The organism is Kribbella sp. CA-247076, from assembly GCF_050942445.1.
GTDB lineage: Bacteria > Actinomycetota > Actinomycetes > Propionibacteriales > Kribbellaceae > Kribbella.
In genome coordinates, this window is the sequence record NZ_CP192051.1 from 1680528 (window position 1) to 1736337 (window position 55810).

The window sequence follows — 55810 nt, forward strand, 5'->3', positions numbered from 1 at the left end:
GGAGCTGCGGATCAGCTTCAGGACCGGCTTGGCGCCCGCCGCGACCGGGATGCGCACGGTGTAGAGCGCACCGGCGTTGGTGGTCATCAGCAGGGTGTCGTACGTCGCGGTCTCGCTGATCACGGTCATCGCCTTGAACCCGCGGAAGCCCGGGAGCGGGCCGAGCGCCTTGAAGCCGGCGCCGACGATCTGGTAGCGGTACAGGCTGCCGTTGGTGTTCAGGCCGTACAGGTACGCGTGCCGCGGCTGCGCGACGCTGTAGTTGGACGTGGCGATGGACTTGAAGCTCGCCCAGCCCGTGCCGACCTTCTTGAACGTCGGCACCGGCGCACCCTCGTCCGGCAGGTACGTCGTGTGCCGGTACAGGTTCGAGCCCTGCAGGAACAGGCCGTACATGTAGTACTGCGTGCCGGCCGCGTTCACCGCGCCGTACCAGGTCGCGTTGGTCCGGGTGACGACGTAGTTGAACGGCTCGTAGGTCACGGCCCGCGGCGGCTTCGCCGCGGTGACGTCGGCATCCTGCACGGTGCCGGCGGCGGTCGGCCAGCCGACCCAGCTGATGCACGGGCCGGCCGCGGCGGCCTTCATCGATTGCGGCTGCATCTTGGCGGCGATCTTCGCCGACAGGTCGGGCTTCGGGTCGGCCTGACCACCGGCCACGGCCGGGCCGGATGCGGCGGTCGCGGCGAGCATGCCGACACCCGCCACGGCGAGCGCGAGGCGCTGCAGTTTCATCAAGGAGTCCCCCTCCAGGACAAGAAAAAGGTCTCGGTCGACCCGAGACCCCGCACACTCTAACCTGGATCGGCCGACATTCGGCAAGGTCCTGCACTTTCGTGCAACCGGCCCGGAAACGGAGTCCCGGCACCGCTGCCGCGACGCAGATCAGGAGACAGCCATGGCCCTGCCCGAGCCCGTCGTCCAGCGCGGTATCGCGATCGCCGGGGAGAATCCGATGATCGTCCTGTACCGCCCGGGCAGCGACGACCTCGTCGTCCTGGTGAGCATGTGGACGGCGAAGTACTCGCCCGTCGGGGCCGGCCGTGCGCTGCTGATCTGGGCCGATCCCGGCGAGTCCGGGCTCGGCGCCGAGACGCCGACCGGGATGTACGCCGACAACCCGGAGCTCGCGCGGTACGTCTGGGAGAACTTCTACCGCGACTACGACACGATTCGCGGCCGGGGGATCGAGACGAACCCGCCGGTCCCGGCCCGGTTCACCGAGGTGTCCGGTGGCGACCGCTTCCACCGGATCACCTGCGTGTCGGCAGGCATCACGATCGAGCTGGAGTGGCGCGACGTACTCGACACCTTCCAGGTGATGACGCGGCTCACCGGCTTCGAGACCTCGGCGATCGGCCGGCCGTGCGCGGGCGCCGAGGTGCGCGTGAACGGGGTCGCCGCACGCGGCGAGGTCCATCAGCCGGAGGGGTGGTTCGGCAGTTCGGCGGCGCTGGCCTTCGCCGAGACGTGGCGCGAGATCTGATCCGCACCGCCGGCGGCGTAACGGCAGGGGGTGTTCTCGCGATACCCGGGTAACGCTGAGGAGCATCGGGGCCGGGTGGGTGGGGATGTCTGTGCTGGCGATGTGTCCGCTGTGCGCGGACGACGACGACGTCGAGGTGGTCGAGGACCTGTCCGATGGTCGGCAGCGGGTGCGGCACCGGTGCGGGTACGAGTGGACGCACGGCGCCGCCGACGTCGCGAAGTCGCGGCCGGCGTACACGCTCGACGAGCTGAGGTCGCGGTTCCCGGGGCCGCGGGACGTGGATCCGAAGTGGCTGCTGCGCGCGGAGGAGTTGAAGGCCGAGTACCTTCAGCGCGAGCCCGGGTTCGATCCGGCAGTGTCCTGGACGACGTACCAGCAGCTGTTCTCGACGGACGGGCTCTGGACTTGTGATCCCGTTGACCTGTGGGCGTTTGCCAACGATGAGGCTGGGGCGCCGCCGGGGGACCCGTCGGTCTTCAACGCGGCCTGGAACGAGATGGGGACCGAGGTCGCCGCGCGGTACACCCGCAACACTGTCGACTACCTGCTGCGCGGCCCGGACGACATCCCGCTCGAGGATCGCCTGCAGCATCTGCTGTCCGGCACGAAGCCGTTCTCCATGCCGGGCTTCAAGGAAGCGATGCTGACCAAGGTGCTGTGCGTGGTGGACGCCGAGCGGTTCCTGCCGATCCTCGAGTACACGACCGAGGCCGGCGGGAAGCGCGAGATCGCCCGTCTGGTCTACGGTCTCGAGCTCCCCGCCCCGGGGACGGTCGACTGGACCCTCGGCCGGCTCGTTGTCTGGAGCAACGACGTCCTGCACGCGCTGGCCGGCGAAGGGTTCGCCAACCAGGAGCACGCCGCGGCCTTCCTCCGGTGGGCCAAGGATCAAGCCGCCGGTCCGTCCTGACGGCCCTACCGGATCGGGCGGAAGGTACGGCGGAGGTCGTCGGTCCACTCGGTGGGCAGCTCCCACGGGATGAAATGGCCGCCGTTGGGGTGGGCGGTGAGGTTGACGTGGTTGTACCAGGCGGCGCGGTCGCCGGCTAGGAAGTTCTGGACTCGTTGCTCCGGGGTGCTGACGCCGGGCGGGTTCTCGTGGCCGACGAAGGTGATGCCGGTCGGCGCCTCGATCACCGGCCATCGGTCGTGCGACGGGGTCCACGGGTAGCGGTTGTTGTTCGCGTACGTGCGGATCGAGGTGTCGATCGCGTTCCCGGCCCAGTAGATCGTGGCGTGCGTGAGTACGTCGTCCCGGCTGAACGGATCGCCTTCGGACCAGCTGTTCCACCGCTCGAGCATCCACGCGAGCATGCCGGCCGGTGAGTCGGCCAGGCCGAAGCCGAGGGTGCTCGGGTGGAGGACGTGCGCCGCGAGGTGGGCGGCGAACCGTCGTTCCAGCTCGATGATCCGGGCGTGGACGTCCGGCGGCAGATCGGGCGGGAGCGGGTTGCCGCCGGTGAAGTCCCACGCGCGGTCGCCGGTGAAGAAGTCGAGCTTCAGACCCGAACCGATGTGGATTCCGTACAGCTCGTCGGCGTACTTGTGCCCGAGTTGGCCGGTGACGAGGGCGCCGACGTCACAGCCGGCGGCGGCGTACTTCGGGAAGCCGAGGACACCGGTCATCAGCTCGTGCCAGACGTCGGCGATCTTCCAGAAGTTCATGTCCGGGTGGTTCGTCAGCGGCGTCGAGAACCCGAACCCGGGCAGCGACGGCACGATCACCTCGAACGCGTCGGCCGGATCACCGCCGTACGACGCCGGGTCCGCGAGCCGGTCGATCACCTTCGACCAGTGCCAGAACGTCCACGGCCAGCCGTGACTCAGGATCAGCGGGACCGGATCGGGCCCGACGCCGGCCTTGCGCAGGAAGTGCACCGGGACGCCGCCGACGTCCACCCGGTACTGCTCGTAGGCGTTCATCGCCCGCTCGGCGGCCCGCCAGTCGAACCCGTGCGCCCAGTACTCCACGAGCTCCTGCAGGTCGGTACGACGTACGCCGTAGAAGCCGTCGTCGTTGCCCGCGTCGAGCGGCCACTTGGTCGCCCGCAGCCGCTGCCGCAGGTCGTCCAGCACCTCGTCGGAAACATGGATCGGGGTCTGTTCCAGAGTCTTCATGGTTGCCTCAGGCATCGTCGGCGGCGAGCGCGGTCAGCCGGGAGAGGACTGGCATCGAGCCGGCCAGGGCGGCCCGCTCGTCGTCGGTCAACCGGTCGACCAGGTCGGTCAATCGGGCGACGCGGTTCGCGTGCCGGGAGTCGACGACGTCCCGGCCCTCGCGGGTGAGCGAGAGCAGCATCGCGCGGCCGTCCCGCGGATCCGGGCGACGTTCGAGCAGCCCGTCCTGCTCGAGTTTCGCGACCAGGCTGGTCAACGCGGGCTGCTTCAACTGCTCGGTCTTCAGCAGGTCCGTCAGTCGCATCGGTCCGCCGCGCTGGAGGGTGTGCAGCACCGACAGCGTGGAGAAGTTGAACCTCCGGACCGACGGCAGCCGGATGAAGATGGTGTTGAAGTCCTCGATCACCGTCGTCAACCGGTCCACGTCCACCGTCACGCGGACGACAATATCAATTTTCGATGTAACTCGGCAACCCGGTGGCCGGCCGGCTGCTGTCAGTTGCTCAGGGCAACCGGGACGGCGAACGTGGTCTCGCCGGACTTCAGGTTGAGGGTCGCGGTGGTGAGCTCGTCGGGCAGGTGACCCGTGAAGGTGATGGTCCCGCGTTCGACACCGCCGGCCGGGACGGAGCCGGGCCAGTCGCTGCGGAAGCCGTCGGCCTTCAGCGAGGTCCCGTCCGGGCCGGTGAAGGTGACGTCGTCGTGGGGGACCGGCAGCGACTGGTCGCCGCCGTTGCTGACCACGACCTGGACGCGGGTGAAGTGGCTCGTGTACGTGACGTTCTCGACCGTGACGGTCAGGCCGGCGCCGGTCTTGGCCGCCGGCTTGAGTAGGCGGTCCTCGCCCGACTCCTTGCCGGTGACGTATCCGGCGACGTACTCGGCGCCCGCGGTGAGCGCGAACCCGCCGATCCCGACGCCGACCAGGACGGCGACGATCGCGATCACGACCGGTACGTCGAGGCGGCCGCCCGCCGGTCGCTCCTCGGACGAGAACGCGTCGATCAGCGCGACCACCATGGCGGCGACCAGCGCGATCGCGGGCGGGACCAGCCACCGCAGCGCGCCGCCCACACCGTCGCCGAAGAAGGACGCGGCGACGTTGATCACCAGGCCGAGCCCGAGTACGGCGGCCGCGACCAGCAGGACCCGGACGAGCCGGACGTGGCCGGGCTGTGACTCCGCGGTCGGCTCGGGATTGCGGCGTACCGACTCGGGCTTGCGGCGTCCCGGCTCGGGCTTGCGGCGTCCCGGCTCGGGCTGCTCCGCGCGGCTCGGTCGCTCCTGCTCGAACGCGGACTCCGGCCAGCCGGCCGACTCCGACCAGCTCGCCTGCGCGCCTTCCGGGTGGGTCAGCGCCGGACGCTGGGTGCCCGACCACGGCGAACGGGCCGGCTCGGGGTTGTCCGCCGACGGGTAGGCATCCCAGGCGGCGTCCCGCGCCTCCTCGGGATCAACCCATCCGACCCGCGCCCCACCAACCCACTCCCCACCGTCCGCGTCCTGGCGATCTCCCCCAATGATCCGATCAAACAAATCCCCCGACTCCGCCTGCTCGTACCCCGACGAACCAGCCTGATCCGAGGAGCCGTACGGGCCTGGCGCCCCAGGCTCATCCGCGGATCCGTGCACGCCCGGCGAACCAGGCCGATCCAGCGAGCCATGCCCGCCCGACGCCCCAGGCTGATCCGCCATTCCATGCGGGGTCTGCCGGTCAAGCTGACCCGGCGAACCAGGCTGACCAGGCGAGCCGTGCAAGCCTGGCGAATCAGGCTGACCCGGCGAGTCGTACGGGGTCTGTGGGTCGGGCTGGTCCGGCGAGGCGTTTGGAGTCTGCGCACCAGGCCTTCCGGGTGAACCGGGCTGACCCGGCTGGGCCGGCGAGTCGTGCGGAGCCTGCGCGCCGGGGTGATCCGGTGATCCAACCCGCATCTCCCACGCCGGTTGGCCGGCGTCCGGCGAGCCAGCCGGCGTGCGCCCGGGCGGGCTCGCCGACGCCTCCCCGCGCAGTCCAGCCGATGCCTCCCTGGGCAGTCCAGCCGATGCCTCCCTGGGCAGTCCAGCCGATGGCTCCTTGGGCAGTCCAGCCGGTGCCTCCCCCCGCGGTCCGGCCGGAGTCGTTCCGGGCGGACCGGCCGGAGCTTGTCCGGGTGGTCCGGGCTGGGGCTGCGGGGTTGCCGGTGGGGGAGTTGCCGGTGGTGCGACCACGGGCGGGGGGACCGCCGCCGACGGAGGCGGGCTGCTGTCCGCGTCCCGCTGAGGTGACGGGGCTGCCTGGGAGCGGTCGGGTGGTGGGGCTGCCGGGGCGGGGTCGGCGGTGGGGGTCTTGTGGAAGGTGAGGACCGAGCGGCCGATGTGGATTCGGTCGTTGTCGGTGAGTTCGGTGGGCGCGGCGAGGCGGCGGCCGTTCAGGCCGGTGCCGTTGCGGGACTCGTCGACCAGCGTCCACGCCGTACCGCTGCGGTTGAGCCGGGCGTGGATCCGGGAGATCTGGTCGTCCGAGGGCAGCCTGATGTCGGCGTTCGAGCCGCGGCCGATGGTGATCGTGTCGCCGTCGGCAGGCAGCGCCCAGCGCTGCGCACCGAGCGACACCGCGAATTCGGTTTCCAACTAACACCCCACCCGGCAGCCAACCCGTCTGCGCGATTCTGCCTGCCCGACCCACCCCGGGTCCAGACCGCCCCGCCCCCATGAGCCTCGTCACACTCACCCCGGCGCGGCGGGCCCGCTGGACACCCACCCGCGCGTACGGCGGCCCGGCCGCGGACCGCCGTACGCCTGAGCTGTCAGTTGAGAGTCATCCGGGGCTCGCCATTCAGGAGACCGGCGCCCGAGATCGTGCAGGTGCCGCCGCGATTCTGGGCGTACGCCTGCCGCACGCAAGACCGGGTGGCGAGCTGGCCCCAGTAGTTGGGGTGGAGGGATTCCTGGAGGTAGTAGTTGGAGCCGACCGTGGTCACCGTCCGGATCTGGTTGATCCACTCGGTCTTGTCGACCGCGGTCGCCTGGGTCCACGAACTCAGGCCGACCTCTTCGTACAGCCCGACCGTCTTCTCGCACAGCCGCCGGCCGTTGAACGCCGACTGCAGCTCGAGCAACCGCGTGTTCGTCAGCCCGGACTGGCCGATCGCCGCGCGGACGGTGTTGTTGATGGTGACGAGCGCCGTACTGTTCGCCCAGTCCGCGTCCGCGTTCCAGAAGCCGCAGCCGCCGATGCTCTGGCGGGTGTAGCCGGTCTGGACGTACCGGATCCCGCTACCGGGCGGCAGCGGCGACGGGTACGTCTGGACGAGCAGCGTCCACGCGTTGTCGCCGTACCCGGCGTTCCGCATCGCGGTCCGGATGTTCTGGAACGCCGTCGCGATCCGGCCGCGGACGGTGGTCACGTTGGCGGCGGTGAAGTTGTTGACGACCGAGGAGTCGTCCTTGCAGTAGTCCGGGTACCACGACGGCGAGAGCAGGAAGTTCTGCACGCACCGGGTGACGATCGCCGCGAAGTTGAAGTCGTTGCCGCCGACCGACACGACCACCTGCTTGACGTTGTGGCTCGCGGCGAACTGCTGCAACAGCTTCGCCTGGCCGAGGTGCCCGGCGCCGTCGTCGTAGAAGTCGATCCCGGGCTTGAAGTAGTCGCCCGTGGTGGTCGTGGTGCGGGCGCCCGAGCAGGCCAGGTTCAGTCCGCCGACACCGCCGCCGATGTACGCCTCGGCCGACCGGCTGCGGTGACACCTCGGGATCTGCTCGGCGGTCCCACTGGCGTTGTCGTGGTAGGCGTGCGCGCCGAGTGCGTCGGCCGGCGCCTCGGAGTTGTTCGAGCTGCCGGCCCAGCGGCCGGCCTCGCCCGAGATGTAGGAGTCGCCGACGGTCACGACGTACGGCGTACCGGTCCCGGGCCCGTCGGCCTGCGCGGGGGTTGCGACCAGGCCGAGCCCAGCCATGGAGAGTACGAGAACTGCGGTCAAAGAGCGGGGCGGAATCTTCACCGGAAGGCCTCTCTCGCCGGAGGTCGGTGACCGGCCCGGCCACCGTGGCGAGAAATGTACTTCCGGGTAACCCCGAAGAACAGACCGAGAGTACTGACACCTTTGCGCACTGTCACCGCGGTGTCAGTACTCCCGGCTCGAAGCTCAGCCAGGGAGGTCGAGCGGGGCGGGGTAGCGGGCTTCCCACCACGTCTTCCAGCGCTCGTCGATCGGGTCGCGGGCGACGTCGCGGTACAGGGTGAGGATGGCCATCGAGGCGCCGTCGGGCTTCTGCTCCGAGGGTGGGATGTGGCTCAGGACGAGCAGGCCGTTGCCCCAGCTGTCGACGGTCAGGCCGACCTGGTGGTCGGACGTGAACCACACCTGGCCCTTCGCCGGCTCACCGATCAGGTCGAGCTCGTACGGCGTACCGCTCGGCTGCATGTCGATGCCGAGCTCCGTGATCGGCGAGGTCGCCCCGGTGCCCGAGTAGAACAGCGTCCGCCGGGTCTCGCCCTGGTGGTGTTCCACCGCGAACCGCAACTGCTGGAGGAAGGTGATCCAGCCCTCGGTGACGTCGTCGTAGTACTGCTCCCAGTCCGGGTTGTCGCCGTGCGCCGCCCTGGTCAGGGTGATCCGCGCGCCACCCTCGGCCGGCTCGACCACGAACTCGTCGCCGCTGCCGAGGGTGAGGATCCCGTGCTCGGCGTCCGCGGTGACCTGGGTGAAGTAGATCAGGTCGATCTCCTCCTCCAGGCCGCCCTCGGGACCCTCGTACTCCCAGCCGTGCCAGTGCCGGATCTTCTCCTTGTCCCGCATCGCGTCCCACACCGCCTCGACCGGCGCGGCCACCGTCACCACGATCCGCGGTCTGTCCTCGGTCATGCCTTCCCTCCCGGGTCCTTCGATCCGTCATCGGTACGGCGGGACGCCGGGTGGCCTCCCGCGATCAGCCGGTACGGGCGACCGCCGTCGCTGTCGAACTCCTCGACGGTCCGCCGGATCGCCTCGGTCAGCGCGTCGGTGAACCGGTGCACGTCACCGGGCTCGGCGAACCGGACCTCGGCCTCGAGCGTGAACGTCAGCAGGCGCTTGCCCTCGGCATCGGCCTTGCTCTGCATCCGGGCCACGTCCCGGACGGTGCCGGCGGCAACCTCCACCAGGTGCTCGGCGGCGTACTGGTCCTGGATCGAGCTGAACGCGCGGCCCATCACGGCCGGGTCGACCACCAGCGTCGCCGCGGACGCCCGCAGGATCCGCTCGGTGAACCCACGCCGCTGCCGCTCCTCGACCAACTCCACCAGCCCGGCCTTCTCGAGCTCCCGCAGGTGGTAGTTGACTCGCTGCCGCGGCACCTCCAGCGCCGCCGCGAGCTGGGTCGCCGACGACGGCTCTCGCAACAGGTCCAGCAGCCGCCGGCGGATCGGCGACAACGCCAACCGCACCTTCTCCGGCTCCTCCACGTACCCCAACACACCCCCCACCCTCCACTTGACAGAAAAATTTGTCAATAGGCTGCGGATCGCCAGGCCATCTCAATCGACCGCCCGCGTGCACGACCCGCCTGGAACTCGCGGCGGCCGGCAATTGTGATGGCCTGGACGTCCGGGAGGATGGGGCCATGTCAGTCCGACGGCCGCAACTGCCGGTCGGGACGCAGGTGGTGATCCGCGTCGCCGCGCCCGACGACCGGGGCGGTACGGCGCAACGCGGGGCGACCGGCCGGGTCGCGGGCGTCACGCCGGACGGCCGCTACACGGTGCGCCTCGTCGACGGCCGGGAGACCGTGGCGCGGCGCGATCAGTTGAGCCTGCGTACGGCGTACCAGGACGAGGCGATCGAGTTGGATCAACCTGACGGCGACCGCCTGGTGCTCGAACACACGATGTACGCCGCGGTCGTCGGCTCGCGGGCGTTCGGCCTCGACACCGACACCTCGGACACCGACACCCGGGGTGTGTACGTCGCCCCGACCGAGGCGTTCTGGTCGCTGGCCAAGCCGCCGACCCACGTGGACGGCCCGGAGCCAGAGTGGTTCTCGTGGGAGGTCGAGCGGTTCTGCGAACTCGCGCTGAAGGCGAACCCCAACCTGCTGGAGGTCCTGCATTCGCCGCTGGTGGTCCGGCAGACTCCGCTCGGCGAGGAACTGGTGGACCTGCGCGACGCGTTTCTGTCGCAGTTGGCCTACCAGACGTACTCCGGCTACGTCCTCAGCCAGTTCAAGAAGCTGGAGGCGGACTTCCGGCGGGACGGTGCGCCGAAGTGGAAGCACGTCATGCACCTGATCCGGCTGTTGCTCGCGGCCCGTGGTCTGTTGCTGGAGGCAACGCTGGTCGTCGACGTCGGCCCCGACCGCGAGCGGCTGCTCGCGGTCAAGCGCGGTGAGCTGTCGTGGGAGGAGGTCGAGCGTTGGCGGCTCGGCCTGCACGAGGAGCTCGATCACGCCCTGCGACGTACGGTGCTCCCGGCGACTCCGGACGTCGTCCGCGTCGACGCCTGGCTCCGATCCGTCCGGAAGAGGAGCCTCACCGATGCGTGACATGCGAGAGCTCGACTACGCCGAGCTACGGCAGATCATGGGCGAACAGCCCTACCGGTTGCTCTTCGCAACAGTCTCCGGTGCCCACCTCTACGGCTTTCCGTCCCGCGACTCCGACGTCGACCTCCGCGGTGTCCACGTCCTGCCCGCCGCGGAAGTCGTCGGCCTGCGCACGGGCCCTGAGACTCTCGACCGGGCACGCGCACCACTATCGCGGATTCGCGAACACGCAGTGGGACTTCTTCCTGAAGAAGCAGGAGTTGAAGCCGCTGCTCTACATCTTCCGGGTCCTCCTCACCGGCATCCACCTGATGCGGACCGGGGTCGTCCAGGCTGATCTGCGGGAGCTTGTCCAGGAGGTGCCCGAGGCGCCGGCGTACCTGGGGGAGCTGATGGCAGCCAAGGCCGAGCCGGGCCGTGCGCGAGCTTCTCGTCAGGGCACGGCTGACGTCCTGACCGTGGGGCGGCTCGCTTTCTGGGCGTGGGACAGCGATTGCTGGGGACCGGTGCCGGGCCTAGGGTAATTACTTAACTTCGTGAAGCATTGACATTGCGGCTGGCGAGGTAAATAGTTCCGTCCTGAAATCAATCAGAAAGCAGAGTGAATCAACAGTGTCGAACATCGAGGTGCTGCAGCTCCGGAATGCCGGGGTCAGTCTGGTGCTGGACTGCTCGGGTCCCGCGCTTCCGTCCGTCCTGCACTGGGGCGCGGACCTGGGCGAGTTGACCGGGGAAGCTCTGCTGGAACTGAGGCGTGGGGCCGGTGCGGTCCAGGACGGCAACGGTCTGGACGACAACCAACCGGTCGCGATCGTGCCGGAGTACTCCACCGGCTGGTTCGGGCTGCCGGGGCTGAGCGGCCATCGCGACGGCAAGGACTTCTCCGCGAGCTTCCGGCTGACCGCCGTCGCGCAGACCGGCACCACCGTGCGGGCGGACGCCGAGGACCCCGAGGCGGGCCTGAAGCTCCGCCTGACCATCGAGCTGACCGACTCCGGCCTGGTCAGGGCCATGGCTGACCTCACCAACACCGGCGGTACGCCGTACACGGTGGATGGGCTCGTGCTCGCGCTGCCGGTGCCGACCGAGGCGACCGAGCTGCTCGACCTGACGGGCCGGCACATCGGTGAGCGGCACCCGCAGCGGCACGCGTTCACCCAGGGCGCGCACGTCCGCGACAACCGCCGCGGCCGCACCGGCGCCGACGCGACGCTGCTGCTCGTCGCGGGGACGCCGAACTTCGGCTTCCGGGCCGGCGAGACCTGGGCCGTCCACACTGCCTGGAGCGGAAACCACCGGTCGTACGCCGAACGCGGCATGAGCGGGTACGGCGTCATCGGCGGCGGCGAGCTCCTGCTGCCGGGCGAGGGCCGGCTCGAGTCGCAGGGCACCTACAGCACGCCGTGGATCTACGGTTCGTACGGCGTCGGCCTGGACGAGTCGTCGGCCCGCTTCCACGAGTTCCTCCGGGCCCGCGACAACCACCCGAAGACCGAGCGTCCCGTCGTACTGAACACCTGGGAGGCCGTCTACTTCGACCTCGACCTGGACAAGCTGAAGGCGCTCGCGGACGCGGCCGCCGAGGTCGGGGCCGAGCGGTTCGTGCTGGACGACGGCTGGTTCCGCGGGCGGCGCGACGACCACGCCGGCCTCGGCGACTGGTACGTCGACGAGGGCATCTGGCCGAAGGGGTTGCACCCGCTGGTCGACCACGTGAAGAGTCTCGGACTGCAGTTCGGGTTGTGGGTCGAGCCGGAGATGGTGAACCCGGACTCCGACCTGGCCCGCGAGCACCCCGATTGGATCCTTGCCACCGGCAACCGCATGCCGCCGACCGCGCGGCACCAGCAGGGCCTGAACCTCGGCGTCCCGGCGGCGTACGACTACATCCTCGAGCGGCTGGACGCGCTGCTGACCGAGTACGACATCGCGTACCTGAAGTGGGACCACAACCGCGACTTCGTTGACGGCGGCAACCAGCTGACCGGGACGGCCGGAATCCATGCGCAGACGCTGGCGGTGTACCGGCTGATCGACGAGCTGAAGCGGCGGCACCCGGGGCTGGAGATCGAGTCCTGCTCGTCCGGAGGTGCCCGGGTCGACCTCGGCATCCTGGAGCGCACCGACCGGGTCTGGGGCAGTGACAGCAACGACGCGCTGGAGCGCCAGACGATCCAGCGCTACACGCAACTGCTGCTGCCGCCGGAGCTGATCGGCTGCCACGTCGGCCCGCCGCGGGCGCACACCACCGGTCGTACCCAGACGCTGTCGTTCCGCGCGACCACCGCCCTGTTCGGCCACTTCGGTATCGAGTGGGACATCGCCTCCGCCACCCCCGAGGAGCGCGTGGAACTCGCAGGCTGGGTCGCCCTGCACAAGGAGCTGCGGCCGCTGCTGCACACCGGTCGCGTGGTCCGCGCCGACCGCGGTCCGGACGACTTCATGCTGCACGGCGTGGTCGCCCAGGACGGTTCCCGGGCCGTGTACGCCGCCGTACAACTGACCCAGTCGGTCACGTCGGCCGTGGGCCGGGTCCGGCTGCCCGGTCTGGACGCGGACCGGACGTACCGGGTCACCAAAACCGCGACACCCGGGCCGGAGTCGCGGGCGGCGTCCTGGTGGACCGACGGTGGTCAGGTGGAACTGAACGGCGCGGCCCTGGCCGCGGTCGGGGTGCAGATCCCCGCCCAGTGGCCCGAGAGCGCGATCCTGCTGGACGTGACCGCGATCGACTAGCCCCGGTCGATCGACGACTGAGAAGGAGATCCCCGTGACCGCGACCACCAACGCACCACCGACGAGCAGACGAAGTCACGGGGAGGCGACGGCCGCGCCGCGGCGGCGGCGAAGCCTCGGGGACCTGAAGGTCGCGATGATCTTCCTGGCTCCGGCCACCCTGGGCTTCGTCGTCTTCTACATCTGGCCGACGCTGCGGGGCGCGTACCTGAGCTTCGCCGAGTACAGCCTGCTGCAGGCGCCGGACTTCAACGGTCTGGCGAACTACGAGCGGATGCTGCAGGACAGCCTGTTCTGGAACGCGCTGCTGGTCACGGTCGAGTACGTCGTGATCAACATCGGGGTGCAGACGGTGCTGGCGGTCGGGATCGCGATGCTGATGTACCGGCTGACCCAGTCGATCACGGTCCGGGCCGTGATCCTGCTGCCGTACCTGGTCGCGAACGTGGTGGTCGCGCTGGTCTGGTACTGGATGCTCGACTTCCAGGTCGGCATCGTGAACCAGGGCCTCACCTGGATCGGGATCGACCCGGTCGCCTTCTTCGGCGAGTCCCAGTGGGCGATCCCGACGATCGCCGGCATCAACGTCTGGCGGCACATGGGCTACACCGCACTGCTGGTGTTCGCGGGGCTGCAGATGATCCCGAAGTACGTCTACGAGGCCGCCGAGGTGGACGGGTCGACCGAGTGGAAGACGTTCTGGCGGATCACGCTGCCGCTGCTGCGGCCGGTCCTGGTGATGGTCCTGGTGGTCACCATGATCGGCTCGTTCCAGATCTTCGACACGGTCGCGGTGACCACGGCCGGTGGCCCGATCAACGCGACCCGGGTCATCTACTACTACATCTACGAGCGGGCGTTCACCCGGTTCGACTTCGGCTACGCCTCGGCGATGGCGATGGTGCTGTTCGCCATCCTCGCGGTGGTCTCGCTGTTGCAGCTGCGGCTGCTCCGCGCGAAGGAGAGTGACCTGGCATGACGAAGTCGATGAGTCCCGGCCGCATCGCGGCCTGGGTCAGCCTGGCCGTGCTGATGCTGATCACGCTCTTCCCGTTCTACTGGATGTTGCGTACGGCGCTGTCGGACAACACCCAGCTGGCCGGCCACCCGAACTCGTTGCTCCCGGTCGAGACCACGCTCGGCGCGTTCAAGCGAGTGCTCGGGTTGTCGACGCTGGAGGAGGCCCAGGCGCAGGGTGGTTCCGGTGCCTCGGTCAACTTCTGGCTGTACCTGCGCAACTCGGTGGTGGTGGCAACGATCACCACGATCTGCCAGGTGTTCTTCAGCGCGATGGCGGCGTACGCGTTCGCCCGGTTGCGCTGGCCGGGGCGGGACAAGGTGTTCGCGCTGTTCCTGGCCGCGCTGATGGTGCCGCCGATCTTCACCACGCTGCCGAACTTCGTGCTGATCAAGAGCCTCGGGCTGCTGAACAGCTTCGCCGGCATCATCCTGCCCGGTGCGTTCATGACACCGTTCGCCATCTTCTTCCTCCGGCAGTTCTTCCTCGGCATCAGCCGGGAGCTGGAGGAGGCGGCGATGATCGACGGCGCCGGGCACCGGAAGATCTTCTTCGGCCTGATCATCCCGATGAGCGCGGCGCCGATCACCACGCTGGCGATCCTGACCTACATCAACTCCTGGAACGACTACTTCTGGCCGCTGCTGGTCGGCCAGCAGGAGAACGTCCGGGTGCTGACGGTCGCGCTGGGCGTGTTCCGTTCGCAGACCCCGCAGGGCGGGCCGGACTGGGCCGGGCTGATGGCCGCCACACTGGTCGCGGCGCTGCCGATGATCGTGCTGTTCTGCGCGTTCGCGAAGAAGATCACCAACTCCATCGGTTTCTCCGGGATCAAGTGAGGTGCCTGTCATGACCATGTCGAGACGCACACTGCTGAAGGCCGGACTCGCCGGGCTGGCCGCGTCGGCGGTTGCCGGCTGCAACAACGGTGCCGCCGCCCGGGGAGAGGGCGAGGTCATCTACTGGCTCTGGGACTCGGCCCAGCTGCCGATGTACACCGAGTGCGCGAAGGTGTTCCACGAGCAGAATCCGCAGTACACCGTGAAGATCGAGCAGTACGGCTGGAACGACTACTGGTCGAAGCTGGTGACCGGGTTCATCTCGGAGACCGCGCCGGACGTGTTCACCGGGCACTCGTCGAAGTATCCGCTGTTCGCGGACAAGGGCCAGGTGCTGGCGATCGACGAGTTCGTCGCCCGCGACAACGTCGACCTGAGCATCTACCAGAAGGGTCTGGCCGACCGCTGGATCGGTGCCGACGGCAAGCGGTACGGCCTGCCGAAGGACTGGGACACCGAGGTCTACTTCTACAACAGCGCCCTGACCGAGGCCGCCGGGATCAGCACCGAGCAGCTCAACTCGATGACCTGGAACCCGAAGGACGGCGGCACGTTCGAGCAGATCGTCCGGCGGTTGACGGTCGACTCCAAGGGCCGCCGCGGTGACCAGCCCGGGTTCGACAAGGACGACGTCAAGGTCTACGGCCTCGGGTACGCCGATGCCGGCGGCGGCGACGGTCAGACCAGCTGGAGCTGGTACGCCGCGATCAACGGGTGGAAGTACTCCGAGGGCGAACCGTGGGGGACGAAGTTCTTCTACGGCGACCCGAAGTTCACCGAGACCATCGAGTGGTGGCGTGGCCTGATCACCAAGGGCTACATGCCGACGTACGCGCAGGCGAAGTCCGGGGTGGACGTGACCACCAGCTTCGGGGCGGGCAAGTACGCGATCACCCCGAACGGCTCCTGGATGCTCGGCACCTACGCCGGGCTGAAGCAGGTGAAGACCAAGCTGGCCCGGCTGCCGATCGGCCCGATCGGCAAGCGGATGTCGATGATGAACGGGCTCGCGGACACGATCTGGGCGGGCACCACCCGCCGGGACGCGTCCTGGGCCTGGGTGAAGTTCCTCGGCTCGCAGACCGCGCAGGACATCGTCGCCAAGGCGGGAGTGGTGTTCCCGGCGGTGGCGGCGAGCATGCCGGCGGCCAAGGCGGCGTTCGCCGAGGCCGGGTGGGACGTGACCCCGTTCCTGGAGCCGGTCGAGGCGGGTGACGTCTTCCCGTACCCGGCCAACCCGAACGCGGCCGACGTGACCGCGGTGATGACGCCGGCGATGGACGCGGTGATGTCGTTCGAGGCCGAGCCGGCGTCGTTGGCCGAGGCCAACGACGACGTCAACCAGATCCTGGCCGCGAACGCCTGAGGGTTTCCCCGGGGTCCGCCTACGCCCGGGGGAGTACGTCGTACTGCGTCCGAGAGCGCAGTGTGCTCCTCCGGGGGTAGGTGAGGTGTCGCCGCCGAGGCGACGCGGTGACAGGGGTCCGGACGACAACCTTGGTGCAGTCGAAGGAACTGCGAGCACCGAGGAGTGTCATGAGCGACGAGAGACCGGGCGGACCGATCCGCATCGGGGACAAGGAACGCGAGGACGCGGTCAAGCGTCTGGGCGAGCACTACGAAGCCGGCCGGCTCACCGCCGAGGAGCACACCGAGCGGATCGGCCACGCACTGGAGGCCAAGACCGACGCCGATCTGGCCGCGCTGTTCTCGGACCTGCCGGGTGAGCACCGGGCGGGCGCCACTCCGGGCTCCGGCTCTGGCTTTGGCTCTGGCTTTGGCGCCGGTGCCGCCGGTGCCGGCTCGGGTGAGGCGTGGGGTGGGCCGTGGGGCTGGACGAAGCCGCCGTGGACCGCGCCCGAGGGTGCGGCGCGCAACGGCGGACCGGGCCGCCCGGGGTGGACGACGCGCGGGCCGCTCGGGAAGGTCCCGCTGCCGTTGCTGCTCGCGCTCGCCGCGGTGGCGTTGATCGCGTCGATCGGGTGTGTGGTGGGCGGCGGGCACCCGCCGATCCTGCCGTTGCTGCTGATCGTGGCCGCGGTCGTGATCGTCCGCAAGCGCAAGCAGGAGCGTCGGGCATGAGGACGGCGTACCGGGTCCTCGCCCTGGCCATCGCGATCGCCGTCGCCCTCCAGGTGGCGTCGATCGCGCTGGCGGGCTTCACTGTCGCGAAGGACGCCGGCGACGGCGCCGTGATCGGGGCGGACTACACCAACTTCGGTCAGAGCTACCACAGCATCGCGGGCACGGCGATCGGGCTGGTCGCGCTGATCCTGCTGATCGTGTCCTTCCTGACGAACGTGCCGCGCGGGCGGGCGCTGGCCGGGATCATCGTCGGCCTGGTCGCGGTCCAGTTCGCGCTCGCGATCGCCTCGTTCGGCATCCCGGCGCTGGGCGTGCTGCACGGCATTAACGGGCTGGCGATCGCCGGGGTGGCCGCGGCCGCGGCTCGCCGGTCGAGCGAGGCAGTGGCGCCGTCGACGGCTCATGTCTAAACGCACCGGCCGGCTGATCGCGCTGGGGGTGGCCCTGGCGGTGCTCGCGCCGCTGGGGTACCTCTGGGCGACCAGCCTGGTGCCGAACGACTACTCCGCCGCGGAGATGGGGTACGCCGACTACGGCGGCGGCCCCGACTCCGGCGGTCACGCCCACAAGGGCGGCGGCCACGCTCACCACGGCGGTACGAGCGTCGCCGATCTCACCGGGCCGCGCACGGGTACGCCGGACGTCGACGTCACGCTGACCGCGCGGAAGGCGACGTACCAACTCGCCAGTGGGGAGACGGTCGACGGCTACACGCTCAACGGGACGTCTCCCGGTCCGCTCATCCGCGCTCAGGTCGGTGATCTGGTTCAGGTCACGCTGGTCAACGACAACGTGCCCGACGGTGCCACGCTGCACTGGCACGGCATCGACGTACCGAACGCCGAGGACGGGGTCGCCGGGGTGACGCAGGACGCCGTACCGATCGGTGGGACGCATGTCTACCGGTTCCTGGCCGATCAGGCGGGGACGTACTGGTACCACTCGCACCAGGTGTCCAGCGAGCTGGTGAAGGGCGGCCTGTTCGGCACGATCGTGATCGGTCCGCAGACTCCTGGTGAGGTCATCGCCGCGATCCACACGTACGACGGCAAGCGGACGATCAACGGACGGACGGGCACCCAGCAGGTGGATCTGCCCGCCGGTACGACGGCGCGCGTGCGGGTGATCAACACCGACAACGCGATCCTGCGGGTCGGCCTGATCGGCACGCAGTCGAGGGTGGTCGCTGTCGACGGTCGGAATGTCAACAATCCGACGCCGGTCACGGCAGCCTTCCCGTTGGCGGCCGGTGCCCGGGTCGATCTCGAGGCCGTGGTGCCTCCGGGCGGGATGCGGCTCGTCGCGGGGTCGGCGGCGTTGTCGCTGGGGATCGGGTCGGGGTCGGCACCGAGCGGCGAGCTGCCCGCGGAGACTGTGGATCTGCTGACCTACGGCGCCGCGGCTCCCTTGGGGTTCGACCCGGCCGCGGCGGACCGGAACTTCGAGTACCGGATCGGCCGGCGGCCCGGGTTCCTGGACGGGCGGCCCGGGTTGTGGTGGACGATCAACGGGAAGAAGTTCCCCGACGTACCCATGTACATGGTTGCCGAGGGCGACGTTGTCCGGATGACGATCTCGAACACCAGTGGGCAGGCCCATCCGATGCACCTGCACGGGCACCACGCGGTCGTGCTGTCCCGCAACGGGGTCGCCGCGAGCGGGTCGCCGTGGTGGGTCGACACGCTCGAGGTCGGCAACGACGAGACCTACGAGATCGCCTTCGTGGCCGACAATCCCGGTCTGTGGATGGACCACTGCCACAACCTGCCGCACGCGACGGAGGGCCTGATGACACATCTGATGTACGTCGGCGTGACCACGCCGTACCGCATCGGCGGTCCGGCCGGGAACGAACCCGAGTAGTCCGGACCCCTGTCTGGGAGTGGTGACGAGCTTGGTCGGCAGTGGGCAGGAGGCCTGCTCGGCTGTGGTCAGGAGGCTTGCTCGGCGAGGCGGGTGGTGTGGGCCAGGTGCAGGGCCGCGATCCGGGCGCAGGCCGCGTCGATCGCGGCCCGCTGGGACTCGTACGACCCACACCAGAACGGGTTGTCCGGCTGCGGATCGAGTTCGTCGTCGACGTCGGCGTACCACTCACCCGCCGTCCGGAACACCCGTGCGTGCAGATGCACCTCAATGCCCAGCTCGTTCACCGCACCACTCCTGGAGTGAGACCGTGTACGTCTCCAGCATGGAACGGCGCGAGCCCGCAACAGGCCAGCGACACGCGGTCCGATCAGGTGACCAGAACGGTGATGCGCTGGGCGGTGTTGTTGGCGAAACCGCCGCGGTTCCACTCGGCTTCGATCGGCTGCTCGCGGCCGCTCGCATCGACGGCGCGGACGGTGAGCACGTGCTCGCCGGGCGTGGCGTCCCAGTCGTAGCTGAACGACCGCCAGGCGAGCTCATCGTTGCCAATGGCATCCAGTTTGGCCGGGTGCCAGGTGACGCCGGCGTCCACGCTGAGCTCGACCCGCTCGATCGGCGCCCACCCCGACCAGGCTCGGCCGTGCAAAGTAACGGTGCCAGCGGCAACGAATCGATGGCGGCTCATGAAGTCCGGGAAGCCGGGCGGGATCAGCAGCGCCCGCGGCTGGATCCGGGTCACCGGCTCGCCCGGGTCGTCGGCGTCCTTGCGGATCCGGTAGGCGACCGCGTTCTGGAACCCGGTGAACTCGTGGTCGATCAACTCGATCGACCGCAACCACTTCACACTCGCCATCCCGTACCACCCGGGTACGACGAGGCGCAGCGGGTACCCGTGTTGCGGCGGGAGCGGCTGACCGTTCATCTCCCAGGCGACGATCGCGCCGGAGTCGATCGCCTCGGTCACCGACAGTCCACGCTGGTAGTCCTGTTCGACCCCGCGCTCGACTCCGTGGTCGGCGCCGGTGAACACCACGTCCACGGCGTCCTCGCGGATCCCGGCCGCCCGCAACAGATCCGACAACAGCACGCCGGTCCATTCCGCCGTACCGACGGCCTCGTTGAGCCAGGGCTGGCTGATCGGCCGCGGTTGCAACGCGGCGCGTCCGTTGCCGGCGCACTCGAGCGTGACCCGCACCGTCCGGCGGCCCATCGCCCGGAGATGGGTCAGGCCGAACGACAACGGTTGCTCGACACATCCGTCGACGGTCAGCGTCCAGGTGGCCGCGTTCGTCGCCGGGATGTCGTAGTGGACCAGCACGTAGTGGAGCCCGGGCGGCGTCACGTCGTACCGCAGACCCTCCAGCGGCATCCCGTGGTTGCGCGCCGCCAGTTGCAGCTCGTCACCGGTGATCCCCTCACCGGTGTCAGCCAATCGCCCCCGCACACTGAACTGCTCGATCGACATGTGAATCCTCCCCTTGCTCAACCCTAGTCCGCGGGCAAGGTTCGGAGCCAGTTGAGAGCCGTAGCCAGTTCAGAGCCAGGGCCAGTTCACAGCCAGCCGTTGTCCACGGCGATGCGGGCGGCCTCGGCGCGGGTGCGGGCGCCGGTCTTGCCGATCGCCGCGGACAGGTGGTTGCGGACGGTGCCTTCGGAGAGGTGGAGCTCCCGGGCGATGTCGGCGACCGTGCCGCCTTGGCGCGCGGCCCGCAGTACGTCGGACTCGCGCGCGGTCAGCGGACTGGTCCCGGCGACCAGGGTCTCCGCGGCCAGCGAGGGATCGACGACCCGCAAGCCTTGGTGCACCCGCCGTACGGCGTCCGCGAGCTGAGCCGCCGGCGTGTCCTTCACGACGAACCCGGCCGCACCCGCCTCCATCGCCCGCCGCAGGTACCCGGGCCGGCCGAACGTGGTGACCATCAGGATCCGCACCCCCGGTACGGCGTTTCGCAGCGCGGCGGCCGCCTCGATTCCGTCGAGCCCCGGCATCTCGACGTCGAGGAGCGCCACATCGGGCTTGGTCGCCCGCGCGGCCGCGATCACCTCGTCACCGCGCCCGACCTCGGCCACCACCTCGAGGTCGGACTCCAGCTCCAGTAGCGCCGCCAGAGCGCCCCGGACCAGCGCCTGATCGTCAGCAATCAGCAACCGGATGCTCACGCGCCCACCTCGACCGGTCCCACCTCGACAGCCAGCCGGAACCCGCCGCCGGGCGCCTGACCGACCTGCACGCTCGCGCCGGCCTGGTCCGCCCGCTCACGCAACCCCATCAACCCGTGACCGGATGCACCTGGTGTGGGCCCTTTGCCGTCGTCGAGTACTTCGATGTGCCGGGCGCCGAGCTGGATCGTGCAGTGCTGGGCACCCGAATGCCGGACGACGTTCGTCACGCCCTCACGCACCACCCAGGCGAACAGCTCACGGTTCTCCTCCGGTACCTCGTCGACGGACGTCGGCAGCTCGGCCTTGATCCCGGCCGCCTTCAATGCGGCGCGTGCGGACACCAGCTCCCCGGCGAGACTCAGCTCCCGGTACCCCGCGACGGCTGCTCGGACGTCGGCCAGCGCGGCCCGGGCGAGGCTCTCGACATCGGCGACCTCCGCGCTCGCTCGGTCCGGGTTGGCGGCGATCAGCCGGCCGGCCAGCTCCGCCTTGACGGTGATGACCGTCAGCGAGTGCCCGAGGATGTCGTGCAGATCGCGCGCGAACCGGTTCCGTTCCTCCTGGACCGCCAGCTCGGCCATGTCCGCGCGGGTCTTCGCCAGCTCCACACTGCGCTGGATCGCCCGTCGCAGCCCGAACACCGCGAGCGCTCCGAGGAAGATCGCGAACCCGTAGGTGTTGTCGGTCGTCCAGCCCGGGACCACCCGCATCGAGAGCTCGACGCCGGCGAGCAGCACCACGACGAGAGGAACGGCCACCCGCACGTCCAGCGCCATCATGGCGACCGCCGCGATGTACACGAAGCAGGTCAGCGCGGTCTGGCCGGCGCTCGGGATCAGCGCCAAGGCCAGCACGAGCATCCCGGCCAGGTACGCGATGCGTGTCCACGGCGCCAGTCCGCCGGAGAGTCCGGTCCGGCGTACCCAGCCGAAGAAGCCCAGGTACGCCGCCGCGAACAGCGCCAGCGTGGCGAGACCGGCGATCTGGGTCGTGCCCTGCTGGTCGAGGACCGCGTTGAGCGGGCTCGACAGGTAGAACAGCCAGACCGCGGCCGCCAGCCAGCCCCAACGGTTCGGTCCGGCGTTGCCACGCTCGGACAAGCCGTCCACCAGAGTCGGGCTCCTCGTCACCCCCGCCACGCTAGTCCACCAACCTCACACCCGACCGCTGTCACCCGGGCCACCACGCTGGATCACTCAAGCCCGGGCGGTGTCGGCGCGGAAGCGCCGGAGGGCGATGACGCCGAGGACGACGGTCCAGCCGAGCACGACCAGGAGTGCGTGCGTGTTCAGCCCGGCTTGCGTCAGCGCGCTCCGCGAGGTCTGGCCGGTCCAGTACGCCGGAGTCAGCTGGGCGATGTGCTTCATCAGCGACGGCATCTGGTCGACCGGCAACCACAGTCCGCCGAACGCCGCGATGAGCATTGTCGACAATCCTGTGATCGGCTGGACGCTGTCCGGCTTGGCGACGTACCCGATGACGAGGCCGAGCGCGGCGAACGGCAACGCGCCGAGCCACGACACCAGCGCGACCGACGCCCACTGGCCGGCGCTGAGGTGGACGTGGCCGAACGTCATGCCGGAGACGAACACCACGAGCAGCGGTGGAATCGCGAGCAGCAGGGACAGGATCACCTTCGTGGTCACGTACGCCTGCGGTTTCAGCGGGGTGAGCCGGAGCGTCCGGTTCCACCCGCCGTCGCGTTCGGCCGCGATCACGCCGCCACTGCTCATCGCCGCGGACATCGAGCCGAACATCGCCATACTCACCATCACGTACACGATCGCGGAGATCCCGCCCTCGGTCGCGTCCTGCGGCAACGTCACCCCGAAGATCGCGAACAACACCAACGGCATCAGGATCGAGAAGATCAGCACCCGCCGGTTCCGCAGGGTGCGCCGGATATCAAAGATCAAATACTCCCGATTCATGCCAGGCTCTCCTCTTCGCTAGCAATCCGCCCGGTTTCGTTCCCAACTCGCCCGGCTTCGTTTCCGACCCGGCCGGCGCCGATGGCGAGGACGGCGTCCTCGAGGTCGGCGGACGTCACCTCGATGTCGTGCGCTCGGGTGTTGCTCAGCAGGTAGCGCAGCGTGTCGTCGGAGTCCGCGCACTGCAGCAGCACCACGTCGCCGCGAGTCTCGACGTTCCGTACGGCCGGCAGCGACGCCAACGCCGCCAGATCCGCACCCGGGACCGTCGCCCGGATCGTCCGTCCGGACACACTGGCCTTGATCTGCGTAGCGGTGCCGTCGGCAACGATCTTGCCGTTCCGCATGAGGACGACGCGATCGGCGTACGCGTCCGCCTCCTCCAGGTAGTGCGTCGCGAACAGCACCGTCCGGCCGCGCGCCGTCTCGGCATGCATCGATGCCCAGAAGTCCCGCCGGGCCTCGACATCCATCCCGGTCGTCGGCTCGTCCAGCACGATCAGGTCCGGCCGCGGGATGATCGCCATCGCGAACCGCACCCGCTGCTTCTGCCCGCCGGACAAGCCCTTGAGCTTCCGGTCCGCCAGCTCCGCGATCCCGGCCCGCTCGAGCGCCTCACCCACCGGCATCGGATCGTTGTGCAACCCGGCCACCAGATCCACGAGCTCGCCGACCTTGGCGTCCTCGATGATCCCGCCGCTCTGCAGCATCACCCCGACCTGCCCCTTGGCGATCGCGTCGACCGGCGTCACGCCGTACACCTGCACGCTGCCCTGATCAGGCCGCACCAGCCCCAGCAACATCTCGATCGTCGTCGACTTGCCGGCCCCGTTGGGCCCCAGCAACGCCACCACCTCGCCGGCCCGAATCGTCAGATCCACCCCGGCCACCGCCTGCACCGCTCCATACCTCTTGGCCACGCCCCTCAGGCTGACCGCACTCTCCGTTGTCATGCCCCCAGCATTCCGCCGCGTTGAGCCGCACCCCTGCGGCAACCGTCACCTCCTACCCATGACATCCGTCAGCTACAGCGTTCGGTCTGGTGCGGGGAGGGTTGGCTGAGTGGCTGAGGGGAACGGCGGAGGTATGGGTGAGTTGCGGGTGATGACGTGGAATGTGTGGTGGCGGTTCGGGGCGTTGTGGGTCGCGCGGTTCGAGGCGATCGCGGAGACTGTGCGCGCGGTGGCGCCGGATGTGGTCGCGTTGCAGGAGGTTTGGGGGACTCGGGCAACGAACCAGGTGTCGGCGCTCGGCGGTGAGCTGGGGATGCATGCGGAGTACGCCGGACCGTCGTACCCGCCGCCGACGGACGTTGCCCGGGATCCACGGGACGCGGGCGTCGAGGTGGGGATCGGGCTGCTGAGCCGGTGGCCGATCACCGGGTGGCGTGCGGTGCGGATGCCTGCGCGGCATCGGTCGTTCGATCCGGTGGCAGCCGTCGCCACGGTTGCGCATCCGGCGGGGCCGCTGCATGTGGTCGTGGGGTGCCTCGAGTACGACCCGGCGTACAACGACGACCGCTTGGCTCAGGCCGCTCTCCTCGCCGACCTGGCCACGGATCCTGCTCTGGACGGTCCACTGCCGATCATCGTCGCCGGCGACCTGAACGCGCCGCCCGGAAGTCCGCTTCTCCGCCCGCTGACCGACGTACTGACCGACGCCTGGATCGCCGGGTCCGGTGATGCGACCACCGTCACCGCGCCCGAAGAGGCCGGCCCCGAGCTCGTCGGCCAGCGCATCGACCACGTGTTCTTCCGCCCAGGCATGTTCAACCGCCCGGTCACGGTCTCCCAAGCATCGACAGCTGGTGATCCGATAGACGGAATCACCCCGTCCGACCACCGCGCGGTGATCTGCTCACTCACGTTCTGACCTCTGTCTAGCTTTCGTGCTGTCAGCCGAGGGACCCGCGTGGGGCGACCCAGAGGTGGGGCTGGCCGGTGACGGCGGCAATGTGCTCGAAGTCGGCGTCGTAGTGGAGGACGACGGCGCCGTGTTGTTCGGCGACGGCGGCAGTCAGTACGTCGACCACGCCGGCGGCTCGATGTTGGGCACGCGCGGCCATCCTCAGCTGGACCTCGCGCGCCCGCTCGGCGACTGACTCCGTCATCGGCAGGTTGACGTACAGGGATCGTCGCCGGTCGGCGATCGCCTTCACGTCCTGATGATTCCGGCCGGAGTAGCCGGCCTCGAGATCGACGGTGACACAGGTGGCGGCGGCCCGGTCCACGATCAGCCCGGCGATGATCGCGCGTACGGCGGGGTGCTTGCTCCGGGCCTGCGCCGAGGTGTCGACCAGGTACAACTTGCCGACCGGCGCCGTACTCACCGACGCGCCTCGTGCATGACCTCCGGGTCGTCGATGTCCGGCCCGACGCCGAACGCGTACGGATCGTCCAGCAGCGCTTCGATTCGCTCGCGCCGTCTGGCGACGAACTCCAGCGCGGCGTTCACGGTGTCCTTCTTGGTCACCGTGCCGAGCTCCCTGGCTGCCAGCTCGAGCGCTTTGTCGTCCACGTCAATCACCGTCTTCACGTCCGTGACGATATCTTGACGTATATATACGCCCACAGCCTGAGATATACAAATTGATCGAATCGTTGTGCAGTGGTCCGGCGCGGGCTAGGTGGTGCGGAGGGTTTTGAGGCCTTGCCAGAGGAGGTCCTGGAGGGTTCGGGCGACCTTCTCGGGGCTGGGTGGGGCGGGGATGCGGCTGCGCCAGATGGCCAGGCGTTCGGTGGCGCCGGAGATGCTTTGGGCAACGATCTGGATCTCGTCCTCGTCGGCGGTGCGGCCGGGTGGGAGGTTGCTCCGGACCATCGCGGAGATGAGTTCGATGAAGGCGGCGCGGACCTCGTCGGTGGCCGCGGCGGCGGGGCCGGCGGCCGGGCTCATGCCGAGCATGCCCTCGTCGATCAGCACCGACCACGCCTGCGGGTGGTCGTCGAGGAACTCGAACCAGGCGACGAACCCGGCGTACAACGCATCCTCGGCGTCGCCCGCGGCGAACACCGCGTCCGACACCGTGTCGAGCAGTTGGATCCGGAGCCGGGCCAGGCAGGCGAGGAAGAGGCCGTCCTTCGAGCCGTAGTACTGGTAGATCAGCGGCTTCGACACCCCGACCTCGGCGGCCACGTCGTCCATCGACGTCCCCTGATATCCCCGCTCCCCGAAGATCCGCTCCGCCGCCTCGAGGATCTCCCGCTCCCGAGCAGCCCGATCCCGCCGCCGCCGAACCGTCCCACCCCCGCCACCCTCGACCGGCGCGCCTCCCGCGGACTCACCGCCCGCCGGAACGGCCTCGCTCGGTGCAGTTGGTCCTGGTGCGGGGTTGGGGCGGGTGGACTTTGGGGTGGTGGAGGTCACTTGCGGAGTCTAACTGACTCCGAGTAACTTACTCCGAGTAAGTTCCGTGGTCGAGGCTGGAGGATGTCGATGGCGCAGGAGACCAGTCACCACCGGATCGTCGTGGTCGGCACGGGCTTCGCCGGGATTGGGATGGCCGTTCGGTTGAAGCAGGCCGGGTACGACGACTTCGTCGTACTGGAGCGGGCGGACGACGTCGGCGGGACCTGGCGGGACAACACGTATCCGGGCTGCCGGTGTGACGTGCCCTCGCACCTCTACTCGTTCTCCTTCGCGCCGAACCCGGAATGGTCGTCCACGTTCTCGCCTCAGCCCGAGATCGAGAAGTATCTGCGCAACGTCACCGATCGGTTCGGCGTACGTCGGCATATCCGCTTCGGTCACGCGGTCGAGGAGGCTCGGTGGGAGGATGGTCGGTGGTGGATCCGGACCAGTCAGGGGGAGTTCACCGCCGAGGTGCTGCTGTCGGGAATGGGGCCGCTGGCCGAGCCGTCGTACCCGAAACTGCAGGGGATCGAGTCGTTCGAGGGGGAGGTGTTCCACTCGGCGGAGTGGAATCACGATCTCGACCTGAGTGGTCGCAAGGTGGCGGTGATCGGGACCGGTGCGTCGGCGATCCAGTTCGTGCCGGCGATCCAGCCTGAGGTCGAGGAACTGCATCTCTTCCAGCGCACCGCGCCGTGGGTGATGCCGCGGCCGGACCGCGGGATTACCGAGGTGGAGAAGGCTGTCTTTCGCCGGTTTCCCCTGGTGCAGAAGGCGTTCCGGGTCGGGATCTACTGGGGGCGCGAGTCGATGGTGCTCGGGTTCACCAAGCTGCCGGCGATCATGAAGCAGGCGCAGAAGGTTGCCGAGAAGCACCTCGAGCGGCAGGTCCGCGACCCGTTGCTGCGGGCCGAACTGACGCCCGACTTCACGCTCGGCTGCAAGCGGGTGCTGATCTCCGACGACTACTACCCGGCGATCGTCCAGCCGAACGTCGAGGTGATCACTGATCAGATCGCCGAGGTGACGCCGACCGGGATCGTCACCGAGGACGGCGTGAAGCACGAGGTCGACACGATCATCTACGGCACCGGGTTCCGAGTCACCGATCTGCCGGTGATGGACCTGGTGCACGGGCGCGGCGGGGTTTCGCTGAGGGAGGCCTGGTCCGACGGGATGCAGGCGCACCTCGGTACGGCGGTCGCCGGGTTCCCCAACTTCTTCCTGTTGATCGGGCCGAACACCGGCCTCGGGCACAGCTCGATGGTGTTCATGATCGAGTCGCAGATCGCGTACATCCTGGACGCGCTGAAGACGATGGATGCGGACGGGCTGCGGGAGGTCGAGGTGCGCGCGGAGGTGCAGGCAGCCTTCGTCGACAGCGTGCGGAGCTCGATGCGGAACACGGTGTGGACTCGCGGTGGGTGCACCAGTTGGTACCTGGACTCCGAGGGGCGCAACACCACGCTGTGGCCGTCGTTCACCTTCCGGTTTCGGCAGCTGACCAGGCGGTTCGACCGGTCGGAGTATCGGACCCTCGCTATGTGACATCGTGCGTGTTACATTCGATTGGTCAGATAGCTGGCTGATCGGAGGCGGGTGCCGTGATGGGACTGCTGGTTCCGTTGCACGGGATCGGTGGGCGCGGCGATCTGCCGGTGCCGCTGTGGTTGGCGGTCTACTCAGCCGGTGCCGCGGTGGCGGTGTCGTTCTTCGCGCTGGCGGCGTTCTGGTCGCGGCCGCGGTTCCAAGTTACTGCGGGTAAGTCGCTGGTTCTGCTGACTCGGGTGGTCGACTCCCGGGTGGTTCGATCGTTGATCAAACTGGCTGGGTTGCTGGCGTTGGGGTTGATGCTGGGGGCGGCGTGGTTCGGCAGTAGTTCGCCGGCGCTGAATCCGGCGCCGACGTGGTTGTACGTCTGGATCTGGGTCGGGATCATTCCGCTTTCCCTGCTTTGCGGCCCGATCTGGCGGCTCGCAAACCCGTTCCGCACGATTGCGTCCGCCATCCGCACGATCGCGTCGGCCGTCGGCGCGACCACGGACGCCGTACACGCGCTGACAACCCGAGGCACGGCGAACGGCGAGCAGCCGCGCGGGAGGTCGGCGGACGGTGAGAGGTTGCCTTGTGCGCCGGCGGACGGTGAGAGGTCGCCTGGTGCGCCGGCGGACGGTCGGCGGACACGTGAGGCCGCGCTTGGTGAGTCGGCGGACCGTGAGTGGGTGCGCGGGGCTGGCGACGAGCGGGTGGGGGCGGTGGTCGCTGAGGGGCGATGGGGGCACGAGGTGGGTTCGGGCAGTGAGCGGACGGGCTCGGCTGAGGGTGGGCGCGGGGTGGGTTCGGGCGGTGAGCGGACGGGCTCGGCTGAGGGTGGGCGCGGGGTGGGTTCGGGCGGTGAGCGGACGGGCTCGGCTGACGGTGGGCGCGGGGTGGTTTCGGGCGGTGAGCGGACGGGCTCGGCTGAGGGTGGGCGCGGGGGCGGGAGCGGGAGCCGGCGCGGGCTGGGGTATCGGATGTTGCCGGCGGGGGTTGCTTATTGGCCGGCGGTTGGGGGGTTGGGTGGGTTTCTTTGGCTTGAGTTGGTTTATCCGGAGGGGTCGGATCCGCTGGTTGTTGCGGTCTTCGTGACTGTGTACGCGGTGGTGAATGTGGTTGCGGGGGTTGTGTACGGGCCGGCTTGGTTCCGGGTGGGGGACGGGTTCGAGGTGTACGCCGAGGTGCTGGCGCGGCTCAGTCCCTTGGGCCGCGGGGGTGCCGGTCGGCTGGAGTTGCGGAATCCGTTGGCGGGGCTGGCGACGATGCCGCAGGAGCCGGGGATCGTCGGGTTGTTGTGTTTGTTGCTCGGGTCAACGGCCTTCGACGGGATCTCGCGGTGGACGGCGTGGACGCAGCTGACGGCGGGACTCGGTACGACGGAGCACATCGTCGTACACACACTGGGTTTGATCACAGCCGTGGCGCTGGTGTCGGCGGTCTTCGTGTTCGCGGCGCGGACGACGGGTGCTGCTCGGGTGCGACCCGACGCGGTGGGGCGGGCAGGGTTGCCGGGGGCGTTCGTGCATTCGTTGGTGCCGATCGCGATCGGGTATGCGGTCGCGCACTACTTCTCGTTCGCGATGTTCCAGGGGCAGGAGGGTGTGCTGCTCGCGAGCGATCCGTTCGCGCGCGGGTGGGATCTGCTCGGGACCAGCGGGGCGGAGATCGACTACGGGTTCCTCGGGACCGGTCTGATCGCGGGGGTCCAGATCGGTGCGATCGTGCTCGGACACGTGCTTGGGGTCGTGTCCGCGCACGATCGCGCTGCCGAGTTGTTCCGGCGCAGGCAGTTGCGGCGGGCGCAGTACCCGATGCTGGCGGCGATGGTCGCGTTCACGGCCGGCGGAATCGCGTTGGTGACGGCATCATGATCGCGCTGCACATGGGCGGGATTCCGGAGACCGCGATGGTGCTCGGGCCGATCCTGCTGATCGTCGCGTTCATCCGGATCGCGCGTCGCCATGAGGCGACTCTCCCGGACGACGAGTACGACGACTGGGACGCCGACCTGGGCGACCTGCCGGACCACGGCGACCTGCCGGACCACGGCGACCTGCCGGACCACGGCGACCTGCCGGACCACGGCGACCTGCCGGACCGCGGCGACCTGCCGGACCGCGGCGACCTGCCGGACCACGGCGACCGGTCAACCCGTGGTGAGCGGGCTGAGGTCTGACACGCGGTCAGGCGGCCTGGAGGGTGTACTGCTCGCTGACCCGGGACAGGCGCTGCGCGGTCGCGAACTCGGCCAGCTGGGCGCAGCCGGCGGTGATCGCGTCGTGGAGGGTCGGCCACTGGTCGACGCACCAGTACGGGTCGTCGGGCTGACGGTCGTTGTCGTCGTCGATGTCGGCGCACCAGGTGCCGGTGAAGGCGCGGTGGACATGCAGTCTGAGGTTCATGGTCGTGCGGTTTCTCGGGGGACCGGGCGGGTGGTCGGCGTCAGAACGCCAGTGGCCGGCCGGACGGCGTACGAAGGTCGAGGGTCTTCGTGGTGCGGCGCGTACGCAGTGGTCTGCGGCGAAGCTGGATCTGTCGGCTCATCGTTCCGGTCCTGCCTGGGAGTCGGGTGGTGTCGTGAGACCAACATCCCAAGTCGCGCGCCCGCGCACATGCGGATAACTACCGATATCCCTACCTAGGCACCCCTTACGCGCCGCTCGGGGGCGTCTGAGGGTTAGGGAAGGGTCCTTAGCCAGGGGAGGATGCTGGGGTGGATGCAAGCGTGGACGAGTTGCTGGCGGCGTGGGGTATCCGGACGCGGGACGTCCGGCCGGTGGGCGAGGGGACCAACAACACCAGCTGGTACGTCGGCGACGACTTCGTACTGCGGATCCACCGGAACACCAGGCCGCCGCAGTACGAGCACGCACTGTTGCACGCCCTCCACGGACTGTCGTTCGACGTACCCACGCCGCTGCCGGCCGAGGACGGCCGGACCCTGGTACGGCGCGAGCTGCACGGCGAACCGGTCACCGCCAGCCTGAGCCGCCGGATCCGCGGCGAGCATCCGCGGCGAGGCGACGCCGTCCAAGCGGAAGCCTGCGGCGAGGCGTTGGCCGAGCTCGACCTCGCGCTGGCCGGAATCGACCCCGCGACCCTTCCGCCGCCGCGTGTGTGGGACGGCGATCTGACCAAGGTGCATGCCCGCGTGCCCGACCTCGACGCGATGGTGGCGAGTCTGGAGGGAGCCGATCGTCGACAAGAGGTCGCACGCATCCTCGCGGCGACCGCGGGGGTGGGGCGCGGCCTGCCGCAATCCATCATCCATGCGGACTTCTGGCCGACCAACGTGCTGCTGGACGGATCGTCGGTCACGGGCGTTCTCGACTTCGAGGCGGCCGGGCCGGGCTTCCGCGCGATGGATCTCGCCATCGGGCTGTGGTCCTTCGGCGCGGACACCCACGACGCTTTCCGGCGTGGCTACCTCGCCCGGCTCCCGTTGACCGACGTCGAGCAGGACGCCGTACCAGCGCTGCAGCTGTTGCGTGAGGCAACCAGCCTGGTGCACTGGTATGGGCGCCACCTCGAGGGCCTTACCACCGCGGCCGACATCACCGCCCGGGCCGACCGGCTTCGGCAGGTGGCCGCCGTGCGACGAACGGGCGCGAGCCGACCGTGATCGCGAGGGAGGCCGCGGCCAGGAGCGTGATCGTCACGGCCGGCGTGAGGAGCTGAGCGAGGCCGCCGGCGATCGCGGCGCCGAGGCCCTGCCAGGTCATCCGGCCCGCCGACTCGACGCCTTGGACCTGACCGCGCTCCGCGTCAGGGGTGAGGTCGAGCAGTTGCTCCTGGAGCGGCAGCGTCGCGGCGTACCCGGCGCTGGCGAGGAAGACCGCGACGGCGGTCACCGGCGTCGGCGGTTGTAGCGCGAAGACGAGGTACGGCGCCGCCAGCACGAGGCGTAGCGCGAACGCAGCGCGGCGGCGTTGGTCGGCCGTGAGCAGCCGCCCGACGGTCAGGTCGCCGAGCAGCATGCCGGCCGAGCCGGCCGCCAGCAGGATGCCGGCCTGGTCGGGAACGTACGAGACGAAGAGGGCGACGCACCCGACGATCAGCCCGTTCGGAACCCAGAGGTTAAGGAGGAGCGCCCGGCTGCCTGGGCGGGCGAACAGTGCGACGTTCGTCGACCACGTCTGCCGCAGGCCGGGCCGGGCCGTCAGGCGGATCGAGTGTTCGCGGACGGTCGTGGCGACGACCAGCAGGCCGATCCCGGTCAGGAGCGCGGCGACGACGAGTACGCCGGACGGTTCGAGGTAACGCAGGAGGACGGCGCCGACGGCGTACCCGAGGATCGCCATGCCGCCGGAGGTGATGTTCATCAGGGACCTTGCGAGTGCGTACGACGCGGTCGGGACGATCTCGGCGAGCAGACCCATGCGGGTGCCGGTGCCGAGCGACTGGAAGAAGCCGACGACGAGCAGGAGCCCGAATCTGACGGTCAACGGCAAGCCGGGGACGGCTTGGGCGGCGACGCCGAGCAGGGAGACGGTCTGGAGTACGACGAGGGTCCGGCGGGGACGGCGGCCGTCGGCGACCGACATCAGGGTGAGTGCGCCGAGGACGGTCGCGAACGTGGCGCCGTACATGCTGACGGCGGTGAGAAAGGGCGAGTGGGTCTGATCGTTGATCAACGTGGCCAGTGCGAAACCGGAAAGGGTGGAGGCGGCAACCAGGAGGGTGAAGCTGACGTACAGTCCGGCGAACTCGCGGTGGGCGAGCAGGGAGCGGTATGAGGGCATGAAAAAAGCCTCCGAACGCGCGCCCGGCGAGAGCAGGCGGTCCGAAGGCCAACGTGGTCATTCTAGCAGTCCAAGGTGGTCATTTAGCAGTAGAGGAGGGGGAGAGGGGCGGTTTGACGGGTGGGGGCGCGGGCACCGGGGCGGTATGAGGGCCAAAGGTTTCACGGTGTTGGGGGCTGTGTTGCTCGGGCTGGCGTTGATGCTGATGCCGGCGGGTGCTCAGGCGGCTGATCCGTCACCGTCGCCGACGCTCGGGTCGACGGCCTCGCCGAACGCGAACCCGCCCGGCGCACAGGACGGGGACGCGAACGACTACCGCGGTGTCACCTGGGTGGTGATCGGCGCGGGCATCGTCGTGGTGCTGGTCGCAGGCGGCAGCTACCTGCTCTTCCGCAACCGCAGCCGCACCCCACCGGCTGACCGACCGACCACCGGCCGACGGGCCACCGACCGACGGCGGATCACCGGCTGACGGCGGGCCGCAGGCTGACAGCGGACCACGGGCTGGGTCCTGGGGATCAGGGTCTTTTGGCCCTGGTGGCGGAGCAGGATGTCGCGGTGTGATAGCGGTGATGAGAACCGACCTGTTCCTGACGCAGACCAGCCTGCGTCATCTCGCCGAGCAACTGTCGCTCGAGTACGCCGGAGCCGTCCCGGCCTCCCACATCCAGCGCGTCGTCCTCACCACCGGCCGCCGCCTCCACCGTCGCGGGTACGCCGGTGCGGACCTGCTCCGCCTGGCGAAGCTCAGCGTCCGCGCCCACCTCAGCACGCACATCGGCGCCACCCTCGCCGCCCGCGCCCTGACCCCCGCCTGACCGCCACGCCACGCCCCGGCCCAGCCGGCCAACGGCCCAAGCCGCCCAACGGTCCATGCCGCCCGACGGCCCAAGCCAGGCAGAGGCTCAACCGGTCGAGGGTAATGCTTTCGGGTCCAGGCCGAGCTCCTCGTAGGCGACCTGTTCGATCTCGCGCGCCATCGCCTCCCGGAAGGCGGCGACCAGGGCCTGTCCGGCGAGCGGAATGATGTTCTCCAGGGTCCGCTGAATCTCCGGCCACCCCTCAGCCGGCAGACCGGCGTCGGCGAATTCACGCCACACCGTGCTGCGGAACAGCTCGACGTACGTCTTGGCGACCGCGTCCGCCTGGCTGAACAGCTTCGGCAGCATCTCGAAGATCGCCTGCATCGGCACGCCGAGCTTGATCACCTCGAGACCGGTGCGGAGCAGATCCGGATTCGGGATCCGCAGCAGGCCGTCGTCCTGCCGCTCCGCGATCCCCAGCGAGACCAGTCGGTCGATCACCGCCGGGTCGTGCGGTACGCCGGCCCGCTCGGCCAGCTGGTACTCGTCCAGGACTTCCGGCTCGGACGGGGTCCACGGGTTCACCAGCGTCTCGAAGACGCCGAGGGCCAGCGCGCCGTCGGGCAGCTCGCTCATCATCCGCTCGACCGCGGCCAGCGTGTACCCCTTGCCGAGCAGCTCGCGGACGAGCGTCAGCCGGGCGACGTGGTCGGTGCCGTAGTACCCGGTCCGGCCGACGAGCCGCGGCGGCGGGATCAGGCCGCGTCCGGCGTACGCCCGCACGTTGCGGACCGTCATGCCCACCTTGGCGGCGAGCTGGTCGACGGTGAGCTCCTCATCGCGTGCTTCCACGCTTGACAGTCTTCCAGACTCCACGTTACATAGGAGATGTAACATCATGCATGGTGCATAACTGATGTGAAGGAGCACCGAGGATGGCGATCCCGCTCGCGACCACCGGTACGGCGACGTTCGGCCAGATCGCGATCGTCACCGGGCTCGTCGGATTGTTGTACGTCGCACTCGCCGTGCTCCTGTGGCGGGAACGGACCGGCCGGGTCACGCTGGTAGGGCGGCTTGCGGACACCATCGGGAGACTGGACGGAGTCCCCCGATGGGCCGCGCTGACGCCGTACCTGCACGCGCTCTCGCTGCTCGCCTGCGCCTTCGGCGTCTGGTGGGACATCGCGGTGCACATCGCCCGCGGCCGCGACACCGGCCCGTTCGGGACGCCGGCGCACTACCCGATCTTCTTCGGCATCCTCGGCGTGATCGTCTCCGGCGTGCTGCCGATCGCGCTGGCGTCCAAACCGCTGCCGGCCCGCACGATCAAGCTGACCAAGGGCTGGCGGATCCCGTGCAGTGCGGCGCTGGTGACGCTGTGCGGGACGTTCGCGCTGGTCGGCTTCCCACTGGACGACGTCTGGCACCGGATGTTCGGCGAGGACGTCACGCTCTGGGGGCCGACGCACCTGCTGATGATCGGCGGCGTGGTGTTCTCGATCTTCGCCCGGCTGCTGGCGCTCGCCGAGGTCGAACAACTCCAGGGCCTGAACAAGCGGCGGCTGTTCCAGGAGATCGTCGCCGTCGGCGCCCTGCTGATCGCCTGGGACCTGTTCAGCACCGAGTTCAACTACGGCGTGCCGCAGTTCCCGCTGATCCTGCACCCGATCCTGATCGCGTTCGGCGCGGCGCTCGCGTTCACCGTCCTGCGCGCCCGGCGCGGACCTGGGACGACGTTCGCGGCGCTCGCCGTCTACCTGGTCATCCGCGGCGGGATCGCCTGGGCGGTCGACCAGCCGCTGGGCGGCATCCTCGGCCACTTCCCGCTGCTGATCGTCGAGGCGGTCCTGGTCGAGGCGGTCGCCCTTGCCCTCGGCAACAAGAACCGCTTCCGGCTCGGCGTCGTCGCCGGTGCCCTGATCGGCACGGTCGGCGTGGTCGCGGAGTACGCCTGGAGCCAGGTGTGGATGCCGATCCCGTGGCCGTCGTCGATCCTCCTGCCGGCCCTCGGGTACGGCGTTCTGGCCGGGATCGGAGCCGGGATGGTTGGAGCCTGGCTCGCCACCCGGTACGCCGAGGTCGCCGGCGACGAGCGGGCGACGGGGATTCGGAACACGCGTCCCGTGGTCGTCCGGCGTACGCATCAGCTCGGGGCCGTCGGGCTCGCGGTCGTGCTCGGGACGGTGTTCTTCTGCGTGCCCCGGTCGGCCGACCCCGGCGTCTCCGCCACGGTGTCGTTGGAGCGGGTGGCCACGGGGGCCGAGCCGACGGCGTACGTGACGGTCGAGCTGCAGCCGGAGGACGCGGCCGAGGGGGCACGCTGGTTCGAGGCGATGGCCTGGCAGGGTGGCGGATTCGTCACCCACCGGATGGAGAAGGTTGCCGACGGCACGTACCGGTCGGCGGACGCCTTGCCGATGTACGGGAAGTGGAAGTCGATGATCCGGCTGCACCAGGGCCAGCGGGACCTGGTGTCGATGTGGGTGTACGCCCCGGCAGACGCCGAGATCGCGAAGCCGGCCGTGCAGGTGTCCGACGGGCAGACGGTCGGGTTCGTCGACGAGCAGCAGGTGTTGCGGCGCGAGGAGCGGACCGACGTGCCACGATGGATGTGGAACGGCGGCTACGCCCTGCTCGGTGTGGTCGGTCTGCTGGAGATCGCCGGCATCGCCTGGCTGGTCGGACGTGGCGCCCGCGGTGGCCGCCTGCGCGCCGCCCACCTGGCGGCCGGCGACCGGGAACGGGAGATTGCGTGACGATCCAGGCGGCACGGCCGGAAGTGACCACCACCGACGGCGTACACCTGAACGTGGAGACCGTCGGTCCGGACGACGCGCCGGTGACCGTGCTGCTCGTGCACGGGTGGACCTGCTCGACCCGGTCGTGGCATCACCAGGTCGAGTCGCTGCCGCGGATCCTCGGCGAGGACGCCGTACGGATCGTCACCTACGACCACCGCGGGCACGGCCGGTCGGAGGCGGGTCCGCCGGGTTCGCAGCGGCTCGAGCAGCTCGCGGACGATCTGGTCACCGTGCTGGACACGGTCGTCGGGGACGGGCCGGTCGTGTACGCCGGTCACTCGATGGGCGGCATGACGTTGATGGCTCTCGCGGACGAGCGGCCGGAGCTGTTCGGCTCGCGGATCGCGGCCGCCGCCCTCGTCAGTACGACGTCCGGCCAAGCCAGCTCGGGCGCGTTCGGACTACCTGCGCGGCTCGACCCGGCGGCGGCCGTGTTCGCGCCGCGGGCGGTGAACCTCGTCGGCGCGCGGATCGAACGCCGCGCCCAGCGGGCCGGCCTGACGACGCGGTCGACCGTCGGCCGTCGTACGGTCGCCAGCCGGCGAGCGCTCGAGGTCGCGGCCGCCAGGCTGCAACGACCGGCGCTGCGGCAGATGGTGTTCGGGAAGAAGGTGGACCCGGCCGAGGTCGACCTGTTCCTCGAGGATCTCGCGGTCGTCCCCGGCCCGTCGTACGGCGGCTTCTTCGAGGCGATCCTGCAGCACGACCGCGGGCACGCGCTCAAGGTCCTCGACCAGCTCCCCGTCGAGATCATGCACGGCACCCGCGACCGCCTGCTCCCGCCGCGGCACGCCAACCGGATGGCGGCCGAGCTGCCGACCGCCCGCCTGTGGATGTACCCGGGCGCCGGCCACATGCTCATGCAGGAACGCCCCCGAGACGTCACCCACCGCCTCGCCTCCCTCGCCCGCAAGGTCCGCCGCTGAGAATCGCGTCACGGTGGGGACGGGGGGAGTCGCCTAGGGTGGCGGGGTGCGGAACTTGTTGTCGGATGTGGTGGTTGTCGATCTGACCCGAGCGTTGGCCGGGCCGCATGCGGCGATGATGCTGGGGGATCTCGGCGCGCGGGTGATCAAGGTGGAGACTCCCGAGGGTGGCGACGACAGCCGGGGCTGGGGTCCGCCGTTCGTCGAGGGCGAGTCGACGTACTACCTGTCGGCCAACCGGAACAAGGAATCCGTGACCGCGGACCTGAAGTCGGCCGACGGCCAGGAGTTCCTGACCAAGCTGGTACGGCGGGCCGACGTACTGATCGAGAACTTCCGGCCCGGTGTCCTCGACCGGCTCGGGTTCTCGACCGAGCGGCTGCACCAGCTCAACCCCGGGCTGGTGATCCTGTCCATCACCGGTTTCGGGCACGACGGGCCGGACGGCGGGCGGGCCGGGTACGACCAGATCGCGCAGGGCGAGGGCGGTCTGATGAGCATCACCGGCGCGGTCGAGCCGACGAAGGTCGGCGTACCGATCGCTGACCTGCTGGCCGGGATGTACGGCGCCTACGGTGCGCTCGCCGCGTTGCACGAGCGATCGGTCACCGGCAAGGGCCGCGTCGTCCGGACCAGCCTGCTGGCGTCAGTGATCGGCGTACACGCGTTCCACGGGACGAAGTGGACGGTCGCCGGGGAGTTGCCTGGACGGGTCGGCAACCACCACGCGCAGATCGCGCCGTACGGGCTGTACCGGACCAAGGACGACATCGTCCAGGTCGCGGTCGGGAGTGAAGGGCAGTGGCGGACGTTCGCGCCGATCGTCGGGCTGGACCCGGCCGACGAACGCTTCGCGGTCAACTCCCAGCGGGTCGCGCATCGGCCCGAGCTGACCGCCGCGATCGAGGCCGCCTTCGCCGCCGAGCCTGCGGACGTGTGGTTGGAAAGGCTTGCGGAGAAGGGGATTCCGGCCGGCAAGGTCCGTGACTTCCAGCAGGTCTACGAGTGGGAGCAGACGCTGTCACAGGGCCTCCTGATCGACGTCGAGCACCCGACCCTCGGCACGATCCAGCTGCCCGGTCCACCGCTCCGGTTCGACGACCAGCCGTACGCCGGTGCGCGCGAGACCAACCTGGCGCCGCCGCGACTCGGCGAGCACAACGAGTCGGTCAGAGCCTGGCTGGACTCCGAGTAGACGCCCGCACAACGAGCTCGGGGCGGATCAGCGTCTTCCGCGGTCGCTCTGAGCTGCCGCTCCGGAGCCGTTGCATGAGCAGGTCGATGGCCGTCGTACCGACCTCGGCGGCCGGCAGCCGGACGGTGGTGAGGGGCGTCTGCAGGTAGCCGGCGTACGGGTGGTCGCCGTACCCGGTGATCGCGACGTCGTCCGGCACGGCGAGACCGTGCTCGGCCAGCAGCCGCATCACGCCCAAGGCGAAGTAGTCGTTCCCGGCCACGATGGCGTCCGGTTGGCCGTCGCTCAGGAGAGTCTCCGCGAAGCGATAGGCCTCCTCCGGCTGCCAGGGCAGGGCGAGGGAGTCGTACCGCTTGGTCGGTACGGCGCGGATCGCGTCGTCCTTCACCTTGAGGCCGGCGTCCGACATCGCCCGGCGGAAGCCGGCCACCCGGTCGGCCGTGGTCGTGATCGGCAGGTCTTCTTCCAGGACCAGCAGCCGACGGGCGCCGCCGGCGATCAGGTGGCTGGTCGCGGCGTAGGCGCCGCGCTCGTTGTCGACCCCGACCATGTCGCAGTCCAGTTCGGGGACGTCGCGGTTGACGAACACCAGCGGGATGCCGGCGTCGCAGACGCGGCGCCAGTGGTCCCACTCGGCCTGCACCGGCACGACCACGGCGCCGTCGACCGCGGACCGCAGCAACGCCTCGGTGGCGCGCTGCTCGTTCTCCGCGCTCTCGTCGGTCACGAGCAGGAGCAGCGAGTATCCCTGGGCGCGGGCCCGGAGCTCGATGCTGCTGATCAGCTGCGCGTAGAACGGGTTGGAGGGGTTGGTGATGACGAGGCCGAGTGTCATCGCGGAGCCGAGCACGAGCGACCGGGCCAGCGTGTTCGGCACGTAGCCGATCCGGGCCGCCTCGGCCTGCACCGCCGCCCGCGTCCGCGGGCTCACGCTGTCCTTGTCGCCGAGTGCGCGCGACACGGTGTTCACCGACAGCCCGAGAGCCGTCGCGATGTCCCGCAACGTCGGGCGGCGCGCCTCCGTCATCCGTACCCCCTCGACCCAGCTTAGGCTTTCACGGCCAGGTGGATCCGCACCTGGACCGAGCCGTCGACCATGGCGCGCAACCGCAGCCAGTGGCCGAATCCGGTGACCGGCCAGCTGATCAGGGCGCCCGGCTCGACGAGGTGCTCGGTGTCGTCGAGGTCGCACCAGGTGATGCCGTCCGGCGAGACCTGGGTGACGTACGTCGCCGTACCGTCGCCGCCGACGTGCTGGACGAACCAGCGCGCCTCACCGGCCCAGGCGACCTCGTACGGCTCGGTGGCGAAACGGGTGCCGAACGTGGTGTCGCGTTCCAGCACCGCGGTCATGGACTGTCGCATGGGCCTACCAATCAACCGAGATGAGGACGGAGTCGAGGAAGAGGAAGTTCCGCACGTGCGAGTGCGTCCGGACCGAGAAGTAGAAGTTCAGCAGGTTCTCGAGGGTCTCGTAGCGCTCCTGGTACGGCGGGACCGGGACGGCACGCATGTCCATCACCCGGTCGTTGACCTGGAGCTCGACGTTCTTGCGGGCGTCGGTGTCGACGAGCCAGCGCAGGTAGTGCCAGTTCACCTTCGTCGGGACCTCGTTGTAGCAGAGCTCCTGCGGCTCGCCGAAGGCCTGCCAGTCCTCCGGGTTCGGTGCGGTGAAGTCGGCGGCGTACTCAAGCTTGACCTTGCCCTCGAAGTGCTCGCGCGGCGTCGGCTCGGGGACCGTCGGCGCCATCCAGCGACGGGTGAACCTGTTGTCCAGATCGGTGTTCTGGTAGCGCGCGACCGTGTGGTAGCGCAGTCCGCCGTCACCGCACAGGTCGGTCGCGACCGTGAACGCGCCGAACTGCGCCTCGGACGGGTGGGTGTTGCCGTCCCACCGCACGTCGCCGAAGCTGTCCAGCTCGGCGCCACCGCCGAGGGTCGCCTCGGACTTGAACGCGAAGTACGTCTCCAGCTGCACCAGGCCGCGCCCGCTCATCGTGAGCCGGCGGATGGCCACCGCGGTGTGGCCCTTGTACGGCCGGGTGGCGAGCTTGAGCGCGTACGTCCCGCTGAGGGCACCGTGGGTGCCGATGTCGAAGAAGTTGCAGGCCGACAGTTGCGGCGGCCGGAAGTCGCGCATGTGGTCGTCGACCGTGCTGAGGTCGCCGCGGCCGTTGTAGTTGCCGAGCAACTCGCACCAGCCGTGCGTCCCGCTGTCGAACTCGTCGAACGCCAGGATGCGCGGCAACGGCGAGAACTTGGACAGGCGCGGATCGGCGGCCAGCAGCGCGGCGCGCACGTCGGATGTCGTCACGCAGTGCCTCCCAGGGCGGGGTCAGGTGGATGTGGAGTGAAGTTAACGTTCACGGGAATCGACCGTCAACGAGCCGTTCCGCGCACTGCAACGCCGGTCTATTGACACTCAAATACCACGCTCCTACGGTGCATTAACGCTACCGTTAACGTTCACGGAATCGAGGCAGCCATGCAGTCGCTGAGCCGGGCTCTCACCGTGCTGGCCGAGCTGAACCGCGAGGACCGGGCGTACGGCGTGACCGAGTTGGCCGTCACCGTCGGCCTGCACAAGAGCACCGTGCACCGCATCCTCGCGACGTTCTGCGAGCACGGCCTGGCCGACCGGGTCGGCGACCACCGCTACACCGCCCTCGACGGGCTCGCCGCTCTGCGCCGTACGGCGCGGCACCGAGTCCGCCCGGAGCAGTCGCTCGCCGACCTCGGCGACCGGCTCGGCCGGTTGGTCGTGCTCGCCAAGCCGCTGCCCAAGACCGCCGGCACTGTGCTGCAGGTCGCCGCGGTGGCCGGCGCGGCCCCGGCCGTCGGCCCGGCTTCATTCGTTGCCGTCGAGCCGGGGCACGCGGTCTCGCTCCGCCGCAGCGCCCTCGGCCGCGCCTACCTGTCCGCGCTGCCGCTCGACGAGGTCACCGGCCCGCCGGAGCTGCTCGACACATTGCAGCGCGTGCGGATCTCCGGCTTCGCGCAGAACTCGCGCCCGGTCGCGTCGTTGCCGCGGATGGTCGCCGTCCCCGTGCGGGCCGGTGACGGCTCCTGCGCGGGCGCGCTCGGCGCGGAGCTCATCCAGACCGGCTCGATCGAGGAGGTACGGCGCGTGGTGTCGGTCCTGCGGAGCGGCGTCTGATGGGGGCGTACGTCGTCCGGCGGTTGTTCTTCTCGCTGTTCGTGCTGTGGGGCGCGGTCACGATCATCTTCGTCGTCCTGCGGCTGGTCCCCGGCGACCCGGCGTACATCATGCTCGGGCCGGACGCGGACCAGGCCCAGGTGGACGCGCTGCGGGCCCAGCTCGGGCTCGACCAGTCGCTGATCCAGCAGTACGCGACGTACCTGGCGAACGTCGTGCACCTGGACTTCGGCGAGTCGTTCCGGCTGAACGCCGACTCGATGAGCCTTGTCCTGCAACGGGTTCCGGCGACGATCCAGCTCGCCAGCACCGCGCTCGTACTGTCGCTGGTGATCGGCCTCCCGCTCGGGGTGATCGCGGCGTTGCGGGCGAACAGCTGGGTCGACCGGTCGATCTCGGTCTTCTCCCTGATGGGGCAGTCGACGCCGTCGTTCTGGCTGGGGATCGTGCTCATCCTGGTGTTCGCCCGCGGTCTGCAGGTGCTGCCGAGTGCGGGGTCCGGTACGTGGTCACACCTGGTGCTGCCGACGGTCACGCTCGCGCTGCCGTTCCTGGCGATCCTCGTCCGGCTGACCCGTAGCGGGCTGCTCGAGGTCGTCCACGAGGGGTACGTGCAGACGGCCCGGGCGAAGGGCCTCGGCGAGTCGGTCGTGATCCTGGTGCACGCGCTGCGGAACGCGCTGATCCCGATCGTCACCGTGGTCGGGTTGCAGTTCGGGGCGTTGCTCGGCGGCACCGTGATCGTCGAGACCGTGTTCGCCTGGCCGGGGGTCGGCCGGCTGCTGATCGACTCGATCGGCCGCCGTGACTACGGCGTCGTCCAGGCGTCGATCTTGCTGGTGGCAACCATCTTCGTGGTGATCAACCTGCTCGTGGATCTGCTCTACGGCTTCCTGGACCCGCGCGTCCGGCTGGCGGGTGACTGAAAATGGCGGTGGACGTGACGACAGCAGCCCTTCCGGTGGCGCGGGCCCGGCGCAGGACGCGGGCGGGCTCGGCCCGGATCCGGTTCGGCCTGGCCGTGATCGCGGTGTACGTCGTGGCCGCGATCCTCGGGCCGTGGCTGGTCCGGTACGACCCGGTCGGCACGCGGACGGCCGACCGGCTGAAGCCGCCGTTCAGCCGGCTGTCCGACGGGTCGTACGCGGTCTTCGGCACCGACCAGGTCGGCCAGGACCTCCTCGCCCAGATGTTGCAGGGGGCAAGGATCTCGATCGCTGTCGGGCTGGCGACGCTGGTGCTGGCCGGGACGATCGGGGTGACGATCGGGTTGGCCGCCGGCTACTTCGGTGGCTGGCTGGACGGCGTACTGATGCGGCTGGCGGACATCCAGCTGGCGTTCCCCTCGATCCTGCTGGCGATCTTCATCGCCGCGCTGCTAGGGCCGTCGGTGGTGAACGTGGTGATCGTGCTCGCGGTCTCGAACTGGGTCACCTTCGCCCGGGTCGCCCGCGGTCAGGCGCTGGCGACGCGACGGCGCGAGTTCGTCGACGCCTCCCGGACACTCGGCGCCGGGACCTGGCGGCTGATCTCGCGGTGTGTGCTGCCGGCGTGTGTCGCGCCCGTACTCGTGGTGGCGACGGTGGAGATCGGGCACGTGATCCTGGCCGAGGCCTCGCTCAGCTTCCTCGGCCTGGGGACGCCGGCCAGTACGCCGAGTTGGGGCGTGACGATCGCGAACGGGCGCAACTACCTGGCCGACGCGTGGTGGATCTCGACCGTCCCCGGGATCGCGCTGGCGATCCTCGTGGTCTCGCTCGGCGTCCTCGGCGACGCGTTGCGCGACCGCTACGACCCGCGGCTGAGGAGTCTGTGAATGAGCCCCTTGCTGAGAGTCCGCGACCTGCGGGTCGAGTTCGCGACGTCCGCCGGCGTGGTGACCGCCGTCGACGGTGCGTCGTTCGACGTGGCCTCCGGTGAGACCGTCGCGCTGCTGGGTGAGTCGGGCAGTGGGAAGAGCGTGACCGCGCAGGCGGTGATGGGCATCGTGCCCAAGCCGGCCGGCCGGATCGCCGGTGGCTCGATCGAGTACGACGGCCGCGACCTACTCGCACCCGGTACGGCGAAGGGCCTGCGCGGACGCGAGATCGCGATGGTGTTCCAGGATCCGCTGAGCTCGCTGAACCCGGTGTTCCGGGTGGGCGCGCAGATCGGGGAGATGTTCCGGCGGCACCGGGGCGCCTCCCGGCGCGAGGCCCGGGCGGCCGCGCTGGAGTTGATGCAGCGCGTCGGCATCCCGGCGGCGTCGAAGCGGCTGGACGACTACCCGCACCAGTTCTCCGGTGGGATGCGGCAGCGGGTGATGATCGCGATGGCGCTCGCCTTGTCGCCGCGGCTGCTGATCGCGGACGAGCCCACGACCGCCCTCGACGTCACGGTGCAGGCGCAGATCATGGACCTGCTCACCCGCCTGCAGGCCGAGGAAGGCATGTCTCTGGTGCTGATCACCCACGACCTCGGGGTGGTCGCGGACGTCGCCGACCGCGTCGTCCTGATGTACGCCGGCCGCGTGGTCGAGACCGGCCCGATCCGCGAGGTGTACGAACACAGCGGCCACCCGTACACCGCGGGCCTGATGGGCTCGGTCCCGATCCTGGACGGTCCCCGCGAACGGCTCACCCCGATTCAGGGCGCACCTCCGGACCTCCTCGACCTGCCGTCCGGCTGCTCGTTCCGCCCTCGCTGCCGCTACGCCGACTCGCTCTGCGCCGAGCAGGAACCACCCCTCCGCCCTCTGCCCGGCCGGCCATCCCTGCACGCCTCCGCCTGCCACCACGCGGAAGGAGTCCTCGCCAATGCCAACTGAACCGACTTCCTCCGCCGAACCCGGTCCCACCGCGGGACCCGGTCCCACCGCGGGATCTGGTCCCACCGCCGCGCCCGGATCCGGGCCCGCGGTCGGGTCGGGGCCTGCGGTCGGGTCCGGGGCTGCGAGCACGCCGCTGTTGTCCGTGCGTGAGCTGCACACGTCCTTCCCACTGCGGTCGAGCGTGCTTCGCCGTACCGTCGGGCACATCCAGGCCGTCGCCGGTGTGTCGTTCGACATCCCCGCGGGCGGAACGCTCGGGCTGGTGGGGGAGTCCGGGTCGGGCAAGTCCACCGTGGCGCGCACGATCATCGGGCTCGAGAAGGCTCGCTCGGGCAGCATCCTCTTCGAGGGCGAGGATCTGACGTCATTGCCCAAGGCATCGATGCGGCGGGTCCGCCGGCAGTTGCAGATGATCTTCCAGGACCCGTACGCCTCGCTGAATCCGCGGGCGACCGTCGAGCAGATCATCACCGAGGCGTGGGAGATCCACCCGGACGTCGTACCGCGCAACCGCTTCCGCGCCGAGGTCCGCGAGTTGCTCGAACGGGTCGGCCTCAACCCGGACCACGCCGAGCGGTATCCGCACCAGTTCTCCGGCGGCCAGCGGCAGCGGATCGGGATCGCCCGTGCGCTCGCGCTGCGCCCGAAGCTGGTGATCTGTGACGAGGCGGTGTCGGCCCTCGACGTGTCCGTCCAGGCCCAGGTGCTCAACCTGCTCGCGGACCTCCGGCGCGACCTCGGGCTCGCCTACCTGTTCATCGCCCACGACCTGTCCGTCGTCCGTCATATCTCTGATCAGGTCGCGGTGATGTACCTCGGCCGGGTCGTGGAGACGGCGACCCAGGACGAGCTGTTCAACCGTCCGCTGCACCCGTACACGCAGGCGCTGCTGTCCGCCGTACCGGACCCGCAGCCGTGGAACAAGCCGGACCGCGAGCCGATCATCATCGGCGGGGACGTGCCGTCGCCGGCGGATCCGCCGTCCGGGTGCCGCTTCCGGACCCGCTGCTGGAAGGCCGAGGACGTCTGCGCGCACGACGAGCCGGCACTCGAGACCCGGCTGGACCTGCACCCGGCCGCCTGTCACTTCGCCGCCGAGTTGGCCGGAGCGGGCCGATGACCGAACTCGTTTTGCTACGGCACGGCGAGTCCCGCTGGAACGCCGAGGACCGCTACCAGGGCCAGCAAGGAACCGGCTTGAGCCCGCGCGGTCACGACCAGGCGAAGCTGGCCGCGGAGTTCCTGCTCACCACCGGGCCGTTCGACCAGCTCGTCGCGAGCGACCTGCAGCGGGTGACCGAGACCCTGCAACCGTATCTCGATGCCTGCGAGCGGCCGGACGTACGCGTCGACACGCGCTGGCGAGAGATCGACGTCGGCACCTGGGGCGGCCGGACGTTCGCCGAGGTGTACGCCGAGGAGCCGGACGTGGTCGACGCCTTCGCGAGCGGTCAGGACGTGGCCCGCGGCGGCGGGGAAACCTTCGCCCAGCTGAGAGAACGCGTCTGGGAGGCCATCCGCGAGATCGCGACCTCGGGTGCTCGCCGCGTGCTCGTGGTGACCCACGGCGGCCCGATCCGGGTCGCGACCGCGTCCACCCTGCGCCTGCCGCCGGGCGGCGAGGTACTGCTCGATCCGCCGGTGAACTGCTCGCTCACCACGCTCCAGGTCGACGACTTACTCGCGGTAACAACGCTGACCGCCTACAACCTGCCGACATCCGCCGGCGCCGGCTCCGGAGCAGCCTCATGACGATTGCCCTGAGCAACTTCAGTTTCGTGGTCATGACGTACAACCTGTGGGCCGACTTCCACCTCGAGGACCGCCGGGACGCCCTGACCGCACTGTTCGCGACCCGTCCGCCGGACCTGCTCGCCGTCCAGGAGCTCCGGCCGGCGACGCGGAAGCTCGTCGACGACGTCCTGCCCGGGCACGACCGCGTCGACGGGACGGCCGGCTGGGAGACACAGAGCAACCTGTGGTGGCGTCGCGACCTGTTCACGGCCGTCGGGTCCGGCGCCGAGGACGTCGGCATCCTGTCACCCGACGCCCGCCTGTTCTGGGTCCGCCTGCGCGCCGCGGACGGTCACGAACTTACTCTCAGTACGGCGCACCTGACGTGGCCCGGGCACCCGGACGAGCGGGCCGATCTCGGCAACCGCCGCGTCGGCCAGGCCCGCGCGGTCGCGGAGGCCCTGGAACGGCTGGCCGGCGACGGCCCCTGCCTGTTCACCGTCGACATCAACGACATCGGCCCACCGCAGTGGGAGCTCGGCAACGCCGGGTTCCTGGACAGCTTCACCGCCCTCGGCCGGCACTCACCGGTGACCCACCCGGTCGTGCCGACGGTCGCGACCGGACCGATCGGGACCCGGTTGTCGCCGCTCGCCTCACCACCGAAGGCGATCGACTGGATCTTCGCCCGCGGCCCGCTCGCCGCCCGGACCAGTGAGGTCGTCGACTTCTTCCACGACGGCCGCGCCCCGTCCGACCACTATCCGGTCGTCGCCACCTACACCTTCACCTGAGCCCTGCCTTGTAAGGAGAATCCCGTGTTGAGGAAGCGAATCGTCGGGGCGCTGGCCGCCCTGACCACGGTGGCGGCCGGCCTGAGCGCCTGCTCGCCGGCGAGTGAACCGAGCAGCGGCGAGCAGGTCCTGCGGTACGCGCCGGCGATGTTCCCGGTGTCGCTCGACACCCACAAGTTCGCCGGCGAGGAGGCCGTGCAGACCGCGATCCAGCAGATCATGGAGCCGCTGGTCCGGGTCGACGACGGCAAGATCGTCCCGGTCCTCGCCACCTCCTGGGAGAACCCCGACCCGAACACCTGGGTGTTCACGCTCCGCACGGGCGTGAAGTTCTCCGACGGTACGCCGTTCACCGCGAAGGACGTGGTGGCGTCGTACGAACGGCACAAGAAGCTCGACGGCCCGCTCGTGCCGCTCTACGGCACCGTCACCTCGTTCACCGCGACCGACGACGGGACCGTGACGGTGAAGACCAGCAAGCCGCTCGGGACGCTGCTGAGTTCGCTGACGCTCCTGTTCATCGGGCCGGCCGCCAAGATCAACGCCGACGGGTTCTTCAGCAAGCCGATCGGGACCGGTCCGTTCCAGGTCACGTCGTTCCAGCCCGACGAGAGGCTCGAGCTCGCCGCCAACGCGTCGTACTGGGACGGGGCTCCGGAGCTCGGCAAGCTGGAGTTCGTGAACATCCCGGAGGTCGCCGGCCGGATCACCGCGCTGGAGAACGGCGAGGTCGACGTCCTCACCCAGATCCCGCCGGACCAGGTCGGATCGGTCCAGGGCAGCGACGCGATCAGCTACTCGACCACGCCCAGCTGGACGTACTACTTCGACTGGTTCAACGCCAACCGGAAGCCGTTCGACGACAAACGGGTCCGGCAGGCGATGTGGCACGCGCTGAACCTCGAGGGCACGGTCAAGGACCTGTTCGGCGACCTCGCCACGGTCGCGCAGGCGCCGCTCGCGCAGGGTGTCATCGGTGCGCCGAAGCTCGCGCCGTACGTTTACGACCCGGCGAAGGCGAAGCAGTTGCTGACCGAGGCGGGCTACCCGAACGGGTTCAGTACGTCGATGCAGTGGCCGCTGGAAGGTGGTCCGAACATCCGGGCGCTGGCGCAGGCGATGATCTCGGACTGGGCCAAGATCGGCGTCACCGTGAAGCCGCTGGAGAAGGAACGCGCCCAGTGGCTGGAGGACTTCGGCAAGCTCAACTGGGACATGAACCTGCAGACCAACGTCACCGGCACCGGCGACGCCGACTACACCCTCGCCCGGCTCTACGTCTGCTCGGCCAAGCGCAACGGTTACTGCAATCCGGCCCTGGACAAGCTCCTGCTCGACGCCCGCTCGACCGTCGACCAGGCGCAGCGCCCGAAGCTCTACCAGCAGGCCGGCGAGATCCTGTGGACCGACGCCGTCGGGATCTTCCCCGCCGACCTCGCCTCGAACTCCGCCGTCCGCAGCACCGTCCAGAACTTCACCATGCCGCCCAGCGGACGCCCCCTCTTCACCAAGGTAACCGTCTCCGGCAGCTGATCCGGTTCCGCGCGAGCGCGAGCCGCCGGGACGCCCGCGGCCGCCTCCCGGGGGCGCGCACCCCCAGTGGGGACCTCGAACAGGTTATTCCCTGTCCAAGGTCCCCACTTCCTGTTCAACCTCCCGAGAGGTGGCCGGGTCGCCGCGGGGATGTGCGACGCCCGGGGGCGGGCCGGGGGCCGGGGCTGGGCTGCAGAGAGCGGGGGCGGGAAGTGGGTCACGGTTCGGGGTGTGGGGGTGGTCAGGGGTTGACGGGGGATGGAGAAGGTTCTAGCGTCCGGGAAATCGATTACTCGGATGCGGAGGTGTTATGGCCGAGGGTGCCGGCCTGGTGCGGATGTCCGGGATCGGGAAGCGGTACGGCGGCGTCCGGGCCTGCCAGGACGTCGACTTCACCCTGGGCGCGGGCGAGGTGCACGCGTTGCTGGGGGAGAACGGCGCCGGCAAGAGCACGTTGATGAAGATCCTGTCCGGCGACGTCACCGACTACGACGGCACGATCGAGATCAACGGCGTACCCGCGCACTTCGGCGGACCGACCGACGCGCAGGCGGCCGGGATCGCGATGATCCACCAGGAGCTCGACCTGGTTCCCGGCCTGTCCGTCGCGGACAACATCTTCCTCGGCCGCGAGCTCCGGACGGCGCTGAGGACCGTCGACCGCCGCCGGATGGAACGCGACGCCCAGGCCCTCCTCGAGCGCAGCGGCGTCCGGCTCGACCCGCGGCGGCCGGTCGGTGAGCTCAGGGTCGGCGAGCAGCAACTCGTCACGATCGCGAAGGCGATCTCACTCGACGCCCGGGTGCTGATCATGGACGAGCCGACGTCCGCACTGACCACGTCCGAGGTCGAGCGCCTCTTCGACGTCATCCGCGAACTGCGTCGCGGCGGTGTCGGCATCGTCTACATCTCCCACCGGATGGAGGAGATCGCCCAGGTCGCGGACCGCGCGACGGTGCTCCGCAACGGCCGGATCGTCACCAGCTTCGACCCGCGCAAGCTGAGTACGGCGGAGGTCGTCGAGGCGATGGTCGGCCGTCCGGTGCAGACCATGTTCACCACGCCCGACGCCGACACCGGTGACGAGCTCCTCCGCGTGGACAACCTCGCCGTCAAGGCCCGCCGCCCGCGACCGGGACGCCGCGACCCAGAGGGCATCTCGCTGACCGTGCGTTCCGGCGAGATCGTCGGCCTGGCCGGCCTGCTCGGCGCCGGCCGCACGGAGCTCCTCGAGACCTTGTACGGCGTCGCGCCGGCCGGCACGCAGACCGGCCGGATCCTCCTGCAGGGCCAGGAGATCCGGCCCCGCCGGCCACGGCAGGCGCTGGCGCACGGCATCGGGTTCGTCCCCGAGGACCGCCGTACGTCGGGACTCGTGCTGTTCCACTCGATCCTCGCGAACACGGTCGTCTCGAGCCTCCCGTCGTACGGGCGGCTGGGCGTGATCGCGCGCCGGATGGAACGGGCCGCGTCCATCCGGATGGCGGACCGGCTGCGGCTGAAGTTCGGCCGGCTGCAGGACGACGTCGGCACGCTGTCCGGTGGCAACCAGCAGAAGGTCGTGTTCGGCCGGATGCTGCTGACCGAGCCGAAGCTACTGCTGCTCGACGAACCCACCCGCGGCGTCGACGTCGGCGCCAAGGCCGAGATCTACCGGCTGCTCGGCGAGCTCGCCGGCCAGGGCCTCGGCGTCCTGCTCGCCTCGTCCGAGCTGCCGGAGCTGATCGGCGTCTGCGACCGGGTGGTCGTCCTGCGGGACGGCCGCGACGTGGCGTCGTTCAGTACGGCGGACTCCGGCGAAGGGGATCTGCTCGCGGCCGCGATGGGAGAAGGCGCAGTGTTCGAAGAGGTCGGAGGAGCGCAGTGACCGACGTACAGGACAAGCCGGCCACGCAGGTGGAACGGTCGGCGGGCGGCGTGGTCGCCACGCTGTTCCGGTTCCAGAGCGTGTTCGGGCTGCTCGCGGTGTTCGTGGCGGCGATCATCTTCTCGCCGCGCAAGGACGGCGAGATCCTGTTCCTCAGCGCGGACAACCTGGCGAACGTGGTCCGGGCGGTGTCCGAGATCGGCATCATCGCGGTCGGTATGACGTTCGTGATCCTGATCGGGGGCATCGACCTGTCGGTCGGCGCGGTCCTAGGGCTCGCCGCGGTCGGCTCCGCCGTACTGATGGTCGAGAACGACTGGGGCTTCCTGCCGTCGGTCCTGCTGGTGCTCGTGCTCGGCCTGGTCTTCGGCGCGCTCCAGGGGGTCGCGACCGCGATGATCGGCATCCAGTCGTTCATCGTGACGTTGGCCGGACTGCAGATAGCCCGCGGCCTGGCCCGGATCTGGTCCGGCGGCCAGGGCGTCGCGATCTCGTACGGCGACGGGCCGAACGAGGCCCCGGAGTCGTTCGCGATCCTCGGCGAACGCACCTTCGGCGGACTGGTGCCGATCCCGGTCCTGATCTTCGCGGTGGTCGCGATCGCGGCGATCGTGTTCCTCCGCGTCAGCGCGTTCTCCCGGCACCTGTACGCCGTCGGCGGCAACGAGAAGGCCGCCCGGCTGTCCGGCGTACCGGTGGTGCGGGTGAAGATCGCGGTCTTCGCGATCTGCGGACTGCTCGCGTCCCTGGCCGGCGTCGTGCACGCCGTCCAGCTGAACCAGGGCAGCCCGAACGACGGTATCGGCTACGAGCTGGACGCGATCGCCGCGGTGGTGATCGGCGGGACCAGCCTGATGGGCGGTCGTGGCTCGGTCGCCGGGACGGTGGCCGGCGCGCTGCTGCTCGGCGTACTGAACAACATCCTTGCCCTGAACAACATCGACTCCAACATCCAGCTGCTGATCAAGGGACTCGTGATCGTTGCCGCGGCCGCGCTGCAGCGACTCCGTCCCGCCTCGTGAGGAAGGTTCTCTTCATGCGCTCTCTGCGAATCCCCCTGGCCGCCACCGCGGTCGCCGCGCTGGTACTCGCCGGCTGTGGAACCACCAGCGAACGGACCGCGGACTCGCCGTCCGACGGCGCGTCCAAGTCCTGCGAGGGGGCCGACGGCAAGTACACGATCGGGATGAGCCAGGCGAACGTGGCCGAGCCGTACCGGCAGCGGATGGACGACGACATCCGGGCCGCGGCCGAGGAGGTGCCGCAGTTCGACGTCAAGTTCGCCGACGCGGCCCAGGACAACGCCAAGCAGGTCGCCGACGTGGAGAACTACATCACCCAGCAGATCGACCTGCTGATCATCAGCCCGAACGAGGCCAAGCCGCTGACCGCGGTGGTGAAGAAGGCCTACGACAAGGGCATCCCGGTGATCGTGCTGGACCGGAAGGTCGAGGGCGACGCGTACACCGGCTTCATCGGTGGGGACAACGTGCAGATCGGGTCGGAGGCGGGCAAGTACGTTGCCGAGAAGCTGCTGCCGCAGGGCGGGAACGTGGTCGAGCTGAAGGGCCTGGCCGGCGCGACCCCGCAGGCCGAGCGGCACCAGGGGTTCGTGGACGCGATCACGGCGAACCCGAAGATCAAGATCGTTGCCGACGCCAGTGGTGACTGGCTGCGGGAGAAGGGCCAGGCGCAGATGGACGCGCTGCTGAAGGCCAACCCGAAGATCGACGTGGTGTACGCGCACAACGACCCGATGGCCGAGGGCGCGTACCTGGCGGCGAAGGCGGTCGGCCGGGAGAAGGAGATGAAGTTCATCGGCATCGACGCGCTGCCGATCCCGTCCGGCGGGATCAAGGCGGTCGAGCAGGGCCGGCTGAGCGCGACCTTCACCTACCCGACGAACGGCAAGGAGGCGATCGCCGCCGCCAAGAAGCTCCTGGTCGGCTGCGGCACGATCGAGAAGTCCCAGATCCTCCCCACCCGCCTCATCGACGCCACCAACGCCGCGAAGATCTACGCCGAGGAGAACCCCACCGGCTGACGGGGTACCGAACGACAGGAGGTGCCGGCCTCCGGCCACGGGTGCTCGGCGGCGGGCGCCTCGACGTGACACCGCCCCGGGCACTACCTCCTGTCGTTCGGTCCCCGGGAACTCGCCCGCTCGATCAGCCGTGCTCCAAGGGTTGTGGCGGTCGGCGGGCGGCTGTTGTCGGCGATCCTTGCCAGCAGCAGCCGGGCCGCCACGGTGCCGATCTCGTACGCCGGTTGGGCGACGACGGACAGTGGTGGGTCGACGAGCTCGGCCCAGGGGGCGTCGTCGAAGGCGACCAGGCCGACGTCGCGGCCGGGACGGACCTTCAGCTCCTGGAGCGCCTGGAGGACGCCGACCGCCATCGCGCTGTTCGCGACCAGCAACGCGTCCGGCGGCTCCGCCTGCGACATCAGCTCCAGCGCCGCCCGGTGCGCCCCGGCCGCCTTGTACTCCGTCCGCCGGACGAGCCTCGGAGTGCTCCGGCGCTTGGCCGCCCTCAGCGCATCCCGGTAGCCGGCCAGCCGGTCGTCGGCCGTGCGTACGCCGCTGGGCCCGGTGATGCAGCCGATCCGGTCGTAGCCCTGGGCAATCAAATGCGCGGTCGCCTGCCGGGCCGCGAGCCGGGTGTCGACCAGCACCACGTCGCTGTCCTGTCCCGGCAGCGGGCGGTCGACCGCGACGTACGCCGTTCCGCGGCCGGCCAGCTTGGCCACGCTGGTCGTCGTACCGCTGGGGGACAGGATCACGCCGGCGACGCGCTCCTGGATGGCGACGTCGATGTAGCGGTTCTCCTTCTCCGCGTTCTCGTCGGAGTTGCACAGCACGACCGAGTAGCCGACCTCGTGGGCGACGTCCTCGACGCCGCGGGCGATCGCGGTGAAGAACGGGTTCTCCACGTCGGAGATGATCAGCGCGACCACGGCGGCCTCCTGGCGGCGCAGGTTCCGCGCCGGGCCGTTCGGCTGGTAGCCGAGCTCGTCGGCGGCCTGCCGGACCCGGGCGACCAGGTCCGGGTCGACGGTCGACTTCCCGTTCAGTGCCCGGGAGACGGTCGCCGTGGACACCCCGGCCCGCGCCGCCACGTCACTGATCGTCGCCACGGCACCTCCTTCCGACGGCCTGACGGACACAGTAACCAACCGGGTAATGGATTACCCAGCCCTCACCCGTGCACTTTACGAACACAACCTTCGGAGGTTTACCAGTGGCGTGAGAGGATCACCCGCGTGACTGCCTTGCCGAGTGTTTCGTACTCCATCACCGTTCGCCTCGAGGTGCCCGCGGGCGGCTCGACGGTGAGCAAGCTGACGACCGCGGTCGAGCAGGCCGGCGGTCTGGTCACCGCGCTCGACGTGACCGCGTCCGGTCACGAGCGGCTGCGGATCGACGTGACCTGTGCCGCCGCCGACACCGAGCACGCGGGCCGGCTGGTCGAGGCGATGCGCGCCGTCCCCGGCGTCGAGATCGCCCGGGTGTCGGACCGGACGTTCCTGATGCACCTCGGCGGCAAGATCTCGATGGAGGCCAAGCACCCCATCCGCAACCGTGACGACCTGTCGATGATCTACACCCCGGGCGTCGCGCGCGTCTGCCTGGCGATCGCGGAGAACCCGGACGACGCCCGCCGGCTGACGATCAAGCGCAACAGCGTCGCGGTCGTCACCGACGGGTCCGCCGTCCTCGGTCTGGGCAACATCGGCCCGAAGGCGGCGCTGCCGGTGATGGAGGGCAAGGCGGCGTTGTTCAAGCGGTTCGCCGGGATCGACGCCTGGCCGCTGTGCCTGGACACCCAGGACCCGGACGAGATCGTCCAGATCGTGAAGGCGATCGCGCCGGGGTTCGCCGGTATCAACCTGGAGGACATCTCCGCGCCGCGCTGCTTCGAGATCGAGGCGAAGCTGCGCGAGGAGCTTGACATCCCGGTGTTCCACGACGACCAGCACGGGACGGCGGTCGTCGTCCTCGCCGCGCTCTACAACGCGCTGCGCGTGGTCGGCAAGGACATCAGCAACGTGCGGGTGGTGCTCTCCGGCGCGGGCGCGGCCGGTACGGCGATCCTGAAGCTGCTGCTCGCGGCCGGGGTGAAGGACACCTGCGTCGCCGACATCGGTGGTGTGATCCACCCGGACCGCGACGGCCTGTCCCCGGAGCTGCGCTGGATCGCGGAGAACACCAACGCGGCGAAGTACAGCGGCGACCTGAAGGGTGCGCTGGCCGGGGCGGACGTGTTCATCGGGGTCTCGGCGCCGAACATCCTCTCCGGTGCGGACATCGCCACCATGAGCGAGGACTCGATCGTGTTCGCGCTGGCCAACCCGGTGCCGGAGGTCGACCCGGCGGCGGCCGGTGAGCACGCGGCCGTGGTCGCCACCGGCCGGAGCGACTTCCCGAACCAGATCAACAACGTGCTGGTCTTCCCGGGCGTCTTCCGCGGCCTGCTGGACGCGCAGTCGTCGAAGGTGTCGATCGAGATGGAGCTGGCCGCCGCCAAGGCGCTGGCCGGCGTGGTCACGGACGACGAGCTGAACGCGGCGTACATCGTGCCGAGCGTGTTCCACCCGGAGGTGCACACGATGGTGGCGCACGCCGTCCGGGATGCCGCGGGCGGCAAGGCGCCGGCGCACGAGACCTACCCGGACGACGCGCCCGCGTGACGGTTCCGATGACGGGGGCGGCCCGGTCCGGGACCAGGGTCTGGTTGTGGCGGATCGGGTTCGTCGCCGCCGTGGCGCTGCATCTGTACGGCGTCTACGCGCCGCGGGAGGCCGGTCCGCACGTCGGGATCCCACAGATCGACAAGGTCGCGCACCTGTTCCTGTTCGCGTCGGTCGCGTTCCTCGGGCTGATGGTCCGGATCCCGGCGCGCTGGTTGCTGGCGGCACTGGTCGCGAACGCGTTCGTCAGCGAGCTGGTGCAGTACTACGTCCTGCCGCAGCGCGACGGGGATCCGTTCGACGTCCTCGCCGACCTGGCCGGCGTGGCCCTCGGTGCTTGGGTGGCCTACCGCGTGGGCCGTCGTACGACATGATGGGGGCATGACGGCCTCGACCCTGACCGGTTCGCTGTTGGTGGCGACACCGCTGCTCGACGAGCCGCCCTTCCGCCGCTCGGTGATCCTGCTGCTGGACCACGACGACGACGGCGCCCTCGGGGTGGTGGTGAACCGGGCGGCCGACCTGGCCGTCGACCGGGTGCTCCCGGATTGGTCCACCAGCGTGAACGAGCCCGGGGTGCTGTTCATGGGCGGCCCGGTCGGCACCGACAGCGCGCTCGCGGTCGCCGAGGTGATCGAGTCGGCCGACCCACCGGGCTGGCGGGAGTGCTTCGGTCGCATCGGGCTGGTCGACCTCGACGTACCGCCGGCCCTGCTCGAGGGCGCGATCCAGCGGATGCGCATCTTCGCCGGGTACGCCGGCTGGTCGAGCGGACAGCTCGAGGGCGAGATCACCGAGGGCGCCTGGTACGTCGTCGAGTCCGAGCCCGACGACGTCTTCAGCCTGCACCCGGACACGCTCTGGCGCCGGGTCCTGCGCCGCCAGAACGACCAGATGGCCTATCTGGCGACGTACCCCGACGACCCCACCCAGAACTGACGCGAGCTACTCGTCGCCGCCCTCGCCGTCGTCGCCCGGGTTGAGCGAGTCCCAGATCTCCTTGCACTCCGGGCAGACCGGGAACCGCTGCGGATCCCGGCTCGGGACCCACACCTTGCCGCAGAGCGCGACCACCGGCGTGCCCATCACCATCGCCTCGGTCAGCTTGTCCTTCGGCACGTAGT

General features: G+C 69.8%; 60 protein-coding genes and 2 pseudogenes (2 of these 62 only partly in view). 36 read left to right on the plus strand and 26 right to left on the minus strand.

All coding sequences use genetic code 11. The features are described 5' to 3' along the window. Positions 1-735 carry the 5' portion of a hypothetical protein gene (locus tag ACQPYZ_RS08055; RefSeq protein WP_433166782.1) on the minus strand. The gene continues 225 nt to the left of window position 1, outside the view, so 735 of the gene's 960 nt are visible here — the first part of the coding sequence; its start codon is at positions 733-735; its stop codon lies off the left edge, out of view. A gap of 163 nt (positions 736-898) precedes the next feature. Between ACQPYZ_RS08055 and ACQPYZ_RS08060 the strand changes: the two genes are divergently transcribed. Together ACQPYZ_RS08060 and ACQPYZ_RS08065 are read left to right on the plus strand one after the other, a co-directional pair. Next, a complete protein-coding gene (locus ACQPYZ_RS08060; RefSeq protein WP_433166784.1) occupies positions 899-1486 on the plus strand; it encodes a hypothetical protein in 588 nt (195 codons plus the stop codon). A gap of 85 nt (positions 1487-1571) precedes the next feature. Then, positions 1572-2399: a hypothetical protein gene (locus tag ACQPYZ_RS08065; protein WP_433166786.1), complete on the plus strand. Its 828-nt coding sequence runs from the start codon at positions 1572-1574 to the stop codon at positions 2397-2399. A 5-nt stretch (positions 2400-2404) separates the two neighbouring features. Here ACQPYZ_RS08065 and ACQPYZ_RS08070 read toward each other — a convergent pair whose 3' ends face one another. From ACQPYZ_RS08070 to ACQPYZ_RS08100, 7 genes and pseudogenes are all read right to left on the minus strand, one after another. Next, a complete protein-coding gene (locus ACQPYZ_RS08070) occupies positions 2405-3607 on the minus strand; it encodes an epoxide hydrolase family protein (RefSeq protein ID WP_433166788.1) in 1203 nt (400 codons plus the stop codon). 7 nt (positions 3608-3614) lie between these two features. Next, positions 3615-4043, minus strand: coding sequence for a MarR family transcriptional regulator (locus ACQPYZ_RS08075; RefSeq protein WP_433166790.1), 429 nt, complete (start codon positions 4041-4043; stop codon positions 3615-3617). Positions 4044-4102: 59 nt separating this feature from the next. After that, entirely contained in the window at positions 4103-5143 is a 1041-nt protein-coding gene (locus ACQPYZ_RS08080; RefSeq protein WP_433169841.1) for a hypothetical protein, read from the minus strand. Positions 5144-5992: 849 nt separating this feature from the next. Beyond that, positions 5993-6199: pseudogene (locus ACQPYZ_RS08085) on the minus strand (FHA domain-containing protein); the annotation flags it as partial. 194 nt (positions 6200-6393) lie between these two features. Further along, complete coding sequence (locus ACQPYZ_RS08090) at positions 6394-7545, minus strand: hypothetical protein (RefSeq protein WP_433166792.1); 1152 nt, start codon at positions 7543-7545, stop codon at positions 6394-6396. Positions 7546-7734: 189 nt separating this feature from the next. Continuing rightward, a complete protein-coding gene (locus ACQPYZ_RS08095; protein ID WP_433166794.1) occupies positions 7735-8454 on the minus strand; it encodes an SRPBCC family protein in 720 nt (239 codons plus the stop codon). Continuing rightward, positions 8451-9044 carry a helix-turn-helix domain-containing protein gene (locus tag ACQPYZ_RS08100; RefSeq protein WP_433166795.1) on the minus strand — a complete coding sequence of 198 codons (594 nt, stop codon included), beginning with the start codon at positions 9042-9044 and terminating at the stop codon, positions 8451-8453. The genes ACQPYZ_RS08095 and ACQPYZ_RS08100 overlap by 4 nt, the downstream gene beginning before the upstream one ends. A gap of 146 nt (positions 9045-9190) precedes the next feature. Here ACQPYZ_RS08100 and ACQPYZ_RS08105 point away from each other — a divergent pair, with 146 nt between their 5' ends. The 10 genes and pseudogenes from ACQPYZ_RS08105 (at position 9191) to ACQPYZ_RS08150 (ending at position 18649) form a co-directional block, all read left to right on the plus strand. Continuing rightward, the gene (locus ACQPYZ_RS08105) at positions 9191-10108 is read left to right on the plus strand and encodes a nucleotidyltransferase domain-containing protein (RefSeq protein WP_433166797.1); all 918 of its coding nucleotides are present in this window, start codon (positions 9191-9193) and stop codon (positions 10106-10108) included. A gap of 37 nt (positions 10109-10145) precedes the next feature. Beyond that, positions 10146-10209 (plus strand): annotated as a pseudogene (locus ACQPYZ_RS08110) (hypothetical protein); the annotation flags it as partial. Between the two features lie 30 nt (positions 10210-10239). Then, positions 10240-10632, plus strand: a complete 393-nt coding sequence (locus ACQPYZ_RS08115; protein WP_433166799.1) for a DNA polymerase beta superfamily protein — start codon at positions 10240-10242, stop codon at positions 10630-10632. An 88-nt stretch (positions 10633-10720) separates the two neighbouring features. Continuing rightward, on the plus strand, positions 10721-12844 hold the full coding sequence (locus ACQPYZ_RS08120; protein WP_433166801.1) for an alpha-galactosidase: 2124 nt from the start codon (positions 10721-10723) through the stop codon (positions 12842-12844). Between the two features lie 34 nt (positions 12845-12878). Further along, on the plus strand, positions 12879-13823 hold the full coding sequence (locus ACQPYZ_RS08125; RefSeq protein WP_433166803.1) for a carbohydrate ABC transporter permease: 945 nt from the start codon (positions 12879-12881) through the stop codon (positions 13821-13823). Continuing rightward, on the plus strand, positions 13820-14701 hold the full coding sequence (locus ACQPYZ_RS08130; protein WP_433166805.1) for a carbohydrate ABC transporter permease: 882 nt from the start codon (positions 13820-13822) through the stop codon (positions 14699-14701). The genes ACQPYZ_RS08125 and ACQPYZ_RS08130 overlap by 4 nt, the downstream gene beginning before the upstream one ends. Before the next feature lie 10 nt (positions 14702-14711). Then, on the plus strand, positions 14712-16067 hold the full coding sequence (locus ACQPYZ_RS08135) for an ABC transporter substrate-binding protein (RefSeq protein WP_433166806.1): 1356 nt from the start codon (positions 14712-14714) through the stop codon (positions 16065-16067). A 170-nt stretch (positions 16068-16237) separates the two neighbouring features. After that, the gene (locus ACQPYZ_RS08140) at positions 16238-16783 is read left to right on the plus strand and encodes a DUF1707 SHOCT-like domain-containing protein (RefSeq protein WP_433166808.1); all 546 of its coding nucleotides are present in this window, start codon (positions 16238-16240) and stop codon (positions 16781-16783) included. Then, complete coding sequence (locus ACQPYZ_RS08145; RefSeq protein WP_433166810.1) at positions 16780-17196, plus strand: hypothetical protein; 417 nt, start codon at positions 16780-16782, stop codon at positions 17194-17196. Before ACQPYZ_RS08140 ends, ACQPYZ_RS08145 begins: the two co-directional genes overlap by 4 nt. Continuing rightward, on the plus strand, positions 17189-18649 hold the full coding sequence (locus ACQPYZ_RS08150) for a multicopper oxidase family protein (protein ID WP_433166812.1): 1461 nt from the start codon (positions 17189-17191) through the stop codon (positions 18647-18649). Before ACQPYZ_RS08145 ends, ACQPYZ_RS08150 begins: the two co-directional genes overlap by 8 nt. 68 nt (positions 18650-18717) lie before the next feature. On the opposite strand, the gene ACQPYZ_RS08155 is transcribed toward ACQPYZ_RS08150, so the two are convergent. The 6 genes from ACQPYZ_RS08155 to ACQPYZ_RS08180 all read right to left on the minus strand — a co-directional run bounded on the left by ACQPYZ_RS08155 (position 18718) and on the right by ACQPYZ_RS08180 (position 23666). Further along, positions 18718-18936 (minus strand): hypothetical protein, encoded by a 219-nt coding sequence (locus tag ACQPYZ_RS08155; protein WP_433166813.1) that lies wholly within the window; start codon positions 18934-18936, stop codon positions 18718-18720. Positions 18937-19019: 83 nt separating this feature from the next. After that, entirely contained in the window at positions 19020-20117 is a 1098-nt protein-coding gene (locus tag ACQPYZ_RS08160; RefSeq protein WP_433166815.1) for a sulfite oxidase, read from the minus strand. A gap of 86 nt (positions 20118-20203) precedes the next feature. Continuing rightward, a complete protein-coding gene (locus ACQPYZ_RS08165) occupies positions 20204-20812 on the minus strand; it encodes a response regulator transcription factor (protein WP_433166817.1) in 609 nt (202 codons plus the stop codon). After that, complete coding sequence (locus ACQPYZ_RS08170; protein ID WP_433166818.1) at positions 20809-21945, minus strand: sensor histidine kinase; 1137 nt, start codon at positions 21943-21945, stop codon at positions 20809-20811. Before ACQPYZ_RS08170 ends, ACQPYZ_RS08165 begins: the two co-directional genes overlap by 4 nt. A 66-nt stretch (positions 21946-22011) precedes the next feature. After that, complete coding sequence (locus ACQPYZ_RS08175; RefSeq protein ID WP_433166819.1) at positions 22012-22746, minus strand: ABC transporter permease; 735 nt, start codon at positions 22744-22746, stop codon at positions 22012-22014. Beyond that, entirely contained in the window at positions 22743-23666 is a 924-nt protein-coding gene (locus tag ACQPYZ_RS08180; RefSeq protein ID WP_433166820.1) for an ABC transporter ATP-binding protein, read from the minus strand. The genes ACQPYZ_RS08175 and ACQPYZ_RS08180 overlap by 4 nt, the downstream gene beginning before the upstream one ends. 142 nt (positions 23667-23808) lie before the next feature. Here ACQPYZ_RS08180 and ACQPYZ_RS08185 point away from each other — a divergent pair, with 142 nt between their 5' ends. Continuing rightward, entirely contained in the window at positions 23809-24618 is an 810-nt protein-coding gene (locus tag ACQPYZ_RS08185) for an endonuclease/exonuclease/phosphatase family protein (RefSeq protein WP_433166821.1), read from the plus strand. A 22-nt stretch (positions 24619-24640) separates the two neighbouring features. On the opposite strand, the gene ACQPYZ_RS08190 is transcribed toward ACQPYZ_RS08185, so the two are convergent. From ACQPYZ_RS08190 to ACQPYZ_RS08200, 3 genes are all read right to left on the minus strand, one after another. Next, complete coding sequence (locus tag ACQPYZ_RS08190) at positions 24641-25075, minus strand: PIN domain-containing protein (protein ID WP_433166822.1); 435 nt, start codon at positions 25073-25075, stop codon at positions 24641-24643. Then, complete coding sequence (locus tag ACQPYZ_RS08195; RefSeq protein ID WP_433166823.1) at positions 25072-25281, minus strand: type II toxin-antitoxin system VapB family antitoxin; 210 nt, start codon at positions 25279-25281, stop codon at positions 25072-25074. The genes ACQPYZ_RS08190 and ACQPYZ_RS08195 overlap by 4 nt, the downstream gene beginning before the upstream one ends. An 87-nt stretch (positions 25282-25368) precedes the next feature. Further along, positions 25369-26112, minus strand: coding sequence for a TetR/AcrR family transcriptional regulator (locus tag ACQPYZ_RS08200; protein WP_433166824.1), 744 nt, complete (start codon positions 26110-26112; stop codon positions 25369-25371). A 69-nt stretch (positions 26113-26181) separates the two neighbouring features. Here ACQPYZ_RS08200 and ACQPYZ_RS08205 point away from each other — a divergent pair, with 69 nt between their 5' ends. Further along, positions 26182-27645, plus strand: a complete 1464-nt coding sequence (locus ACQPYZ_RS08205; protein ID WP_433166825.1) for a flavin-containing monooxygenase — start codon at positions 26182-26184, stop codon at positions 27643-27645. 130 nt (positions 27646-27775) lie between these two features. Here ACQPYZ_RS08205 and ACQPYZ_RS08210 read toward each other — a convergent pair whose 3' ends face one another. Further along, on the minus strand, positions 27776-28138 hold the full coding sequence (locus ACQPYZ_RS08210; protein WP_433166826.1) for a hypothetical protein: 363 nt from the start codon (positions 28136-28138) through the stop codon (positions 27776-27778). A 598-nt stretch (positions 28139-28736) separates the two neighbouring features. Here ACQPYZ_RS08210 and ACQPYZ_RS08215 point away from each other — a divergent pair. Both ACQPYZ_RS08215 and ACQPYZ_RS08220 read left to right on the plus strand, forming a co-directional pair. Beyond that, positions 28737-29504 carry a hypothetical protein gene (locus ACQPYZ_RS08215; RefSeq protein WP_433166827.1) on the plus strand — a complete coding sequence of 256 codons (768 nt, stop codon included), beginning with the start codon at positions 28737-28739 and terminating at the stop codon, positions 29502-29504. After that, complete coding sequence (locus tag ACQPYZ_RS08220) at positions 29501-29809, plus strand: hypothetical protein (RefSeq protein ID WP_433166828.1); 309 nt, start codon at positions 29501-29503, stop codon at positions 29807-29809. Before ACQPYZ_RS08215 ends, ACQPYZ_RS08220 begins: the two co-directional genes overlap by 4 nt. A 7-nt stretch (positions 29810-29816) precedes the next feature. Here the strand turns inward: ACQPYZ_RS08220 and ACQPYZ_RS08225 are convergent, their stop codons facing one another. After that, a complete protein-coding gene (locus ACQPYZ_RS08225; protein ID WP_433166829.1) occupies positions 29817-30035 on the minus strand; it encodes a hypothetical protein in 219 nt (72 codons plus the stop codon). A 311-nt stretch (positions 30036-30346) separates the two neighbouring features. On the opposite strand from ACQPYZ_RS08225, the gene ACQPYZ_RS08230 reads away from it, so the two are divergent. Next, positions 30347-31255: a phosphotransferase enzyme family protein gene (locus ACQPYZ_RS08230; protein WP_433166830.1), complete on the plus strand. Its 909-nt coding sequence runs from the start codon at positions 30347-30349 to the stop codon at positions 31253-31255. Here the strand turns inward: ACQPYZ_RS08230 and ACQPYZ_RS08235 are convergent. Next, positions 31188-32375, minus strand: coding sequence for an MFS transporter (locus ACQPYZ_RS08235; protein ID WP_433166831.1), 1188 nt, complete (start codon positions 32373-32375; stop codon positions 31188-31190). The two genes, ACQPYZ_RS08230 and ACQPYZ_RS08235, sit on opposite strands and share 68 nt — an antisense overlap. Before the next feature lie 166 nt (positions 32376-32541). On the opposite strand from ACQPYZ_RS08235, the gene ACQPYZ_RS08240 reads away from it, so the two are divergent. After that, positions 32542-32847, plus strand: coding sequence for a hypothetical protein (locus ACQPYZ_RS08240; RefSeq protein ID WP_433166832.1), 306 nt, complete (start codon positions 32542-32544; stop codon positions 32845-32847). A gap of 100 nt (positions 32848-32947) precedes the next feature. Beyond that, positions 32948-33193 (plus strand): hypothetical protein, encoded by a 246-nt coding sequence (locus tag ACQPYZ_RS08245; RefSeq protein ID WP_433166833.1) that lies wholly within the window; start codon positions 32948-32950, stop codon positions 33191-33193. Between the two features lie 87 nt (positions 33194-33280). Here ACQPYZ_RS08245 and ACQPYZ_RS08250 read toward each other — a convergent pair whose 3' ends face one another. Next, positions 33281-34030 (minus strand): MerR family transcriptional regulator, encoded by a 750-nt coding sequence (locus ACQPYZ_RS08250; protein ID WP_433166834.1) that lies wholly within the window; start codon positions 34028-34030, stop codon positions 33281-33283. Between the two features lie 83 nt (positions 34031-34113). Here ACQPYZ_RS08250 and ACQPYZ_RS08255 point away from each other — a divergent pair, with 83 nt between their 5' ends. Genes ACQPYZ_RS08255 through ACQPYZ_RS08265 form a run of 3 tightly spaced genes read left to right on the plus strand, consistent with a single transcriptional unit; the run spans position 34114 to position 38103 of the window. Then, positions 34114-35937: a hypothetical protein gene (locus ACQPYZ_RS08255; RefSeq protein WP_433166835.1), complete on the plus strand. Its 1824-nt coding sequence runs from the start codon at positions 34114-34116 to the stop codon at positions 35935-35937. Beyond that, positions 35934-36908: an alpha/beta fold hydrolase gene (locus tag ACQPYZ_RS08260; protein WP_433166836.1), complete on the plus strand. Its 975-nt coding sequence runs from the start codon at positions 35934-35936 to the stop codon at positions 36906-36908. Before ACQPYZ_RS08255 ends, ACQPYZ_RS08260 begins: the two co-directional genes overlap by 4 nt. A gap of 46 nt (positions 36909-36954) precedes the next feature. Beyond that, positions 36955-38103: a CaiB/BaiF CoA transferase family protein gene (locus ACQPYZ_RS08265; RefSeq protein ID WP_433166837.1), complete on the plus strand. Its 1149-nt coding sequence runs from the start codon at positions 36955-36957 to the stop codon at positions 38101-38103. Here the strand turns inward: ACQPYZ_RS08265 and ACQPYZ_RS08270 are convergent. The 3 genes from ACQPYZ_RS08270 to ACQPYZ_RS08280 are packed head-to-tail and all read right to left on the minus strand — an operon-like array spanning position 38078 to position 40417. Then, complete coding sequence (locus tag ACQPYZ_RS08270; RefSeq protein ID WP_433166838.1) at positions 38078-39130, minus strand: LacI family DNA-binding transcriptional regulator; 1053 nt, start codon at positions 39128-39130, stop codon at positions 38078-38080. The genes ACQPYZ_RS08265 and ACQPYZ_RS08270 overlap by 26 nt on opposite strands. 20 nt (positions 39131-39150) lie before the next feature. Next, the gene (locus tag ACQPYZ_RS08275) at positions 39151-39468 is read right to left on the minus strand and encodes a hypothetical protein (RefSeq protein ID WP_433166839.1); all 318 of its coding nucleotides are present in this window, start codon (positions 39466-39468) and stop codon (positions 39151-39153) included. 4 nt (positions 39469-39472) lie between these two features. After that, a complete protein-coding gene (locus ACQPYZ_RS08280; RefSeq protein WP_433166840.1) occupies positions 39473-40417 on the minus strand; it encodes a DUF6772 family protein in 945 nt (314 codons plus the stop codon). Positions 40418-40588: 171 nt separating this feature from the next. Between ACQPYZ_RS08280 and ACQPYZ_RS08285 the strand changes: the two genes are divergently transcribed. From ACQPYZ_RS08285 to ACQPYZ_RS08335, 11 genes are all read left to right on the plus strand, one after another. Further along, on the plus strand, positions 40589-41260 hold the full coding sequence (locus tag ACQPYZ_RS08285; RefSeq protein WP_433166841.1) for a helix-turn-helix domain-containing protein: 672 nt from the start codon (positions 40589-40591) through the stop codon (positions 41258-41260). Further along, entirely contained in the window at positions 41260-42186 is a 927-nt protein-coding gene (gene nikB, locus ACQPYZ_RS08290; protein ID WP_433166842.1) for a nickel ABC transporter permease, read from the plus strand. The genes ACQPYZ_RS08285 and nikB overlap by 1 nt, the downstream gene beginning before the upstream one ends. Positions 42187-42200: 14 nt before the next feature. Further along, entirely contained in the window at positions 42201-43076 is an 876-nt protein-coding gene (locus ACQPYZ_RS08295) for an ABC transporter permease (protein WP_433166843.1), read from the plus strand. Next, positions 43077-44066: an ABC transporter ATP-binding protein gene (locus tag ACQPYZ_RS08300; RefSeq protein ID WP_433166844.1), complete on the plus strand. Its 990-nt coding sequence runs from the start codon at positions 43077-43079 to the stop codon at positions 44064-44066. It abuts the gene before it with no gap. A gap of 145 nt (positions 44067-44211) precedes the next feature. Then, positions 44212-45189 carry an ABC transporter ATP-binding protein gene (locus ACQPYZ_RS08305; RefSeq protein ID WP_433166845.1) on the plus strand — a complete coding sequence of 326 codons (978 nt, stop codon included), beginning with the start codon at positions 44212-44214 and terminating at the stop codon, positions 45187-45189. Beyond that, complete coding sequence (locus ACQPYZ_RS08310; RefSeq protein ID WP_433166846.1) at positions 45186-45821, plus strand: histidine phosphatase family protein; 636 nt, start codon at positions 45186-45188, stop codon at positions 45819-45821. The genes ACQPYZ_RS08305 and ACQPYZ_RS08310 overlap by 4 nt, the downstream gene beginning before the upstream one ends. Then, positions 45818-46597: an endonuclease/exonuclease/phosphatase family protein gene (locus ACQPYZ_RS08315; RefSeq protein ID WP_433166847.1), complete on the plus strand. Its 780-nt coding sequence runs from the start codon at positions 45818-45820 to the stop codon at positions 46595-46597. The genes ACQPYZ_RS08310 and ACQPYZ_RS08315 overlap by 4 nt, the downstream gene beginning before the upstream one ends. A gap of 24 nt (positions 46598-46621) precedes the next feature. Next, complete coding sequence (locus tag ACQPYZ_RS08320) at positions 46622-48130, plus strand: ABC transporter substrate-binding protein (RefSeq protein WP_433166848.1); 1509 nt, start codon at positions 46622-46624, stop codon at positions 48128-48130. Between the two features lie 310 nt (positions 48131-48440). Continuing rightward, on the plus strand, positions 48441-49997 hold the full coding sequence (locus ACQPYZ_RS08325) for a sugar ABC transporter ATP-binding protein (protein WP_433166849.1): 1557 nt from the start codon (positions 48441-48443) through the stop codon (positions 49995-49997). Beyond that, on the plus strand, positions 49994-51019 hold the full coding sequence (locus ACQPYZ_RS08330) for an ABC transporter permease (protein WP_433166850.1): 1026 nt from the start codon (positions 49994-49996) through the stop codon (positions 51017-51019). The genes ACQPYZ_RS08325 and ACQPYZ_RS08330 overlap by 4 nt, the downstream gene beginning before the upstream one ends. A 14-nt stretch (positions 51020-51033) precedes the next feature. Next, positions 51034-52041: a substrate-binding domain-containing protein gene (locus tag ACQPYZ_RS08335; RefSeq protein WP_433166851.1), complete on the plus strand. Its 1008-nt coding sequence runs from the start codon at positions 51034-51036 to the stop codon at positions 52039-52041. 83 nt (positions 52042-52124) lie between these two features. On the opposite strand, the gene ACQPYZ_RS08340 is transcribed toward ACQPYZ_RS08335, so the two are convergent. After that, a complete protein-coding gene (locus ACQPYZ_RS08340) occupies positions 52125-53132 on the minus strand; it encodes a LacI family DNA-binding transcriptional regulator (RefSeq protein WP_433166852.1) in 1008 nt (335 codons plus the stop codon). 126 nt (positions 53133-53258) lie between these two features. On the opposite strand from ACQPYZ_RS08340, the gene ACQPYZ_RS08345 reads away from it, so the two are divergent. Genes ACQPYZ_RS08345 through ACQPYZ_RS08355 form a run of 3 tightly spaced genes read left to right on the plus strand, consistent with a single transcriptional unit; the run spans position 53259 to position 55625 of the window. Further along, positions 53259-54686: an NAD-dependent malic enzyme gene (locus ACQPYZ_RS08345; protein ID WP_433166853.1), complete on the plus strand. Its 1428-nt coding sequence runs from the start codon at positions 53259-53261 to the stop codon at positions 54684-54686. Then, positions 54683-55060 (plus strand): VanZ family protein, encoded by a 378-nt coding sequence (locus tag ACQPYZ_RS08350; RefSeq protein ID WP_433166854.1) that lies wholly within the window; start codon positions 54683-54685, stop codon positions 55058-55060. Before ACQPYZ_RS08345 ends, ACQPYZ_RS08350 begins: the two co-directional genes overlap by 4 nt. Before the next feature lie 7 nt (positions 55061-55067). After that, positions 55068-55625, plus strand: a complete 558-nt coding sequence (locus ACQPYZ_RS08355; protein WP_433166855.1) for a YqgE/AlgH family protein — start codon at positions 55068-55070, stop codon at positions 55623-55625. Positions 55626-55631: 6 nt separating this feature from the next. Here the strand turns inward: ACQPYZ_RS08355 and ACQPYZ_RS08360 are convergent, their stop codons facing one another. Beyond that, positions 55632-55810 carry the 3' portion of a DUF3039 domain-containing protein gene (locus tag ACQPYZ_RS08360; RefSeq protein WP_433166856.1) on the minus strand. It continues 94 nt past the right edge of the window, so only the last 179 of its 273 coding nucleotides appear in the window; its start codon lies beyond the right edge, outside the window — the gene reads right to left on this strand; it ends in the stop codon at positions 55632-55634.

Coding starts and splice junctions, on each gene's coding strand:
- ACQPYZ_RS08275 (WP_433166839.1), bottom strand. CDS start 39,468: ATGCGACAGTCCATGACCGCGGTGCTGGAACGCGACACCACGTTCGGC.
- ACQPYZ_RS08145 (WP_433166810.1), top strand. CDS start 16,780: ATGAGGACGGCGTACCGGGTCCTCGCCCTGGCCATCGCGATCGCCGTC.
- ACQPYZ_RS08060 (WP_433166784.1), top strand. CDS start 899: ATGGCCCTGCCCGAGCCCGTCGTCCAGCGCGGTATCGCGATCGCCGGG.
- ACQPYZ_RS08315 (WP_433166847.1), top strand. CDS start 45,818: ATGACGATTGCCCTGAGCAACTTCAGTTTCGTGGTCATGACGTACAAC.
- ACQPYZ_RS08070 (WP_433166788.1), bottom strand. CDS start 3,607: ATGAAGACTCTGGAACAGACCCCGATCCATGTTTCCGACGAGGTGCTG.
- ACQPYZ_RS08355 (WP_433166855.1), top strand. CDS start 55,068: ATGACGGCCTCGACCCTGACCGGTTCGCTGTTGGTGGCGACACCGCTG.
- ACQPYZ_RS08065 (WP_433166786.1), top strand. CDS start 1,572: ATGTCTGTGCTGGCGATGTGTCCGCTGTGCGCGGACGACGACGACGTC.
- ACQPYZ_RS08245 (WP_433166833.1), top strand. CDS start 32,948: ATGAGAACCGACCTGTTCCTGACGCAGACCAGCCTGCGTCATCTCGCC.
- ACQPYZ_RS08255 (WP_433166835.1), top strand. CDS start 34,114: ATGGCGATCCCGCTCGCGACCACCGGTACGGCGACGTTCGGCCAGATC.
- ACQPYZ_RS08090 (WP_433166792.1), bottom strand. CDS start 7,545: ATGGCTGGGCTCGGCCTGGTCGCAACCCCCGCGCAGGCCGACGGGCCC.
- ACQPYZ_RS08160 (WP_433166815.1), bottom strand. CDS start 20,117: ATGTCGATCGAGCAGTTCAGTGTGCGGGGGCGATTGGCTGACACCGGT.
- ACQPYZ_RS08095 (WP_433166794.1), bottom strand. CDS start 8,454: ATGACCGAGGACAGACCGCGGATCGTGGTGACGGTGGCCGCGCCGGTC.
- ACQPYZ_RS08235 (WP_433166831.1), bottom strand. CDS start 32,375: ATGCCCTCATACCGCTCCCTGCTCGCCCACCGCGAGTTCGCCGGACTG.
- ACQPYZ_RS08325 (WP_433166849.1), top strand. CDS start 48,441: ATGGCCGAGGGTGCCGGCCTGGTGCGGATGTCCGGGATCGGGAAGCGG.
- ACQPYZ_RS08105 (WP_433166797.1), top strand. CDS start 9,191: ATGTCAGTCCGACGGCCGCAACTGCCGGTCGGGACGCAGGTGGTGATC.
- ACQPYZ_RS08225 (WP_433166829.1), bottom strand. CDS start 30,035: ATGAACCTCAGACTGCATGTCCACCGCGCCTTCACCGGCACCTGGTGC.
- ACQPYZ_RS08150 (WP_433166812.1), top strand. CDS start 17,189: ATGTCTAAACGCACCGGCCGGCTGATCGCGCTGGGGGTGGCCCTGGCG.
- ACQPYZ_RS08270 (WP_433166838.1), bottom strand. CDS start 39,130: ATGACGGAGGCGCGCCGCCCGACGTTGCGGGACATCGCGACGGCTCTC.
- ACQPYZ_RS08220 (WP_433166828.1), top strand. CDS start 29,501: ATGATCGCGCTGCACATGGGCGGGATTCCGGAGACCGCGATGGTGCTC.
- ACQPYZ_RS08135 (WP_433166806.1), top strand. CDS start 14,712: ATGACCATGTCGAGACGCACACTGCTGAAGGCCGGACTCGCCGGGCTG.
- ACQPYZ_RS08285 (WP_433166841.1), top strand. CDS start 40,589: ATGCAGTCGCTGAGCCGGGCTCTCACCGTGCTGGCCGAGCTGAACCGC.
- ACQPYZ_RS08205 (WP_433166825.1), top strand. CDS start 26,182: ATGGCGCAGGAGACCAGTCACCACCGGATCGTCGTGGTCGGCACGGGC.
- ACQPYZ_RS08130 (WP_433166805.1), top strand. CDS start 13,820: ATGACGAAGTCGATGAGTCCCGGCCGCATCGCGGCCTGGGTCAGCCTG.
- ACQPYZ_RS08140 (WP_433166808.1), top strand. CDS start 16,238: ATGAGCGACGAGAGACCGGGCGGACCGATCCGCATCGGGGACAAGGAA.
- ACQPYZ_RS08175 (WP_433166819.1), bottom strand. CDS start 22,746: ATGAATCGGGAGTATTTGATCTTTGATATCCGGCGCACCCTGCGGAAC.
- nikB (WP_433166842.1), top strand. CDS start 41,260: ATGGGGGCGTACGTCGTCCGGCGGTTGTTCTTCTCGCTGTTCGTGCTG.
- ACQPYZ_RS08310 (WP_433166846.1), top strand. CDS start 45,186: ATGACCGAACTCGTTTTGCTACGGCACGGCGAGTCCCGCTGGAACGCC.
- ACQPYZ_RS08335 (WP_433166851.1), top strand. CDS start 51,034: ATGCGCTCTCTGCGAATCCCCCTGGCCGCCACCGCGGTCGCCGCGCTG.
- ACQPYZ_RS08300 (WP_433166844.1), top strand. CDS start 43,077: ATGAGCCCCTTGCTGAGAGTCCGCGACCTGCGGGTCGAGTTCGCGACG.